Genomic DNA, 55,834 nt, shown 5'->3' with positions numbered 1-55,834 from the left:
GGATTGATGCCAGGCCATGGCCGCCTGCCCGGCGTTCCAGTCCAGGGCCACGAAGTCGGCTTCCTTGCCCGGCTGGAAATTGCCCAGGGTGTCGTCGAGGTAGAGGGAGTGGGCGCCGCCCAGCGTGGCCAGGTAGTAGGCCCGGTAGGGCGAGAGCTTGTTGCGGTCGGCCTCGGCCAGGTCCTGTTCGCGCGGGTTGATCGATCCGTCGAGCATGGTGTTGTTGCACATGCCGACCTTGTAGGCCTCTTCCAGCACGCGCACGAGACTGAAGGCATTGCCGCCGCCAACGTCGCTGCCGATGGACAGCCGCACCGGGTATTCGGGGTCCTTGGCCCGGCCCAGGCGGAACAGCCCGCTGCCCAGGAACAGATTGGACAACGGACAGAAGGAGATGGCCGCTCCGGCCTTGGAGAAACGCTTCATCTCGTCGCCCGACAGCCAGATGCCGTGGCCGGCCGTGAACTTCGGCCCCAAAAGCCCATGCTTCTCATGGACATGGGTGTAGTCCGTGCAGTCCGGGAAATGCTCCTTGGCCTGACGTACTTCCGTGGGATTCTCGGAAATGTGCGTGTTGACCCAGCAGTCCGGGCACTCCTCCTTGAGCTGGCGGCAGCGGTCCATCATCTCGCCCGTGCAGCCCACGGCAAACCGCGGGGTGATGGCGTACAGGTTGCGCCCCTTGCCGTGGTAGCGTTCGATGAGCCGCTTGGATTCGCGGTAGAAGTCGTCGGCGGAGATGAGGAAGTCCTTGGGCGCGAAGCGGTCCACGCCGGTTAAGCCCGCGATCACGCGCATGTTGCGCCGGGTCGCCTCCTCGAAGAACTCCTCGGTGGAAACCGGGCTGCTGGTGGTGAAGGCCTGGCAGGTCGTGGTGCCGCCGGCCAGCAGGGCGTCGAAGAATAACCCCGCCGCCTTGCGGGCGTAATCCCGGTCGGCGTACTTGATCTCCTCGGGGAAAATCCACTGTTGCAGCCAGTCGAGCAGTTGGCTGCCATAGGCGCCGAGCACCCGCACCTGGGGGAAGTGGATGTGGCCGTCGATAAATCCCGGCAGAATGAGCCGGTCTTGGATATGGGTGATCTCCACCCCCGAATGGCGCGTCGAAACCTCTTCGTAGGGGCCGAAATCGGTGATGATGCCGTCCTTGACGACAAGCAGGCCATCCCTGACGAAGCGGGCCGCCTCGTGTTCCATGCCGGCGTGTTTCCAGGGGTCATCCAGGAAGTCGAAAAACATGCCACGAATGGCGCAGTTTGAGCATCCATTGGTATTCATTGACGATATCTCCTGTCAGAAAGCGATTCCAACATTGAGGAGATCCGTCGGTGCACCGGGCTTCCGACAAGCCGGTCAACAGGGACCGGATCTTCTGCTCACAGATAAGGCCTCCTGTCCCGATGCATAGAGACAAATAAGATATTTTTAGTTCTCATTGTGCGCCGCCCTCCCTCGCCCCCGGCCGCCACGGCCCGCGCCTCAGCAATATTCCCGGGGGTTCAGGCCGAACAGGCAGAAGACCTCGTAGGGGATGGTTTCCCACCACAGGGCCAGTTCGTCGGCCGTGACCGCGCCGGGGCCTTCGCCGCCGAGCAGGTGGATCGGGTCGCCGGGCTTCGGACCGAGGCCCGAGACGTCCACGGCCGTCAACTGCATGCACACCCGCCCCAGGATGGGCACCCGCCGGCCACACAGGCACAGGAAGCCCTTGTTGGACAGCCCCCGGCTGTAGGCATCGGCGTAGCCGGCGGCCACGATGGCCACCCGCATGTCGCGCTCGGCGATAAACGTCCGGCCGTAGCTGATGGACGCCCCGCGCGGCAGGTCGTGCACGGAGACGATGCGCGTGACCGTCTCCATGGCCGGCAGCAGGCCCTGGCCCAGGTGCTCGCGGTCCGTGCCCTGGAAGGGGTTGACGCCGTAGAGCGCGATGCCGGCCCGGCGGGCCTCGAAACCGAAATCCCCGGCATGGGCCAGGATGCCGGCGCTGTTGCACAGCGAGGCCTCGAAGGTCAGGCCGCCGTGGCGCAAGGCCTGGCAGATGCGGGCGAAGCGCGCCCCCTGGGAGCTGACGTAGTCGAAGGCCGTGGGGTCGTCGGCCGTGGCGAGGTGCGAACTGACCATGACCGGCTCGATGGCGGGCAGGCCGGACAGGCGGGAAAGCAGTTGCGGCACATCGGCCTCGGTGAAGCCGAGCCTGGCCATGCCCGTGTCGAACTTGAGCGACACTTTGGCTTTTTTCCCGCGCCTGGCCGCAACCGCCGCCAGACGGTCGAGCTGGCCGAAGTCGTGGATAAACGGGATGACGTCCTTTTCCAGGGCCAAGGCGTCGTCCTCGGGCACGACCGGGCCGAGCAGCGACACGATGGCCGCCTGCGACCCGGCCTCGCGCAGGGCCGCGCCCTCGGCCACGGAGCCGATGGCAAAGGTGTCGCAGCCGGCCGCGGCCAGGGCCGTGGCCGTTTCGGTCAGCCCGTGGCCGTAGGCGTCGGCCTTGATCACGGCCAGGACATGGCCGCCGAAACCGCACAGCAATTTGTAGTTGGCGACGATATGGGCCAGGCGCACGTGCGTGCGCAGATAGTTGTGGGCAATGGGCATGCGGGGTCTCCTTGGGCGTTGGCCACGACCTCCCTACGCCCATCCGGCGCCCTTTTCCACAAGCCGCCGCGACTGGCCCCCGGAAAAAAGATGGCGTATGTTCGGGCCATGTCACGATCCGTCCCCCATCGCACCATCCGCGTCCTGCCCCCGGAACTGCAAAACCAGATCGCTGCCGGCGAGGTGGTGGAACGCCCGGCCAGCGTGCTGAAAGAACTCGTGGAAAACAGCCTCGACGCCGGGGCCACGCGCATCGAGGTGGCCATCGACGGCGGCGGCCGCACGCTCCTGTCCGTGGCCGACGACGGCTGGGGCATGACGCCCGAGGAACTGCCCCTGGCCGTGACCCGCCACGCCACGAGCAAGATCGCCTCCATGGAGGAGCTTTCCGGCATCGCCAGCTTCGGGTTTCGCGGCGAAGCCCTGCCGAGCATCGCTTCGGTATCGACCTGCACCGTCACCTCGCGCCACGAAGCCTTCGACGAGGGCGCCTTCCTGCGCATCGCGTCCGGGCGCATCGTCGAACGGGGGCCGGCGGCCATGCCCCGGGGCACGCGCATCGAGGTGCGCGACCTGTTCGCCGCCGTGCCGGCCAGGCTCAAATTCCTCAAGTCCGAGGCCGTGGAGACCAAGCGGGCCACGGAACTCTTCTGCCGGGTGGCGCTGTCGCGGCTGGACGTGGCCATGAAGCTAGCCGTGGGCGGGCGCACGGCCCTGCGCTTTCCGGCCGGCCAGAAGCTCATCGCCCGCCTGGACGGCATGTGGCCGCCGGCCGTCACGGACGAACTCTTTGAAATGGAATACGCGCTCGGCCCCATCCGCATCCACGGCGTCTTGGGCAAGCCGCTCAAGGCCCAGGGCAAGGCCGACCGCATGCTTTTCTACGTCAACGGCCGGGCCGTGCTCGACCGGGTGCTGCTGTCGGCCGTGCGCGAGGCCTACAAGGGCCGGCTGCTGGCCCGGGAATACCCGCAAGTGGTCATTTTCCTGGAGATTCCGCCCGAGGACGTGGACGTCAACGTGCACCCGGCCAAAACCGAGGTGCGCTTTCGCGACGAACAGGCCGTGTTTTTGAACCTCCGCCGGGCCGTGGGCCAGGCGCTGGACAAGGCGCTAGTGCTGCGCACCGTGCCCGCGCCCGAGCCCTGGGTGAAGCGCGACGGCCAGGCGCCCAAATTCCCGTCCCGGCGCGATTTCCTGGACGAGCTCGTGCGCGCCGACGCCCCGGCGCCCTTCCAGTCCGTGCCCATGGGCGAGGCCGTGCGCGAGGCGCCGCCGTCGCCCGGCAGCGCCGCGCCGGCCTTTCCCGCCCGCGCCTGCGACGAGCCCGCGGCCAATGCCGCGCCGGGCCCGGAGACCACCCCAGCCCAGCCCGCGCGGCCCGAGCGGTTCGCTCACGGTGCCGCACCGGTTCCGGAGACCACCCCAGCCCAATCCGCCCAGCCCGAGCGATTCCCTCACGGGGCCGCACCGGTTCGGGAGGCCACGCCGGCCCAGCCCGCCCGGCCCGACAGCCCCGCCCAGCCCGGCCGGTTCGCTCCCGCTGCCGCGCCCGAGGCCGAGGCCCCGCCCGCGCGCATCACACCCGCCCAAGCCGCCGCCGACAACCGCCGCCACGGGCAGCCCGCCCCGGTGCGCCACCTCGATCCGCCGGCCGTGGCCCGCCACCAACGCGGCCAGGCCTTCCCGGCCACGCCCGGGATCGAGGCCCGGTCCGCCTCCGTGCCCGGCCACGGCGACGCCCAGACGCCATTTTCCGAACCCGAACCGTTGCGCGCCCGCGCCCCCGAGGAGCTCGAACCGGCCCTGCCGCCCGGCATCCGCTACCTGGGCCAGTTCGCCGACACCTACCTTCTTGTCGACCTCGGCCGGGAGCTCGTGCTGGTGGACCAGCACGCCGCCCACGAGCGCGTCATCTACGCCGCCATGGAGGCCTCCGGCTCGCGCGGCGACAGCCGGCCGGTGGGCATCCCGGTGGAAACCACACTCCATCCGTCCGAACAGGCGAAATTGCGGGAACTGCACAACGAACTGCGGGCCATCGGCTTCCTTTTGGAATCGCCCCGGCCGGGCGTGGTGGCCATCACCGGCGCGCCGCCGGGGCTCTCCCTGGGCCAGGCCAGGGAATACCTGGCCGCCGCCCTGTCGGGCCAGTCCAAGAGCCTGCAGGACCTGTGGATCCTCATGAGCTGCAAGACGGCGGTCAAGGCCGGAACAAAACTCGCCGACGACGAGGCCGTGGCGCTGCTTGGCCAATGGGCCAAGGCCCCGGACCGCGACTACTGTCCCCACGGCCGGCCGGTCACCGTGCGCTTCGGCCTGCGCGAGATGGAAAAGATGTTCAAGCGCAAGAAATAGCCCGGCCGGCCGCGTCGACCGCGCCTTGCCAAAATTCCCCAAAATGTTCACAACCGGTGGCGGCGAAAGCGGCTCCCCGCCGTCATGCGCCGCATCATCAATCCAGGGCACCACCCCCCTTCGAGGGGGTCCGGGGGGCATCATGCCCCCCGGTGGGGTGCAGGGGCAAAGCCCCTGCCGGTGAGGTCCAGGAGAGGCAGCGCCTTTCCTGGCCGCCGGAGGCGTTAAGGAGAACCAAGCCATGCTTGCCATTTTGGACTACAAGGCCGGCAATCAGACGAGCGTGCGCCGGGCGCTTACCCACCTCGGCATCCCCTGCCGCATCACCGCCGACCCGGCCGTCATCGCCGACGCCACCGGCGTCATCTTTCCGGGCGTGGGCGCCGCCGGCCAGGCCATGGCCGAACTGACCACCACCGGCCTGGATGCGCTGCTCAAGGCGCAAGTGGCCGCCGGCAAGCCCCTGCTCGGCATCTGCGTCGGCTGCCAGATCCTGCTGGAGTACAGCGCCGAAAACGACACCACCGCCCTTGGCATCATCCCCGGCCAGTGCGCCATGTTCTCCCAGGGACTGACCGACGAGGACGGCCTGCCCATCCGCATCCCGCACATGGGCTGGAACAGCGTGGCCCTGCGCCAGGACTGCGAACTCTTCGACGGCATCGACGCCGCCTCGGAATTCTACTTCGTCCACAGCTACTACCCCGTGCCGGCCGACCAATACGTCATCGGGGTGACGACCTACGGCCTGCCGTTTTGCTCCCTCCACGGCCGCCAGGGGCTTTGGGCGGTGCAGTTCCACCCGGAAAAAAGCGGCCGCCCGGGCCTGGCCCTGCTCGCCAACTTCGCCGCCTACTGCAAGGAGGCCTGATCCATGCTCTCCAAACGCGTCATCCCCTGCCTCGACGTGCGCGACGGCAAGCTCACCAAGGGCATCAAGTTCAAGGGCAACGTGGACATCGGCGACCCGGTCGAAACCGCCCGCCTCTACTACGAGGCCGGCGCCGACGAACTGGTCTTCTACGACATCACCGCCTCCAGCGAAGGCCGGGGCATCATGCTCGACGTGGTGGACAAGGTCGCCAGCCAAATCTTCATCCCCTTCTCCGTGGGCGGCGGCATCGCCACCGTCGAGGACATGCGCGCGGTGCTCTTGGCCGGCGCCGAAAAAATCTCGGTCAACTCCGCCGCCGTCAAAAACCCGGACATCATCAGCCAAGGCGCGGCCGCCTTCGGCTCCCAATGCGTCGTGGTCGGCATGGACGTCAAACAGGTGCCCGTCAGCGAGGCCATCCCCTCGGGCTACGAAATCGTCATCCACGGCGGCCGCAAACCCATGGGCCTCGACGCCATCGAATGGGCCAAGACCGTGGAAGCGCTGGGGGCCGGCGAAATCTGCTGCAACTCCATCGATGCCGACGGGGCCAAGACCGGCTACGAACTGACGCTCACGCGGCTTATCAGCGAAGCCGTCACCATCCCGGTCATCGCCTCGGGCGGCGCCGGCAACCCCGACCACATGGCCGATGCCGTCACCAAGGGCAAAGCCTCGGCCGCGCTCATCGCCTCCATCGTCCACTACGGCGAATACTCCATTAAGGACTGCAAGGACCACATGGCCGCGCACGGCGTGAAGGTGCGGCGCGTCTGGTGATGTGAGGAAAAAGGCGAAGAATGCCTCCGGCGGCCGGGGGGGATGATCCCCCCCGGTCCCCCCCGACGGGGGCGGGTGGCAAAGCGGTCGGGTACGTCGGGCGGCCTGACGTCGGACCGTTTGTTGGCGGAAATGGGCCTGCCGACACTGGCCGCAAAGCCGGCCAGCACGGCAGGCCCATTTCCGCCAACAAGGGCGCCAGCGGCGAAGCGCCGCATCTTAAGAAAATCTTGTCAGTAAATTCCAAGACCTCGGCCCGAAGGGCCGACGGCTGGGCGAGGCCGGAATTGGGCCTTCGAGCCTGCCGCGACAGCGGCGGCATCGAAGGCCCAATTCCGGCCTCGCATCTTCCCCGCACCACCGGTGACCGACGCCTTGTCCGCCCGCCAAAGCCGAACGGGGGGTCCGGGGGGCGTGACGCCCCCCGGCGGGTGCAGGGCAGCGCCCTGCCGGGGTCCGGGGCAGCGCCCCGGTGGGGCCTGGGGCAACGCCCCAGTAGGCGCCACGGGCAGCGCCCCGCGCATTACCCCCGGGCGCGCCGGACGGTGACGCTCTCACCGCCGATGCCCCAGTTGTCGGTATCGACCTCGTCGATGATGACGACGGTGGTGGCCGGGTTCTTGCCGAGTTCGTCCCGTAAAAGGTTGGTAACGCCTTCGATGAGGCGGGCTTTCTGCTGTGGGGTGACGCCGTCGCGGGTGATCTTGATATTGACGTAGGGCATGGGGATTCCTTGGGGGATTAGAGGATGGCGAAGGTTTCGCGGACGAGGGCTTCGGTTTCCCGTATCCATTCTAGGCGGGTGGCGGCATCGCTGGTGACCACGGTTTCGAACATGCGGCGCTGGACGCGGGAGACGCCGCACAGGCCGAAGATGCAATCCTTCCAGATACGTTCCAACGGGTCGCCGAAGACGCGCTCCTCGCGCTGCCGGGCGGTGTTGGAGGTATTGAGGACGAGGGCGGCTTCGGCTTGCAGCAACCCGCGCGGCACGCCTTCGCCGCCGTCCCCTTCGAGGAATTCGTAGGCGACGCCGGGCCGCAGCACCCGGTCGACCCAGCCGGCGAGGATGGCCGGCGGCATGCCCCACCAGTTGGGGTGCACGATGACGATGCCCCGGGCCTCGGCGATCTCGCGGCAGTGGCTGGCCACGAGCGGCGGCAAGGGGGCGTCGCGGGAGAGTTCCGGCGCGGTCAATTGTGGTTCGTAGTGTTCGGCGTAGAGGTCGTGGAAGCGCACCTCCTGGCCGAGCCTGCCCAGGGCGGCGCAGGCGGCCAGGGCCAGGGCATGGTTGAGGCTGCCGGGGCGCGGATGGGCCAGGATGACGGAGTAGGCCATTTGTTCCCTCTTATTCCGGTTGCCCGGCATCGGGCCGGTATTCCAGGATATCGCCCGGCTGGCAGTCGAGCATGCGGCAGATGGCCTCCAGGGTGGAGAAGCGGATGGCCTTGGCCTTGCCGGTCTTTAGGATGGACAGGTTCTGGGCGGTGATGCCCACGGCCTCGGCCAGGTCCTTGGAGGCCATCTTGCGCCGGGCCAGCATGACATCCAAATTGATGACGATTGCCATGGCCGGCCTATACCGTCAGGGCTTGTTCTTCGTCCAGGCGCCGGGCCTCGTCCATGACCCGGGAAATGACCACGGCCACGGCGGCGACGAAAAAAAGGGCCAGTTCGCTCGTGCCGATGCCCAGCGACAGGATGTGGCGGCCGGGCGGATTGGCGGCGGTGACGGCCAGGCCGAAAAGCGGCGTGTAGAGAATCGTGGCCACGGCCCACCACAGCAAGGCCTTGGCCAGGCGCCGGAAGCAGACCACGTTGGCCAGGCTGAAGATGCTGCCTTCCTTGTACAGGGTAAACAGGTGGCGCAGCCGCAGCAAGGTGACCAGAAACGCCACGGCCGGGACCATGGACGCCAGGAAGCACAGCAGCCTGACCCAGGCCGGCAGCACCGACGACACGGCCAGTTTCACGGCCGAGGCGGTCATGTCCGGCGGCAGGCTGTTGAAGGCGGCCCAATACAGGGCGGCCAGCGGCACGACGGCCACGGCCCCGACCAGGCAGACGCGCTCCAGCACGCCGCCCAATTTTCTGATTCCGTCCAGGTTGTTTCCCGTTTCCATTGCAACCTCCATGGCTCAATACGTGTCAGACAACGGGCCACCATGGCCCGCCGTCGGGGACGTCCGCCTTGGTGGCGTCGTCCGGCGAGACACCGATAATCAAGAACGAATTACTGTGCAACAATAATTTTTTATCTCTTATCAAGGTAAACAACCCACCCGAACAACAATGCGCAAAAATCGTCAGGCGGCAACGGCCATTCGAGCCTAGACCGAAGGCGGAGGGAAGATGAGCGAGGAAACCAGAAAAGACTGGCAAAGGCGGATCGAACTGGCCATGCGGGCCATGGAAGCAGGGCTCGACGCGGATTTGAGCCTGGCCGACATCGCCCGGGCGGCCCATTTCTCGCCCTACCACTTCCACCGCATCTTCACGGGCATGACCGGGGAGTCGGTGGGGGCGTATCTGCGGCGGCTGCGCCTGGCCCGGGCGGCCCATCGGCTGGCCCACGGCCGGCGTTCGGTCACGGACGTGGCCCTGGAAGCCGGCTTCGAGGCGCCGGAAGCCTTCACGCGGGCCTTCCGGGCCGCGTTCGGCCAGCCCCCCTCCACGTGGCGGGAGACCTTCCGGGAGCGCGAGCGCCCCCGGAACATGACGGACTGCTTACCCCCCATCCAGGAGGAGGAACGGACCATGGAACTTGCCGTGACGATCAAGCGCCTGCCGCCGCTGCGCGTGGCTTTGGTGCGCCATGTCGGCCCCTACGACCAATGCGGGGCGGCCTGGGAAAAACTGTGCGCCCTGGCCGGCCGGCTGGGGCTTTTCGGCCCGGACACCCAGTGCATCGGCGTGGGCCATGACGATCCCCGCATCACGGCGCCGGGCAAAATCCGCTACGACGCCTGCCTGACGGTGCCCGAGGGCTTTGCCGGCACGCCCGAGCTGCCGGTGGCGACCCTCGGCGACGGGGAGTACGCCACGGCCGTGGTCACGGGGCCGTACACCAACCTGGCCCCGGCCTATGCCTGGCTGTGCGGCGTGTGGGGGCCGGAGTCGGGACGCGAATTCGCGGCCAAGCCCAGCCCGGAGGTTTATGTCAACGACCCCAAGGTCACGCCGCCCGAGGCACTGCTCACGGAAATCCGGGTGCCGCTGGAACCGCGCTAGCGCCGCGCGCCCAGGATGAGGATGCGCGACGCCACCCGTGGCGGCCGCGGCGGCCGGCCGGCTCAGCTCCGGTCGGCCGCCGCGGCAAGGACGGAAACCAGCAGGTCCACGCCCTGGTCGATCTCGGCGTCGGTGATGTTCAGGGCCGGGGTGATGCGAATGGCGTCGGGGCGGGTGTTGTTGACGAGCAGCCCCCGCTCCCGGGCCTGGGCGACGATATCGGCGGCGCAGTCCCGGCCGAGGTCCAGGGCCAGCAGCAGGCCGCGCCCCCGCGTCCGGCCGTAGCCGAGGGCCTGGGCTTTCGGGTCGAGGCGCTCGCGCAACCGTGCGCCGGCGACCTCCACGCGTTCCAGGAACCCCGGCGCAAGGAGCGTCTCCACCACAGCCAGCCCCGCCGCGCAGGCCAGGGCGTTGCCGTTGTAGGTGCCGCCCTGGTCCCCGGGCTCGAAGCAGGAAAACCGGGCCTTGCAGCCCATGGCCGCCAGGGGGAAGCCGCCGCCGATGCCCTTGCCCATGGTCAGGATGTCGGGCTCGATGTCGGCGTGCTCGTGGGCGAACAGCCGGCCCGTGCGGCCCATGCCGGACTGGACCTCGTCGCAGATCAAAAGCAGGCCCGTTTCCTCGGTCAGCCGCCGCAGGCCGCACAGAAAGGCGTCCGTCGCCGGGAAGACCCCGCCCTCCCCCTGCACGGGTTCGAGCATGACGGCCACGGTCTTGTCGGTGAGGTAGCGCTTGACGGAATCCAGGTCGTTGTAGACGGCCTTGGGAAACCCCGGGGTCTTGGGTTCGTAGAGCCTGTCCCAGCCCGGCTTGCCCGAGGCGGCCATGCAGGTGAGCGTGCGGCCGTGGAAGGCGCTGGCGAAGGTGATGATCTCATAGGCGCCGTTTTTGTGCAGCCCGCCCCATTTGCGGGCCAACTTCACCGCCCCCTCGACGGCCTCGGCCCCGGAGTTGGTGAAAAACACCTTGTCCACGGGGCCGTTGGCCGTCAGGAGGTCGGCCAGGCGCAGCATCTTGTCGTTGTAGTAGGCGGGGCTGGGGCTGATCAGGCGCGCGGCCTGGTCGCACACGGCCCGGGCCACGGCGTCCGGGGCATGGCCCAGGCTGTTGACGGCCCAGCCCTGGACGAAATCCAGGTAGGTCCTGCCCTGGCTGTCGGTCAGCCAGGAGCCCTTTCCGGCAACGAACACGATATCCGGCCGCACGGCCACTTCCAGCAGCGACCGGGCGTCGACGGCAGGCGTCATGGCAACCTCCTCACGGCGGCGGGCGTTTCCCCGCGCGAAAAAAAGATCGGGTGAGGAGCCGCTCTAGCGCCGGATCGGGCCCATGGCAACAACAATCCCTGCCCGGCTACCCGTTCCCACCGGCCAGGACCGTACCCACCCCCTGGGGCAGGATCACCTCGGCCTTGCCCACCTGGGAAAAAAGCGCCCGCACGAGCTTGCCGGCCGGATCGAGGTAGGCCGTAAGCGTAAAGGGCACGATATCGCCGCGCACCTTGGCCACCAGCGGATTGACGGCCATAAAGCGCAGGTCCTGGAAGGTCAGCGTGGTGCCCGCCGGGCTGCTGGCCGCCGATTTGACGGGGTAATCGGTGAACCAGAGGTACTGGGAAAAAACCGGCGCCGCCTGGCCAAGCGCCTCCAGTTCGGCCCGCCCGGCCTTCTGGAACCGGCGTTGCGGCAAAAGCCTGTCCGGCGCGGTCAAGGTCAGGCCCGTGAGCACGTAGTCGTCGCCTTCCTCGGCCACGACCTTCCACCACAAGGGCGCAAACGCATCGGGCTGGACGTGGACGGCCTCCACGCGCCGCCCTTCCTTGGCCAACAGCCGTTCGGCCCGGGCCGTGACAAACGCTTCCACCCCGTAGCCCAGGGCCGGCCAGCCGAGCATCACGGCCAGCCCGGCCACGGCCAAGGCCTTGCGGGCCGCCGGGCGCAGGGAGCTGGCCGCGATCAAAGCCAGCAGGCTCAGCGTGTAGACGGGATCGATGATGAACACCGCCGGAAATGAAATGCGCGCGTCGGAAAAGGGCAGGAAAACGCCCGTGCCGTAGGAAGTGATGCAGTCGAGAAACAGGTGGGAGAGCACGCACAGGTAAAACAGCACGAAAAGTTTGCCGGTCCTGGCCGCGGGCCAGAAGCGGTGGGTCAGTACGGCCATGAGCCAAGCCATGAGCGCCCCGCCGAGCAGGGAATGGGTGTAGCCCCGGTGGTAGCGCATGTAGGCTTCGGCCCCGAACAGGCCGACGACGTTGTCGATATCCGGCAGCCAGGCGGCCAGGGCGGCCAGGGGCACGAGCGCCCGGCCGGCCGGGAAACGGTCCCGGGCGGCCTGGCCGATGAGCACGCCGGCGGCGATATGCGTGACTGGGTCCATGGGTGGGAGCCTCCAAAAACGGCCCTTGGTTCGAAGTTTTCCTAGAATAGGCCCTTTTTCGCATTTGACAAGGACAGCCGCTGCGCTACAGTGCGCCCCGGCGCGATCGCGCCCAATACACCCCCCTTTTTCGGAGCGATCATGGCAGACAAGTTGCCGGAAACCAAAGACATGCCGGCCGAGGGCGAATTCGCGGCGCTCATGGAGGCCTCGCTGGCCGAGCGCGGTGGTGAGATCAGTGTTGGCGACCGTATCACCGGACCGGTCATCGCCGTCACCGACACCACCATTGTCGTGGACACAGGAACCAAGCTCGACGGCGTGGCCGACAAAGCCGAGTTCCTCGATGAAACCGGCGCGTTGACCATCGCCGAGGGCGAAACCGTCACACTCTACGTCGTTTCGCTGCGCGGTGACGAGGTGGTGCTGTCCAAGGCCCTGTCGGGCCAGGGCGGGGCCGAGGCCTTGCGTGCGGCCTTCGAAGCGGGCCTGCCCGTGGAAGGCAAGGTGACGGCCTCGCGCAAGGGCGGCTTCGACGTGGAAATCGTCCATCGCCGGGCCTTTTGCCCCGTCAGCCAGATCGACGTGGCCTTTACCGAAAACCCCGAAAGCCACGTGGGCCAGACCTACAGCTTCGCCATCACCACCTTCGAGCGGGACGGCAAGAACATCGTGGTCTCCCGCCGCAAGCTCCAGGAGCAGGAACGGGCCGAGTCCGAACTGCGCTTCCTGGAGTCGGTCAGCCCCGGCGACGTCATTCCGGGCGTGGTCGCCCGTTTCGCCGCCTTCGGCGCCTTCGTCGAGGTGGCCCCGGGCCTGGAAGGCCTGGTCCACCTGTCGGAGCTGGCCTGGTCTCGCTGCGACAAGGCCGAGGACGCGGTTGCTTTGGGCCAGGCCGTCACGGTCAAGGTGCTGTCGTTTGACCGCGACAAGAAGGGCCGCCCCCGCATTTCGCTGTCCATCAAGCAGGCCGGGCCCGATCCCTGGGACAGCGTGGGCGAGCACTTCGCCGTGGGCGACAAGGTCGAGGGCAAGGTCGTGCGCCTGGCCGACTTCGGCGCCTTCGTGGAAATCGCCCCGGGCATCGAGGGGCTCATCCACGTCAGCGAACTGAGCCACACCCGCCGCGTGGCCAAGCCCGGCGACGTGGTCAGCGTGGGCGAAGCCGTCACCGTGGCCATAAAGGACATCGACCTGGCCAAGCGCCGCATTTCCCTGAGCCTCAAGGAAGCCGCCGGCGACCCCTGGGAAAAGGTGCCCGAGACCTTCGCCATCGACTCCACGGTGGAAGGCGTGGTGGAAAACCGCCAGCAGTACGGGCTTTTTGTCAACCTGGCCCCGGGCGTGACGGGCCTTTTGCCCGCCTCCAAGCTGCGCGACGCCCTGGAGCCGGCCGCCTATGACAAGGTCAAGCCCGGGGACACCGTGTCCGTGATCGTGTCCGAGATCGACGCCGAAAAGCGCAAGATCACCCTGGGGCCGGTGGGCGGCACCAAGGAACGGGAAATCCGCGACGGCGGCGGCAAACGCGAACGCGAGCGCGAGTCCGACGACTGGAAGCGCTACGTCAAAAAGGAAAAGGCTTCCCAGGCCGCTTCGGGCGGCTTCGGGCTGCTTGGCGACAAGCTCCAGGAAGCCATGGCCCGCAAGAAAAAATAACGACCTCGCCGCCGGAACGTTCCGGCGACGCACGGCAGGCGGCCTTCCCTCCGACCCCTCGGCCGGATGCGGAGGGCCGCTTGCGTTTCACCCGCAGTATTTGCCATACCCGGCAGGCGGCCCGTGGCGGCCGCCCTGCCAACGACAATCCCCAGGAGGTTTCATGGCCGCCGAGCCCAATAAGATCATTTATTCGATGATCCGCGTCAGCAAGTTCCACGACAAAAAGCCCATCATCAAGGACATTTCCCTGTCCTATTTCTACGGCGCCAAGATCGGGGTGCTGGGCCTTAACGGCTCGGGCAAATCGACGCTCCTTAAAATCCTGGCCGGCGTGGACAAGGATTTCCAGGGCGAGACCGTGCTCACCCCGGGGCATACCATCGGCTACCTGGAGCAGGACCCGCTTGTTGACGTCCAAAAGACCGTGCGCGAGGTGGTCGAGGAAGGCGTGGCCGAGACCGTGGCCCTGCTTGCGGAATTCGAGGACATCAACGCCCAATTCGCCGAGCCCATGGACGACGACGCCATGAACGCGCTCATCGAGCGTCAGGGCGAGGTTCAGGAGAAGCTCGACGCGCTCGACGCCTGGGAGCTCGACAGCCGGCTGGAGATGGCCATGGACGCCCTGCGCTGCCCGCCTCCGGACACCCCCGTATCCGTGCTCTCCGGCGGCGAGCGCCGCCGCGTGGCCCTGTGTCGGCTCTTTCTCCAAAAGCCCGACATCATGCTCCTCGACGAACCCACCAACCACCTGGACGCCGAGACCGTGGCCTGGATGGAGCACTTCCTCCACGGCTATCCCGGCACGGTCATCGCCGTCACCCACGACCGCTATTTCCTGGACAACGTGGCCGGCTGGATCCTCGAACTCGACCGCGGCCGGGGCATCCCCTGGAAGGGCAACTATTCCTCGTGGCTGGAGCAGAAGCAGGAACGCCTGCGCCAGGAGGAGAAGTCCGAGAGCGACCGCCAAAAGACGCTCGCCCGCGAACTCGAATGGGTGCGCATGTCGCCGCGCGGCCGCCACGCCAAGTCCAAGGCCCGCATCAGCGCCTACGAATCCCTGGCCTCCCAGGAAACCGACCGGATGGCCAAGGACCTGGAGATCTACATTCCGCCCGGACAGCGCCTGGGCAAGAACGTCATCGAGGCCGAGGGCCTGGCCAAGGCCTACGACGACCGGCTGCTTTTCGAGAACCTGACCATCACCGTGCCGCGCGGGGCCATCGTGGGCATCATCGGCCCCAACGGCGCCGGCAAGACGACCTTTTTCCGGCTGCTGACCGGCCAGGACACCCCCGACGGCGGCTCCATCAAGCTCGGCGACACCGTGCAGCTCGCCCACGTGGACCAAAACCGCGAATCACTGGATCCGGAAAAAACCGTGTTCGAGGCCGTGGGCGAAGGCTACGACACCATCAAGCTCGGCACCAAGGACGTCAACGCCCGGGCCTACGTGGCCCGGTTCAACTTCACCGGCCAGGACCAGCAAAAAAAGGTCAAGGTGCTCTCGGGCGGCGAAAAAAACCGGCTGCACCTGGCGCTGATGCTCAAAAGCGGCGCCAACGTGCTGCTCCTCGACGAACCGACCAACGACCTGGACGTCAACACCCTGCGCGCCCTGGAAGAAGCCCTGCTGGCCTTTGCCGGTTCGGCCCTGGTCATCAGCCACGACCGCTGGTTCCTCGACCGGGTGGCCACGCACATCCTGGCCTTCGAGGGCGAAAGCCAGGTGGTGTTCTTCGACGGCAACTTCACGGAGTACGAGGCCGACCGCAAGGCCCGCCTGGGCGCCGAGGCCGACATCCCCCACCGCATCAAGTACCGGCACTTCAGCCGGGCCTAGCGCTGCCGCAGCCTTCCCTGCGCCCACCGAAACGCCGCCCGCGCCCCCGCGCCGGGCGGCGTTTTTCGTCGTCTTGCGCGGGCCGACACCAGGTCCGTTGGCCTCATTCGTCGGAGGCCATCCGCAAGCGACAAAATGTCGCACCACAGTCACGCAAAGTGTCTTGACAAGATATCCAGGCATTTGTACTCATATCATGAAAATTTTCATCATTTCATTCCTTGTTCTTTGAAACGATCCATCCGGGAGGGTTTTCTTTTTCCCCGCAGCTTTCCGCACCACAGTTTCTCCCCCCATTGTGCTGTTATCCGATACGCTCGCTCCACCTTTGCGCCGTCCCTACACAAGAGAGAGGAGTCCCCATGCCCAGCCCGTATCGCTTCGATTTCGTCCCTGTCGGCGTATGGTCGCTTTCCGGCCTTGCCGTTCTTGGCTGGGCCCTGACGGTATTGGCGCTGGCCGAACCCGCCTTCCTGGCCGGCGCCACCTGGCCGCTGCCGGCCGCGGCCGCCGCCTGGACCCTCTTCGTTGCGGGCGCGTCGTGGTTCGTTTATTGGCGGGCCATTCCCCTGGCACGGCAGGCCGCCGCCGACCGCCACGCCCTGGAGGCCCTGGACGAGGGCAATCTGCTGGCCACCTCGCCCGGGGCCGGCGCGACGGCCTTTGGACGCATACGCGCCTTTCTGGTCGACGACAGGAATGCCGTGGATACCATTGCCGCCTTTTCACGGGAATTCATCCACCATTCCGAGCAGGCCAACGCCCTGGCCCAAACGGCCCAAACCGATGCCGCCGCCATCGACGCCAAGGCCGCCAGCTTGGCCGAGGACATGGACCTCGTGGACGGGGCCGCCGAAGAAGCCAGCGCCCAGATCGCCGGTATCGCCGCCTCGGTGGAGCAAATGCGCCAAGCCAGCAACGAGATCGCCTCCAGCATGGAAAATGCCCGACACGTCGCCGAACAGGCCGCGACCGCCGCCCGGGACAATGCCGCACGCATCGAAACCCAGGGTGAACGGGCATCGACCGGGGCCGCCGGCCTGCGCCAGGTCAGTGCCTCCATTGCCGGCGTGCGCGAACAGGCCATCGCCCTCAAACGGGACATGGACGCCCTCGGCCGCGACAGCCAGTCCATCGGCGCGATCCTGGGCGTGATCGCCGACATCGCCGACCAGACCAACCTCCTGGCCTTAAACGCCGCCATCGAAGCGGCCCGGGCCGGCGAATCCGGCCGCGGCTTCGCCGTGGTCGCCGACGAGGTCCGCAAGCTCGCGGAAAAAACCATGGCCGCGACCAAGGATGTGGAAACCTCCGTGGGTTCCATCCAGGCCATGGCCCGCAACAACCAGGCCGCCACGGAGCAGGCGGTGCGGGCCGTCGAGGCCAGCATGAGCTTGGCCGAGGCGCAAATCACCGAGACCGACAGCCTCATGCAGAGCATGCTCCACATCAGCCGCGAAGTGGGCGCCATCACCACAACGGTCGACGCACTCAAGGACATGGTGTTCACCAGTTCCAGCGCCGCCGAGGAACATTCCCAGGCCACGACGGAAATCGCCGGCAAGCTCGCGGCCACGGCCCAAAGCGCGACGCAAATGCGGCAACGGGCCGCCACCGGCCGGGACGCGACCCGCGACATTTCCAGACGCGCCGCGGCGGTGGCCGACAGCGTCGGCTCCATGGCCGGCGCCATCCAGCACGTCCACTCCGGCTCCCGGGAACTGCGCCAGTTGACGGACTTCCTGACACGGCTGCTGGGGGAATTCCGCCTGGGCGAGCCGCCTTTCGACATCGCGGCCATCAAAACCGCCCACCTCGCCTGGCGAGCCCGCCTGGAATCCGCCCTGCTGGGCCATGTCCGCCTCGACGCCTCCCAGATCGCCGACCACCATCAGTGCCCGTTCGGCAAATGGTACGACGGCCCCGGCCAGGGGGCCTACGGCAGCCATGAAAAGTTCCGGGAGATCGGCAGGCACCATGAACGCGTCCACAGCCTGGCCCGGGCCGTGGCCGAGCTGGTCCAAAAGGGGGAGCGCGACAAGACCGACAACCTGATGCGGGAATTCGAGGAGGCCCGGGTCCGCCTGTTCGAAGCCCTCAACGCCCTCTACCGGGAAATGACCCCCTAGCCACCGGCGGACGCTACCAAGCGCCGCCTGCTCTTGCCGCCCGCCTTCCAACCGCGGACACGGCGGTGGGTGTGCTTGGCGGCGGCCCCCACAGCCTGCCCACCCGCCGTGCCCACGCCCAAGTGACGGCCAAGGCGGCCTTCCCGTCAACGGCTTTCCGGCACGCTTTTTTTTCTTGCCAACCGGCCAGCTTCCTATTAACGATTTTGATTATCAAGATCATACAAAAGGAGTCGTCATGCAGTCCGCCGGTTTTCCGACCTCTTCTCCCGCCCTGCCGCTCATGACCGTTGCCGTGGCCTCGGGACTTTTCGTGTGCGGTGTTGCCGGATGGCGGCTTGCCCTGGCCGAGGCCGCCTCGGGGCCGGCCCTGGGCGCGCTGGCCCTGGGCTGGGCCATGCTGGCCGCCTCGTTCGCCTATCTTTCCCGAGGGTTGCTTTTGCCGACCCGCCGCCGGGCCACGGCCGCCGAAAAAACCTTGGCCGCCCTGGAGTCGGGCAACTTCGTCCAATCCGGGCAGGCCGCTCCCGTCCTGGCCGCCTACCGGGACTTTTTCATCGACAACAAAAACGCCGTCGGCGTGGTGGCCGCCCATGCCGCGGACATGCTCGAAAGCGCCTCGCGCCTTTCCGAGGCCTGTGCCGGCGCTGCCGGCCGAGGCCACCGCATCGGCCAGGAGACCGGGAAACTCGACGAGCGGCTGGCGGACATCACCCACGAGGCCCAGGCCAGCGGCGCCCATTTCGACGGCATCGCCGCCTCCATGGAACAGATGCGCCTGGCCAGCGGCGAGATCGCCGCCACCCTGGAGCGCACCCGCAACGAAACCGACGACGTGGCCGCCGGGGCCAGGAACAATGCCACGCGCCTGCGTTTCCTGGGCAACCGGGCGACCCGCAGTACCGAGGCCGTGCGCGATGTGGCCGAAGCCATCGACGCCGTTCGGGAAAAGGCGCAGGCCTTGCGCCAGGACATGCTGGCCCTGGACGCCGAAACCGTCTCCATCGGCAAGGTCATGGACGTCATTTCCGAGATCGCCGACCACACCAACCTGCTGGCCCTCAATGCCGCCATCGAGGCGGCCAGGGCCGGCGAATCCGGCCGTGGATTCGCCGTGGTCGCCGACGAGGTGCGAAAGCTCGCGGAAAAAACCATGGACGCCACCCGCCAGGTGGAACACTCCATCGCGGGTATCCGCCAATTGTCCCAAAACGGCATCCGTTCCATGGAGGAGTCCGACGCGGCCATCGCCGTCACCGTGGAACTGGCCAGGGAGCAGATCGAGGCCATCGAGGCCATGAACCAGGCGTCTACCGACGCCGAGGCCGAGGTGTCCGGCATCACGGCGGCGATGGACCGGCTGGCCGATCTGGTCTCCATCGCCACCACGGCGGCCGAGGAACAGTCACAGGCTTCGGGCGAGATCACGGAAAACCTCGAACGGTCCGCGACGCGCCTGCACGCGGTCAACGGCGACGTGGCCGAGAGCCTCGCCACCTTGCGGCGCATCGGCGGCGAGGTGGCGCGCCTTTCGACCCACCTCGACGACATCGCCACCACCGCCCTCCAGGTGCGGGCCGGCGCCGGCGACCTGGCCAACCTGGGCGGAAAGCGCGCCGCCACCCTGGCCCGCTACCAGACCGGACCGGCGCCCTTCGACATCGGCCGGGTCAAGGCCATGCACCTGGCCTGGCGTGCCCGCCTGGAAGCGGTCATCGCCGGCCATCTGGCCCTGGACCCCGCCCGGATCGACGACCATCACCAATGCGCCTTCGGCCAATGGTACGATGCCGCCGCCAGGGAGCAGGGGCTCGGCGGGCGGACGCTGTTTCGCGAGGTCGGCGCCAGCCATGCCCGGGTGCACGGCCTGGCTCGGGAAGTGGCGGAACTGGTCGCCAACGGTCGGCGCGAACGCCTGGGCGCGGTCATGGCCGCCTTCGAGCGGGAGCGGGAGGCCTTGTTCGAGGCCCTGGACGCCCTGTACCGGGAAATGAGCCGGTAACCGCGGCCTCGCCCCAATCCCGGCCCGGCGGTCGCCTGGCCGCCCCGCCGGGATTGCCGGCCCGGCCGACGCCAGGTGGCGGACGAATGGCCGGGCCGGTGCCAGGCGGCGGCACCCGGGCACCCTCTTGACGGCCTCGGACGGTATTGCGTACGGTTGCGTCTTCCTCGCCGTTTTCCCATGCCTGACCCGAACCTGTCGGGGTCTTGCCTGGCGCGGCCCCGGGCCGCGGTGATGGCCGTGCTGCAGGACAACCAGGCGCTGCTGCGGGCCTTGGGCGAGTCGTTGGGGCAGTTCGTGGAGGAACTGGCCGTGCCGTGCCAGTCGCAAGCCATGCACCATGTGCGTTTCGTCTTCCTGGAAGCCCTGGAAGCCATCCTCCTCCAGTGCGGCGCGGTGTTCACCTGTGCCACGGCCGAGGACTGGGACACCCTGGCCCGGCTGCTCTCGGACAAAGGCCCGGCCATGGAACGGCTGCGCGAGCACTACCTGAGCGAAACCCACGGGCTGCCCCCGGCCGACCGCTGGCAGGTCTTGCGGGTGACCGGGCTCTACGAGCGCTGCCTGTGGCTTTTGGCCACGCTGGCCGCCCAGCAACGCCGGTTCCTGGCGGAAACGGGCGGCAAGGCGGCCATCCTGACCTGCGCCATCCCGGCTCCGGCCCCCCTTCCTTGACTTCCCCGGCGCCTTGTTTCAAACAGGCGGTTTCTCCGGCGTCGCACCAATCCTCGCCCGCCCGGCAAGACCCAAGGACCATCCCCATGAGCACCGACTATAAAAAGACCTTGAAGCTGCCCCAGACCTCCTTTCCCATGAAGGCCAACCTCAAGGAAAAGGAACCGGAAACCCTGAAATTCTGGGCCGAAAACGACATCTACCGGCGCATGGTCGCCGCCCGCGACGGCGCCGTGCGCTACGTGCTCCACGACGGCCCGCCCTACGCCAACGGCCATCTGCACATGGGGCACGCCCTCAATAAGATTCTCAAGGACATCATCGTCAAGTCGCGCCACCTGGCCGGCAACCAGGCCCCCTACGTGCCCGGCTGGGACTGCCACGGCCTGCCCATCGAGCACAAGGTCTCCCAGGAACTCAAGGCCAAGGGCAAGGCCAACCTGCCCGCCATCACCATCCGCCGCCTGTGCCGCGACTACGCCACCAAGTTTGTCGCTATCCAACGCAAGGAGTTTAAACGCCTGGGCGTTTTCGGCGACTGGGACGACCCGTATCTCACCATGCGCCCGTCCTACGAGGCGGCAACCGCCCTGGCGCTTTGCGATTTCGTGGAACGCGGCTCGGTCTACCGGGGCAAGAAGCCCATCCACTGGTGCCTGTCCTGCAAGACCGCCCTGGCCGAGGCCGAGGTGGAATACGCCGACGAGACCTCGCCGTCGGTCTTCGTGCGCTTTCCCCTGACCGACCCCAAGGTCAAGGACGTTTTCCCCATGGCCGACCCGGCCAAAACCTACGCCGCCATCTGGACCACCACGCCCTGGACGCTGCCGGACAACATGGCCGTGGCCGCCCACCCGGATTTCGACTACGCCCTGGTCGCGGCCGGCGACGGCCAGTACGTCCTGGCCAAGGAACTGCTGGACGGGCTGCGCGAGCTTTTCGGCTGGCAGGACGCCACCGTCCTGGCCGTGGCCCCGGGCGCGGCCCTGGAGGGGCTTGCCACCCGCCATCCCTTCTACGACCGGCCCTCGCCCATCGTCACGGCCGACTACGTCACCCTCGACGCCGGCACGGGCCTGGTCCACACCGCCCCGGGCCACGGCCGCGAGGACTACGACACCGGCCTGCGCCATGGCCTGGACATCCTTTCGCCCATGGACGACACCGGCCGGTTTCTCGACGTGGTGCCCTACTTCGCCGGCCTGACCGTCTGGGAAGCCAACCCCAAGGTCATCGAAAAGCTCGAGGAAAACGGCCACCTGCTCGCCAAGCGCAAAATCAAGCATTCCTACCCCCACTGCTGGCGCTGCAAGGAGCCGGTGATCTTCCGGGCCACCACCCAGTGGTTCATTTCCATGGAAGCCAACGACCTGCGCCAGCGGGCGCTCGGCGCCATCGAAAACGACGTGGAATGGATTCCGGCCTGGGGCAAGGAACGCATCCACAACATGATCGCCGGCCGGCCCGACTGGTGCATCTCGCGCCAGCGCACCTGGGGCGTGCCGATTGTGGCCCTTCTCTGCGAGTCCTGCGACACGGCCTACAACGACGCCTCGTGGATGCGCTCCGTGGCCGAAAAATTCGCCGGCCACGAGCGCGGTTGCGACTACTGGTTCGAGGCGGACCTGGCCGAGATCGTGCCGCAGGGGCTTGCCTGCCCGTCCTGCGGCGGCACGCATTGGCGCAAGGAGACCGACATCCTCGATGTCTGGTTCGACTCCGGCACGAGCTTCGCGGCGGTGCTGGAAAAGCGCCCCGAGCTGGCCTTCCCGGCCGACATGTACCTGGAGGGCTCGGACCAGCACAGGGGCTGGTTTCACAGCTCCCTTTTGGCTTCCCTCGGCACGCGCGGCGTGGCCCCCTACCGCCAGGTCCTCACCCACGGCTACGTGGTGGACGGCGAGGGCCGCAAGATGTCGAAATCGCTTGGCAACGGCATGGAGCCCCAAGAGATCATCGACAAGCACGGGGCCGAGGTCCTGCGCCTGTGGACCGCCGCCGTGGACTACCGCGACGACATCCGCATCTCCGACGAGATCCTCTCGCGCCTGGTCGAGGCCTACCGCCGCATCCGCAACACCTGCCGCTTCCTGCTGGGCAACCTCTCGGACTTCGACCCGGCCGCCCACGACGTCGCCCCGGCCGACATGCTGCCGCTGGACCGCTACGCCCTGGACACGGCCGCCCGGGAGCTCGCCCGCATGGACGCGGCCTACGCCGCCTACGAGTTCCACAAGGTCTTCCACGCCCTGCACAACCTGTGCGTCACCGACCTGTCGGCCTTCTACCTCGATATCTTAAAGGACCGCCTGTACGTCGAAGCGACCGACAGCCGGCAGCGCCGCTCGGCCCAGGCGGCCCTGTGGCGCATCCTGCTCGTGCTGCTGCGCCAGATGGCCCCCATCCTGTCGTTTACCGCCGAAGAGGTCTTCCGCCACACCCCGGCCTGCCAGCGCGGCGACGGGGAGTCGGTCTTCGCCCTGCCGCCGCTCGACGCCGCCGCCTGGCGCCTGGACGAGGCGACCCGGGAGCGGCTGGACTTGGTGGCCACCCTTCGCGGCGAGGTGACCCGGGCCATCGAACCCCGGCGCAAGGCCGGCGAGGTGGGCCATTCCCTGGAAACGGCCGTCAGCCTGTACCTCCCGGAGGACGCCCTGGCCGCCATTGCCGGCCTGGCCATGGACCTGCGCGAGGTGTTTATTGTGTCCAAGGTGGAACTCAAACCCGCCGCCGACGCCCCGGCCGAGGCCGTGGCCTGCGAGGGGATCGCCGGCGCCTCGGTCGGCGTTTCCCGGGCCCCGGGGGCCAAGTGCGCCCGGTGCTGGCTGTATAGCGAAGAACTGGGCGCCTCGGCCGTCCATCCGGACCTGTGCCCGCGCTGCGCCGCCGTGCTCGCGGCGGAAGGATTGTAAGGCATGCGCCGCAGTTTCCGCCTCGCCCTGCCGTTGGCCCTGCTGCTCATCGGGCTGGACCAGGCCACCAAGGCCTGGATCCAGCACAACATGGTCCTTTACACCACGCGCCCGGTCATCCCGGACTTCTTCAACCTCGTCTACGTGCTCAACCGCGGCGCGGCCTTCGGCTTTCTCAACCGCTCCGACATCCAGTGGCAGACCTACTTCTTTTTCGCGGCCACGGCCCTGGCGGTGCTGATCATCATCCACCTGCTGCGCATGGCCCGTGATTCGGACACGCTGTTGATCCTCGGCCTCGGCAGCATCCTCGGCGGGGCCATCGGCAACCTGTTCGACCGCATCCGGACGGGTGAAGTCGTGGATTTCCTGGATTTCTACTGGAAGAGCTACCACTGGCCGGCGTTCAACGTGGCCGATATCGCCATTTTCCTCGGCTCCATGGCCCTGCTCATCGCCTTTTACCGCATGCGCCGTCCCCGGGACCGCTCCTGACCGCCAACCCGGCCCCACGCGCGCCAAAGAGGTTTTCCATGCCGATCCTGCCCGAACTGCCCGCCATGTCCACCGGCCAGATCGCCCTGCTGGCCGGTGTTTTGCTTCTGGCGATCCTTCCCAATTACATCGCGATATGGCAGAGTTTCCACCGCGAGTTTCCAACCCCCCTGGAGCGGATGTTCTGGTTCCTCCTGGCCATTTTCGTGCCCCTGCTGGGAGGGCTGGCCTATCTGATCTGGGGACGCAAACGAGGTCGCAAGCCGTCATGAAGACCCCCAACCGCAAGCAAACGATCCTGGCCGCCGCCCTTGCGGCAGCCATCCTCGGCGGATGCGCGCCGCAGCCCAAGGGGCCGGCGCCGCTCAATACCCCGGCCGACATGTGGGCCGAGATGGAAAACGTCAAGGGCGAGGTCCGGCGCATCAACGCCAAGGTCGAGGAACTGGCCCAGCAGGTCGCGGCCAACAAGAACGACCCCGAACTGGCCGGCCGGGTGGCCCGCCTGGAGGGCAACGTCAACCGCATGGCCTCCCAACTGGCCATCGACCTCGGCAACCAGGGCGCCGCCCCGGCCGCTGCCGCCGCCCCCCAGGCCGGCTACGGCCAGGCCCAAGCCGGCTACGGGCAAACCCAAGCCGGCTACGGCCAAGCCCAGGCGGGTTACGGCCAGGCCCAAGCCGGGTACGGCCAAGCCCAGGCAGGCTACGGCCAGACCCAGTCCGGTTATGGCCAGGCCCAGGCAGGCTACGGCCAGACCCAGGCGGGGTATGGCGGCCAGGCCACACCCGGTGGCGCCGGCCCGGACGACGAACCGACCATTCCGCCCTACAATCCTGCCGGCGGTTACGGCGCCCCGGCCGCCCAGCCGGCCGCTCCCGCCGCCCAGCCGGCCGCGCCGACGGCCACGGCCCAAAACCCCGCCGACGCCGTCTATGCCAAGGGCCTGGCCAGTTTCAACGCCAAGCAATATCAGGAAGCCTTGGGCATTTTCCAGGAGTTCGGCCGCAACTTCAAGACCAGCTCGCTGATGCCCAACGCCCTGTTCTGGATGGGCGAATGCTATTTCCAGCTGGGCGATTTCGCCAACGCCGCCCTGTCCTACCAGGAAGTGATCGAGAAATACCCCAAGAGCGCCAAGCATGCCGACGCGCTGTTCAAACGCGGCGTGGCCTTTATGAAGCTCGGCAACAACGGCGCGGCCAAGCTGTCGTTTAAGGAAGTCATCGACAAATACCCGGATTCCGCCTTCGCCGCCCGGGCCAAAACCATGATGCCCAAATAACCGGGCCGGCAGGAGCGCTCCTTCCATGGAACCGACAAGCGAAAAGAAACTGCGCAAGGTCGTCTACCTGACCTTTCCGCCCGAAGCCTCCAACAAGCCCGTGGTCTGCGACCTGGCCCGGGTCTACGGCCTGGCCTTCAGCATCCTCAAGGCCCAGATCACCCCGCGCCACGAAGGCCAGATGACCATCGAACTGTCCGGCCCGGCCGAGGCCTACGAGGCCGGCATGGGCTATCTGCGCGAGCAGGGCATCGGCGTGGTCCCGGCCGCCCAGCGCATCTCCCGCGACGAGGAAAGCTGCATCCACTGCGGCGTGTGCACCGCCCTGTGCCCGACCAAGGCCCTTGCGCTCAATATCGAAACCCGCCGGGTGGAGTTCGACGACGAGGCCTGTTCGGCCTGCGGCATGTGCACCAAGGTCTGCCCCGTGGCGGCCATGGACGTCCAGTTGGAAAACGGCGCCATGTGACCGCGGCAAGGAGGGGGTCGTGGAAGAAAAACGCGAGTTCATGCGCATCCCCACCCGGCTGACCGGACATCTGCGCCTGCTGCCCGGGCCGGACGACATCCAGATCTTCCGGGAAACCCCCCATGCCGGCAGCCAGGGCCTGTGCCCCCACGACGCCCGCGAGGCCGGCATGAGCGAGGGGCTCTATTCCCTCCTGTGCACCATCAACACCAAGCTCGACATGCTGCTGTCCATGCGCAGCCGCGACGAGTTGATGGTGGATTTTCCCATCGGCGCGCAGATCGTCGAGATCAGCGGCGCCGGCATCCGCTTCACCACGGCCGACGACCTGCCCCTGGAACGCTCCGTGGAAGCGGTCATCGTCCTGTCGCGCTTTCCGCTGCGCATGGCCGGGGCGGTGGGCCGCCTCATCCGCCGCGACACCCGCGAGGACGGCGCCGTCGAATACGCCCTGGACTTCACCCGCATCCGGGAGCGGGACCTGGAAAGCATCGTCCAATTCGTCTTTCAAAGCCAGCGCGACGACCTGCGCGGCAAAAAATGGGACTAAAGGCCAACCCCTATGGTCAACGACGAAGAACTGGTCGAACGACTGCTGGACAAGATCCTGCGCGAGGTGGTCCCGGAACTGCGCGACAGCATCAGCGCTTCCATCGAACGGGAAGTGGCCAAAACCCTGTCCCGGACGCTGCTGGAGAGCGAATTCCACCAGCGCCTGAACCAGGAAATGCGCAAGGGCCTGCAGGACATCTACAAGGAAATCCACCAGGCCGCCAAAAACGAAAACGAACATATCCCGCGCGAGGAAAAGCAGGAGGCCGACAAGCTCTTCCAGGAAGCCGCCCAGCAGCTCGACAAGATCCTGCAAACCACGGAGTCGGCCACCACCGACATCATGGACATCGTCGAGAAGCACATGGAATTTCAAGCCAACGCCGCCGCCGACCTGGACGCCCTGGAGCAAGGCCAGGCCGACCCGGCGGCGATCGCCCGGCTGCGCGAGGCCAACGCCGCCCTGGGCGACGACCTCATGCGCATCATGACGACCTTGAGCTTCCAGGACCTCACCGGCCAGCGCATCAAGCGCATCATCGGGGCCATCAAGAAGGTCGAGCAGATCGTCCTCGACCTCTACCTGTCCACGGGCCTGCAGATGAAGGCCTGGGCCGAGGAGCCCGAAAAGGACATCAAGGTCCTGGAGGCCGAGGCCAAGCAGAAGGTCTCCGAACTCAAGGGTCCGCAAACCAAGGTCGGCCAGGGCGATGTGGACGACCTGCTGGCCCAGCTCGGCCTGGATTAGCTTTCCCGCGTTTCGCCGGCCTAACCGCGCCGTCGCGCCCGAGGGTGCGGCGGCGTTTTGTTTTCGGGGCGCGGATCCAACGCAACGGACGCCCCGGCCGGACTGGCCCGCTGGGGCCTGGCCCGGCAGCCCCTGGCCCTGGTGGCCGATGTGGGCGTATCGCTCGGCCCGCTGTGTCGCCCGGCCCCGTGCGACGCCCTCGCCCCGCCCCCTGGCGGCAGGCGCCCTCCCCGCCAACACGGCCGCCGCACGGCCCCACGCGGCTGCCCAGCGCCAGCCATGCTGGCCGTGCGCCAAATCACCTCGGGATCGTCGGCTCGTGGGCGATGCGCCCCATCACGCTGGGATTATCAACCCGTAGTGGTCGTACGCCGAATCACCCCGTGATCGTCAGTTCGTGGGGGACGTATGCCGATAACGCCGAGCTCGTCAGCCCGTGGGGCGGTGCCCGAATCACCCCGGGGTCGTCAACCCGTGGGGCGATACGCCCAATACTTTCGGGATCGTCAGCCTGTGGCGGCTTGTGCGCCGATAACGCCGGGATCGTCAGCCGTGGTGGTGGTGGTGCGCCTGGTCGCCCAGGGGATGGACGTGGACGTGGCGGTGCAGAAGGAAATCGGGATCGCGGCGCAGGCGGCCGGCCTCGATGGTGTAGTAGGTCCCGGTCACCTGGGCCAGGAAGTCCCAGTCGTGGGAGATGACGATCAGGGGTTTGCCGAGCCCGGCCAGGACGGCCACGATATGTTCCCGGGTCTGCGGGTCCAGGCCGTTGGTGGGCTCGTCGAGAAAAAGGGCCTCGGGCTCCATGGCCAAGACCCCGGCCAGGGAGACGAGTTTTTTTTCGCCGCCGGAAAGCCGGTGGGTCAGCCGCGGCCCAAACCCCGCGAGCCCGAGCATGGCCAGCGTCGCCTCGGCCTTGTCCCGGGCCTGGTCCACGGACAAGCCGCCGTTGAGCGGCCCGAAGGCCACGTCGTCGAGCACCGTCGGGTAAATGATCTGGTCATCGGCGTTTTGCAACAGAAGCCCGATGCCCCGCCGCACGGCCCGGAAATCCTTTTCCGTGACGGCAAGCCCTCCCTTGTAGCGCACCTCGCCCCGCGTCGGCCGGATAAGCCCCATCATCACGTGCAAAAGCGTCGTCTTGCCCGAGCCGTTTGGCCCGAAAAGCCCGATGCGCTCGCCCGGGGCGAAGCCGAAATCGACATCGGTCAGGACCGGCCGCGACGCGCCGGGATAGGCGTAGGTCACGCCGGAAAGGGTCAGCAGCGGCTCAGCCATGGGCACTCCAGGGCAAGACGTCCAATGCCCCGGCCAGGGCGGCCACGGCCAGGCTGCAACACAGGAAGGTAACATCGGCGCGCCCCGGGGCGAACCGGGCCAGGCTGCGGAACCGGCCGGAAAACCCGCGCAAGACCATGGCCTCGTAGACCCGGCGCGACCGGTCGTAACTGTGGACGAGTACCATGGCCACCAGGGCGGCATAGGTCCGGTAGGCGTGCAGCGATGTCGCCGGGACAAAGCCCCGCAACCGGGCCGCCGTGGCCATGCGACCGTATTCCTCATGAATGACGTGGAGATAGCGATAGGTAAACAGGAACAGGAAGGTGAACTTGTCCGGCAGCCCCAGGCCGGCCATGGCCGCGCCCAGGTCCGGGGCCGGGATGGTGGCCAAAAGCGACAGCACGCAGGCCAGGATGGCATTGGTCTTGAGCGTAATGCGCGCAGCCAGGTCGATCCCCTCCCGGGTGACGGCCAAGCCATGGAACACGTACAGGGGCTCCCCCGGCGTGGACCAGGGCAACACCAGCCACAGGAAGGCGACAAAGGCATTGACCGCCACAAACCGGCCGCAAACCAGGCGCCAGGGAAGCCTGGCCGCCACCACGCAGGCCAGGCCGACGGCGAGCACCACCAGGGCCGGTTGGGTGCTGCGGGCCAAGGCGGCGGCCAGGGACAGGGCCAGGCAGGCGATCAGGCGAAAGCGGGCGTCCAGGGCATGGATGGGGCTTTCGCCCCGCGAAAACGGCTCGTCGATCATGCCCCTTTGCCGCCCTTGCGGCCTTTGGCATACGCGGCCAGTCCGCCCAAGCCGACGAGCCAGCCCACGCCACCGAAAATTTCCACCAGGCCCGGCCCCTTCTCCTTGTCGTCGACGAGCATCTTGCGGATGGGCGCGATCTTTTTTTCCACGGCCGTTTCCACCGCCGCCTCGATCGCGGCGGCATCCGGGCAAACCTTCTCGGCCTGCGCCGCCGGGACCGATCCCGGCGCAACCGGGGCGGCCACCGTGGCCGGGCCGGTCGCCAGGGGAGCAGCCGGCACTGTCGGTGCGGTCGCCATGGGCGAAGCGACCGCACCTTGAGCCGCCGGGGTCGCCTGTACCGTGGGTACAGGCACAGCGCCGCCGTTCGCCTGGTCGCCGGCATCCCCGGGCGAAGCGGCCGGGGCGGCAGCCGCGCCGGCATATTCCTCGGCCTTGACCAGCACATCGTTCTGATGGCCCTCGCCGGCCTTGAGCACCACGCGCAGGTCGGCCTTGCGCGCCCTGGCCGCCGCCGGAACGGCAAAGGCGAAATTGCCCTGCTCGTCGGTCTTGCCGGTCAAATAGACCTGGCCGCCGGCCGCGTCCTGCACGGTGATCTCGCCGAAGCGCACCCGGTCCGACCGGCTGTAGCTGCACTCCACATGGACCGTGTCGCCCTCGACATAGGCGAACACGTTAACCCGATGGGCCAAGGCGTCGCGGGCCGAGGCAACGAACAGCACGGCCGTCGCGATCCACAACCATCGCCGCCATGACAGCATCACGATTTCTCCTGAACGAGGCCCACCCCAAGCCCGGACGAAAGCATTTCCGGTCTGACCTTGGCTAGAAAACCGACGACCATGGCCGTCAAAACGCCCTCGATGCACATGATGGGGATGTGGGCCAACAAGATGATTTTCGCCGTGGCCACGAAGGCCTCGCCGGACAGGGCCAAGGCCAGAGCCGTGAGCAGGCCGGCCCCGAGCACCGCGAAAAAGCCGCAGCAAAAGGCGGCCACCGTTCGCAACCCGCCCCCGGAGCGCAGCATCGGCCCGAAAAGGACGGCGCAAACAACGGCCGGCACGGCCATGTCCACGGTGTTGGCGCCAAGCACGACCAAGCCGCCGAACTGAAACAACAGGGCCTGGAGCAGCAAGGCCACGCAGATGGCCGGAAAAGCGGCCGCCCCCAGCACCACGCCCAAAAGGCCGTTGAGGATCAGATGGACGCTGGACGGCCCGATGGGTACATGAATGAGCGAAGCCACGAAAAACGCGGCCGAGAGGATGGCCACGGTCATGAGCCGGTCGTAGTCCAGGCGCCGAAGCCCCAGGGCCACGCCCCCGGCGGCCAGGACCCAGCCGCCGGCCAGCACCGGGCCGGAGAGGACGCCTTCGGAAATGTGCATACGCTTCGCCTTCTACGAAACACGAAACATAACGCCCGTTATGTTTGAAAATATAAAATATTATTCGAATGTTATAGGCCGCACGGTTCCGCTTATGCAAAGGCCTGGAGTCCGGGCTGGCGGCAAGGGGCGGGGACGACCTGGCGCCGTCCCCGCGCAAACGCCTTTGCTTACTTCTTCTTGCGCTTGGGCTCAAGGAACTTGGCCCAGAGCACGGCCCCGCGTTCGACTTTCTTGGCCGCACCGTCCTTTTCGATGGTTTCCGGGGCGTCGGTGAGCGCCGCGAATCCCCACCAGCCGGCAAAGGGCACGGCGTAACTGAAAACACCGTTGGCGTCGGTCTTGACCACCTGGGTCGTCATGTATTCGTTGGGCGCCTCGTAGGCCTTGTCCTTGTTGTAGAACTCCACCTCGACCGTAACCCCGGGGGCGGGCTTGCCATCCACGAGAACCTTGCCGGTGAAGACATTGCCGACATAATTCCCGAACGGCCTGGTCAGGGGAACGATCTCGGCGGCCAGGCCCACCGGCTCGTCCCAGCCCTCTTCCTCGCCAAAGGCCGGCACCACCACCTTGGTCAGGTGTTCGATGAACTTGTCCTCGGCCGGTTCGAAATACGGCTCGGGCACGACGTAGAAGATGCCCACGCCCGGGCGCTTGAAGGCGTACTCGGCCGACCAGGCGGCATGGTCCATGACCTTGGCCGGCTTAAGCGCGGCCAGCAGGTCGGTCTTCTTGCCGCCGTCCACCACACCGAAGGCCTTGGGCTTGGCCATGTCCATGCCGTTGCCTTCCATGGGGTGGGAAAAGGAGACGGCCAGGCCCACCTTGGCCTTGTCCTTGTCCGTCACCACGTCCTGGGACGGGATGACCATGCCGAAATGGGCCAGGGCCGGCCCGGCCCACAGGACAAGGGCCAGGGCGGAACATAAGGTGCGGATGCCGTGGGTCATGCTGCCTCCTCGAGGATACAACCCGGGCCGAGACCCGGGTGTTATTTTGGAATCAATACCCGGTTATGAGCAACAACACAGGCATCGTAACACTCCGTAGCCATACAAAGCAAGAATAAATGCCGCAACCGAGGATGACCGCAAGAGAAATCAGAAAGACAGGGACAGACTCAGGGAAAAATCCGGCTGGGAGGCGGGACGCAGGGCGGCTTCCAGGGCGCAGCCCGTGACCGGACGAAAAGTCATGGCCAGGTATGGGGAGACAAGGGAGGCGGGTTCGTAGCCGTAGCGGCTGGCCTGGGTGTCCAGAGCCACGAGGGCGGCCAGGGCGTTGCCCGTGGCCCCGGCCGGGTCGATGTGATGGGTCAGGCGTTTGTCCAGGCGAAAGGCGACGAAGGAAAGTCCGGCCCGAACCGCGACCTTGCCCCAGTCATAGCCCAGGGCGGCCGTGACCTCGTGGCTCGTCCAGGAAAAGGACGCGTCGCGGGCCGAGGGCGGCGTGGTCGTGCCCGAGGTGCTGGACACCGTCTCGCCGGCTTCGGGCGCGGCGGCCAGGAAGAGTTCGTAGCGCACCAGGGCGAACAGGCCGCTGTCCGGCCGAAAGCGCCAGACGAGGTCGCAGGACGGCCCCCACAGCAGCGCCGGCCGCGTCTCCCAGGCCTCATCGTAGCCCAGGCCGACGTTTTTGGCCTCGAAACGCCCGACACTGGTTCCCACGTGAAAGCCGGGCGCCAGGACAAGGCCGTCCGTGTCCACGAGCCGGTAGGCCAGGGTCGCGTAGGCCCGGCGTTCCGACCAGTTGCGGGTCCAGCCGCCGTGCTGCGGGACGAACGCCGAGGACGGCGTAAAGGAGGCCGGTTCGCGCAGGTCCCGGTAGCCCAGGGAGCGGACCGTGGCCGTAGCGATCCATCGCCCTTCCTCGGACGCGGCCGCCCGAGTCGGGGTGGCAACCAGCCCGGCCAAGGCCAGGGCGGCAAGCACGGCCACCGGCAATCGGGCGGCGAAAAAGCGGGCCAGAACAGTGGCGAACGCGCCGCGCGAGGCGCAACCAGCGGGGATTGCCGGGACGGGGGGCTGGCGCACGGGCGGGCCTGCGTCCATGGCCGGCCTCATAACCGGGGCTTGCTCGGCGCGGCGGCCTGGCCGAGGGCCTCCCCGCCCCTGCCGGCCGGGTGCGGCGCAGTCCCGGCCACGGGCACGAACCGGGCGAACCAGTCCAGGTTGCGGGCCAGGAGGTCGCGAATCAGGGCCGGTTCGGTGACGTCGTGGCCGCTGCGCGGGTAGGCGGCCAGGCGCGTGTACACGCCCAGGCGCGACAAGGCGGTGTAGAGTTCCAAGGACTGGGTGAAGGGCACGCGCTCGTCGGCCACGCCATGCTGGAAAAGGGTCGGCGTCTTGATGGCGGCGGCGTATTTGAGCGGCGAGCGGTCAAAAAGCATATCGAAACGCTCGTAAGCCTCGCCGCCGAAATAGAGCGGAATGAAATCCGGCAGGTCCATGCTGCCGGACTGGCTGACCAGGTTGGTGATGCCGGCGCCGATGGAGGCGGCCTGGAAGCGGTCGGTGTGGCCGATGGCCCAGGCGGCCAGATAGCCGCCGTAGCTCCAGCCCATGACGCCCAAACGCTCCGGGTCGGCCAGCTTGCGGGCGACGAGGGCGTCCAGGCCGCTTTGCAGGTCGGCGAAATCCTTGCCGCCCCAGTCGCCGAGGTTGGCCCGGCGAAAGTCCGGCCCGTAGCCGTCGGAACCACGGACGTTGGGCTGAAACAGCGCGTAGCCGCGTTCGCCGAAAACGGCCAAGGGATAGTAGTTGAGCGCCCCCAGGTACTGCCGTTCGGTGGCCACGGCCGGCCCGCCATGCAATTCCACCAAAAGCGGCGGCGGCCCCTGGCCGGGCGAGACGGGATGGGTGTAGAGCCCCTCGATAGTGGCCCCGTCGGGCGCCCGCCAGCGCACCACCTCGGTTTTGCCCAGGCGAAAGCCCTCGAATTCCTTGTTGACGGCCGAGACGGCCCTGGGGTCGAAGCGGTCCGTGGCCGTCAGATAGACCTCTGGAGGCAGGGCGCTGTCCACGAGCACCAGCCCCATGGCCCGGCCCGAGGCGGCCAGGCTGGCCTGGGCCGCCATGCGGGGCGTGTCGGAAAACGCCTCGGGCGCCTCGCCGTTTATGGGCAGGGCCAGGACGACAGCACCCGTACCGCTGGCCTCGCGCACGAAGACCCGCTTGCCGTCGGCGGAAAAACCGAGCAACTCCGGCCGGGCGTTGGGCGTCACCGCCAGGGCGCGCGGCGCGCCGCCGGAGGCGGCGACAACCATGACCCGGGCGGCGCTGAAGTAAAACCCCGGGGACTCGGTGGCCACATAGGCCACGAGCGTACTGTCCGGCGAAAAGGCCGGACTGGTTTCCGAGGCATCGGTCGCGGCCAGCAGGGCGACCTTGCCCGTGGCCACCTCCACCACGGCGATGTCGCTTTGGACAGCGTCCTTGCCGGCGGACCCACCCGGCAGGGCGGCCCCGCGCCGGCCGCGCGGCGGGATGTCGCGGGGTACGGTCTCGAAGGCGATGCGCCGGCCGTCCGGCGAAAAGGTCACTCCCCCCACTTCCCGGTCCGCAACCAGGACGCGCGGCCCGCCATGAGCGGCCAGGGGCAACAGATACAGGCCCGTCTGGCCGGTATCGGCGTCGAGCACCTCCACTTCCGCGTCGCAGCCGTCGGCCCGGGCGTCGGCGGATTTGGGCTGGGTGGCCATGGCCAGGGCCAGGGATTTGCCGTCCGGGGCGAAGGCCATGTCCAGGATGTCGAAGCGGCCGTGCAGCAGGCGTTTGGCCGGACCGCCGTCGAGGCGCGCCAGGGCCAGTTCGGTCTCGTCGTCGCCCTGGACCAGGTAGGCCAGCCGCGACCCGTCCGCGGCCAGGCGCGGTTTTTCGCAGGATTCCTTTTCGGGGGTCACGGCCCGGGCCGCCGCCTTGGCCCCGGCTTCGGCCAGGTAGATGCGCGAGCGCAGTTCGTCCGACCCGTCATCGAGGTCGGCCCGGGTCACGCTGAAGGCCAGGCGCCGGCCGTCGGCCGACAGGCGCACCTCGTCGATGATGGCCACGCGCAGCATGTCCTCGACGGTAAAGGGCCGCTCACCGGCCAAGCCGGGCCGGACGCACAGCGCGGCCAGGGCCACGGCCAAAACCACGGCCCGCGCGCGGAGTCGGGAAGGGACGCCCATGGACACGAAATCACCTCGCGGGAAAAACGCGGCGCAGTGTACGTTGGCCCGGGAAATCGGTCAAACGGCAAGAAAAAGGCCCCCTTGCGGGGGCCGTTGCCTCAGATGCGAATGCCGGCGTCCACCGGCCGTTTGGACAGCCACAGGTCGAACAGGAAACGGGTGAAGAAAATGGCGGTGAACATGGAGGCCACGATGCCGAGGATGAGCGTCACGGCGAAGCCGCGGATGGGCCCCGTACCGAACTGGTAGAGCACCATGGCCGCGATGACCGTGGTCACGTTGGCGTCGAGGATGGTCAGGGTCGCCCGGCTGTAGCCCACGTCCACGGCCGAGCGGGCCGAAAGCCCCAGGCGCAGTTCCTCGCGGATGCGCTCGAAGATGATGACGTTGGCATCCACGGCCATGCCGATGGTGAGGATGATGCCGGCGATGCCGGGAAGCGTGAGCGTGGCGCCGAAGCCGGCCAGGCCGGCCACGATGAGCACCAGGTTGAAGATCAGGGCCAGGTCGGCCACGGCGCCGGCCACGCCGTAGTAGACGATCATGAAGGCCACGACGATGACGCCGCCGACCAGGGCCGAATAGACGCCCTTCTCGATGGATTCCTGGCCAAGGGACGGGCCGACACTGCGCTGTTCGAGGATGCTGACCGGGGCGGGCAGCGCGCCGGCGCGCAGCACGATGGCCAGGTCGCGGGCTTCCTCGGTGGTGAAGTTGCCGGTGATGCTGGCCCGGCCGCCGCCGATCTTCTCCTGGATGGTCGGCGCGGAATAGACCTTGCCGTCGAGGACGATGGCCAGGCGCTTTTTCACGTTCTCGCCGGTGACGCGCTCGAACTGGCGCGCGCCGCTGGGCGTGAAGTTAAGCCCCACGTAGGCCCGGTTGGTGTTGTCGAAATTGGCCCGGGCGTCGGCGATGTTCTCGCCGGTCATGACCGCGTCGGCGCGCAGCACGATGGGCCGCTCCAGGTAGGAGCCGTCGGGGTTGCGGTGGCGCAGCACCGAAAGCTCGTCGCCGGGCGGCAGGATGCCCTTTTGGGCCTTGTCCAGGTCGGCGTTGTCGTCCACGACCTTGAATTCCAGGTGGGCGGTCTTGCCGATGAGCTTGATGGCCCGTTCCGGGTCGTGCAGGCCGGGCAGCTGGATCTGGATGCGGTTGTCGGCCTGCTTGCGGATGTCGGGCTCGGCCACGCCGAACTCGTCGATGCGGTTGCGGATGGTCTTGACGGCCTGGTCCACGGTCAGGCGGGCCTGGTCGGCGGCGTAGCGCGGGGTGAACGACAGCTTGTAGAGGAACTTCCCCTCGGGGGCGCTTTCCGTGCCGTCCACCTTGAGCACGCTGAAATGGCGCGACAGCAGGTCGTCGAAGGCCTGGCGCTTGTCCGGGCTGGCCAGGACGCATTCCAGGTGCTTGCCGTCGGCGCTCGTCTGGGGCTTGAGCACCGCGATGCCGTCTTCCTTGGCCTGGTCGCGGATGTCGCGGCCCATCTGGGCCAGGGAGTTGGCCAGGGCCTTGTCCACGTCGACGCCCAGCGTCAGGTGGATGCCGCCCTTGAGGTCAAGGCCGAGGCTGATGACATCGTCGGGCAAGAACTTGCCCATGAAGCTCTGCTTGACCGACCCCAGGGAGGGCAGCATGTAGATCAGGCCCAAAAAGGCCACGAAGACGATGATGGCCAATCGCCAGCGCAGGTTTCCAGACATGGGCGAGGCACTCCTTGGGAGGCTTGGGCGTCGAGGCGTCGTCGAAAACGAAGGGGCCGCCGGAGCAGCCCTTCGCCAAACATCGGGTCACGGGATCCCGAAGACGTTATTCCTTGGCCTTGTCCTTGGCCTTGCCCTCGGGCTTGGCCGGGGCGGCCGCCGGTTCGCCGGGGCCGGAGACGTAGCCGCGGTTGATCTCGATGTTGAGGTCCTTGGCGATCTCCACGGTCAGTTTGTCGCCGTGCACTTCCTGGATACGGCCGTAGATACCGCCGCCGGTGAGGATGTAGTCGCCGCGCTTGAGGCCGGAGAGGTATTCCTTGTGCTGCTTGGCCTTCTTCTGCTGGGGACGGATGAGCAGGAAGTAGAAAATGGCGAACATCAGGATCAGCGGCAAAAAGGCGGTGATGGGATTGCCTCCCGCCTCGCCGCCGGGGGCGGCGCCCATGGCATGCGCCAGGCTCGGAAAGAACATGCTGCCTCCAGGTAGTTTAATATCCGACCCCGTCGCGACGGAAACGCGCCGGTTTCCGGACGGGTCGGAACGCAAGGGCTCTTGCGGCAACTAGGGATGGTCCAAAAAAGCCGCCGCGTCAAGGTTTATCCGTCTGGCGCCGGGCCCTGGCCCCGCCTCGCCGCCGGCCAGGGCGTGCATTCCCGGGCCGGGGCGAAGCCGCGGCCAAAGGCGTCGCCAAGGTTCCGCAGCAACACCCGGTTGCGCGGGCTTACCCGGGCCGCCTCGGGGCAGTCCCAGGCGTGGAAGCGCCGCGAATTGGCGTTGCCGACAAAGGGCCTGGCCGGCGGCGGGCCGTCCAAAAGGCGCGGCCACATCCCCTGCCCCGTCCCCATGGCCCGGCGCTGGACGGCCAGCAACCGCTCGAAATCCACCTCGGCCATGTCGCGGTGCCAGAAGACGAAAACGGCCCCCCGGGCCAGGAGCGCTTCGGTGACGCTCGTGCCGTCAGGGAGCCGCAAATCGCCGAGCAGCCGGCCGAAGCGGTCGCCGCCGTCGCCGGAGACGACCAGGCCCAGGGGCTTGCCCGTCACCAGCCGCGCAAACGCCGCCGCTGCCTCGGCCGCATAATACTGGGCCGGCGCGCCGCCATGGGCCGTTTCCGGGGCGTCCACGCCGGCCAGGCGCAGCACCCGGCCGTCGGCCAGGCGGCAGGTGTCGCCGTCGAAGACCCGGGCCACGGTCACGGTCGCAGCCGGCGCCGTGGCCTGGCGCCCCCCGGGCAACCCGTTGCCGTCAACTCCCCGCGAGGTGGGCGCGGCCCCCCAACCGGCCAGGGACAGGCCCGGCAGGGCAAGCAACACGGCCAGCGCGGCCACAAAAAACCGGCCGCCGCGAAGCCCGCGACGGCCGGTACACGCAGGCATGGTTGCCATCAGCCTACTTGATGGCCCCGGGGATGAAGCCGATCTTGTCCACGGCCGCCTTGAGGGCGGCGTGGGCGGCGTCGCCGTCAAAAGTGGCCTCTCCTTTGTCCAGGTTCACGCTGACGTTTAAAACCCCCGGGACCTCGGACAGGGCCTTGGTCACGGACGCGACGCATTTGGGGCAGTGCATGCCCTCGACCTTCATGGTTGTCATGCGACCTCCTCGGACTGGCTGGCGACATAGGCCATGGCCTGGCCGAAATCGAGGGTTCCGGCATAGATGGCCCGGCCGGTGATGACGCCTTGGAGCCCTTTTCGGGAATACGGAAAAAGGGTTTTCACATCGTCGAGCGTGGCCACGCCGCCGGCCAGGAGCACGGGCAGGTCGGTCAGGGCCAAAAGCCGCTCCAGGGCGGCCGTGTTGACCCCGGTCTGCATGCCGTCGCGGCTGATGTCGGTGTAGACGACGAAGGCGGCGCCCTGCTCCGCCAGCCGGGGCAGCACGTCCTCGACGGTAAGCCCCGCGTCCTCGACCCAGCCCTTCACTTTCAGGCGGCCGTCCACGGCGTCCAGGGACACGCCCACCCGGCCGGGATGGGCGGCGCAGATGGCGGCGAAGGCCTCGGGTTCGGCCAGGGCCAGGGTGCCGATGATCAGGCGCCGCACGCCGGCCTCGAGGTAGGCGGCGGCCGTGGCCGCGTCGCGGATGCCGCCGCCGAGCTGCACCGGGATGGATACCCCGGCGCAGATGGCCTTGATCAGTTCGAAGTTGCGCGGCAGCCCGCTAAAGGCGCCGTCGAGGTCGACGAGGTGCAGCCACAGGGCGCCCAGGTCGGCCCAATGCCGGGCCATGGCCACGGGATCGGGGGAAAAGACCGTCACTTCCTCGGCCAGGCCCTGTTTGAGGCGTACGCACTGGCCGTCCTTGATATCGACCGCCGGGAAGAGGATCACAGGCCGAGCTCCGCCAGGCCCTTTTTCAGGCCCTCCTGGGCCAGTTCCATGGCCGAGAGCCAGCGGCCGCTGCGGGACACGAACTTCTGGGCCTCGAGGATGTTGGCCGAAAGGGTCTGCTGGGTTTCCTCGAAATGGTACTTCTTGAGCAGGGCCCCGGTGCGGGTGTCGAGCAGCGTCAGGCTCAAATCCACGCTGGCCGGGCGGGTGGCGCCGACTTCCGAGCCGTCGCGCTCGGTCCAGTCCATGACCTGCGGCACGACCACGAAGTCCGCGCCGGCGCATTTGCCCACGTTTTGCCAGTAGCGGATGGTGGCAAGCCTGCCGGACTCCTCGCCCCGCGCGGCGGACCGGGCGCAGCCGGCGGCCATTTTGGCCGGGAGGATGGTCTGCTTGGAGCCGGCCAGGTCCTGTTCCAGGGCGGCGTCGAGATGGACCGGCACGACCTCGGGCACATGGTTGCCCGACGGCAGATAGCCCGAGAGCAGCTCGGTGTCGGACGTCGGGATGGTAAACGGCGCGACCACGAAGGTCTTGCCCAAAAACGCCACGGCCGAGGTGGCGGCGTCCGTCGCAACCGGGGCCTTGGCCGTGGGCGCGGTGCGTCGCACGCAGCCCGTCGACAGGAACGCGGTCGCCGCGCAGGCGACGACAACAAGCGCAAACAGTTTGTTTCGCATCAGTCCAGGCTCCCCTTGGTGCTCGGCACCCTGGCCCCGTCAACGGCCGTGGCGCGGCGCAGGGCCAATCCCAACGCCTTGAAGGCCGCTTCGACCAGATGATGGCCGTTTTGTCCGTACTCGTAATGGATGTGCACATTGGCCCGGGCGGCGTGGCAGAAGGCCTTGAAAAACTCCCGCCACACATCCTTTTCCTCGCCGGCGATCACCGGCGGCAGCACGTTCTCGCGGTAGACGAGATAGGCCCGGCCGGACAGGTCCACCACCGCCTCGCACAAGGCCTCGTCCATGGGCACCTTGGCCACGCCCACCCGGGCGATGCCGGCCCGGTCGCCCAGGGCCTGGCGCAAGGCCTCGCCGAGGCAGATGGCCACGTCCTCCAGGGAATGGTGGGCGTCGACCTCCAGGTCGCCCCGGCAGGTGAGCTTGAGGTCGAAGCCGGCCCAGAAGGCCAGCAGGTTGAGCATATGGTCGGCGAAACCGTAGCCGGTATCCACGGCGGCCGCGCCCGAGCCATCGAGCCCGATTTCCACGGCCACGCGCGTTTCCCCGGTCTCCCGGGAATAGGCCCCGAAACGTTCGTTCATGTCGCTCCCCGACCGCCGCCGGGCGGCGTTCGGCAAGAGGGTTTTCACGCGGCGGGCGCCGGCCCGCCATTCCAAGCCTCGCCGCCCTTCCCGGCTTTTGCGGTCAGGCGCTTGGGGATTGCTTGCCGGCCGGGGCGGCCTCGGCCGGCTTGGCGGCCGGCTGCGTGGAGGCGGCCGGGGCGGCCTCGGCGGCCTTTTCCGGATAGAGTTCCTTTTTGGCCTCGGCCTGGCGTTGCTCGCGATCGGCCCGGTCCACCTCGGCCTCCAGGGTCGATTTGACGTCCGTGCTCATGCGGCGGAATTCCGCCATGCCCTTGCCCAGGGTCCGCATGATGTCGGGCAGCTTGGAGGGGCCGATGACGATAAGCGCCACCACCAGGATGACCAGAAGCTCCGTGGAACCGATGCCGAACATAGTCCTACTCTTTGTTGCCAGCGTCAGCCGGGGTTGAAACGCAGCGCCTATTCCCACTCGATGGTGCTTGGCGGCTTGGAGGAGACGTCGAAGACCACGCGGTTGACGCCCTTGACTTCGTTGATGATGCGGTTCGACATGGACGCCAACAGTTCCGAGGGCAGCCGTGTCCAGTCCGCCGTCATGGCGTCCAGGCTGTCCACCACCCGGATGGCGGCCACGTTTTCATAGGTGCGGCCGTCGCCCATGACCCCGACGGTCTTAAGCGGCAGCAAAACGGCGAAGCCTTGCCAGACCTTGCGGTACCAACCCGAGGCGGCAAGCTCGTTTTGCACGATCTTATCCGTTCGGCGTAAAATCTCAAGCCGTTCCTCGGTCACCTCGCCGATGATGCGGATGGCCAGGCCGGGTCCGGGGAAGGGATGGCGCCAGATGATGAAATCCGGCATGCCAAGCTCCACGGCGAGCTTGCGGACCTCGTCCTTGAACAGCTCGCGCAACGGCTCGATGAGCGAAAGCTTCATGTGCTCGGGCAAGCCCCCGACGTTGTGGTGGCTTTTGATGACGGCCGAAGGCCCCTTGAAGGACACGGACTCGATGACGTCGGGATAAAGGGTGCCCTGGGCCAGGTACTTGACCTTGGGGAGCTTGGCCGCCTCGGCCTCGAAGACCTCGATGAAGGTCGTGCCGATGATCTTGCGCTTGACTTCCGGGTCGGTCACCCCGGCCAGGCGGTCGAGGAAGAGCCTGGCGGCATCGATGTAATGGAGGTTGAGGTCGAAGTGCTCGCGCAGGTAGGCGGCCACCTCCTCGCCCTCGCCCAGGCGCAAAAGCCCGTTGTCCACGAAGATGCAGTGGAGCTTTTTGCCGATGGCCTTGTGCAGCATGACCGCCACGACCGTGGAGTCCACGCCGCCGGACAGGGCGCAGACCACCTCGTCGTCGCCGACTTTTTCGCGAAGGACCTTAAGCTCCGTCTCGACGAAGCCGGCCATGGTCCAGCCCGGGGTCAACCCGGCGACATGGAACAGGAAGTTGTGCAGGATGCGCTCGCCGTCCTCGGTGTGGGCCACCTCGGGGTGGAACTGCAGGGCGTAGACCCGGGCTTCGACGTTGGCCAGGGCGGCGATGTCCACGTTTTTCGTGCGCGCGGCCACGACAAACCCGGCCGGGGGCGCGGTCACCTTGTCGCCGTGGGACATCCAGACCGTGTGGGCCCCCTCCCGGGGCAGGCCGGCGAAAAGGGGCACGTCGGCCAGGATGGAAAGCTCCGCCCGGCCGTATTCGCGGTCCGTGGAGGCGGCCACCGCCCCGCCGGGCCGGGTGTGGGCGAGCAGTTGCATGCCGTAGCAGATGCAAAGCGTGGGCAGGCCCAGGTCGAACACGGCCGGGTCGAAGGGTGGCGCGTCGGCGTCGGTGACGCTGGACGGGCCGCCGGACAGGATGAGGGCCTTGGGCTTCAGGGCGGCGACGTCCTTGGCCGTGACGGTGCAGGGATGGATTTCCGAGTACACGCCGGCCTCACGCACGCGGCGGGCGATGAGCTGGGTGTACTGGGACCCGAAGTCCAGGATGACGACGGTATCGGTGGCGGGCATGCTAGTAGGTCTCCACGCGGTAGTTGGGGGCTTCCTTGGTGATGATGACGTCGTGGACGTGGCTTTCCCGAAGGCCGGCCGGCGAGATGCGCACGAACTTGGTTTTTTCCTGCAAGTCCGTGATGGTGGCGCAGCCGCAGTAGCCCATGCCGGAGCGCAGGCCGCCGACGAGCTGGTAGAGGCTGTCGGTGACCGGCCCCTTGAACGGCACGCGGCCGACGATGCCCTCGGGCACGAGCTTTTTGGATTTTTCCTGGAAGTAGCGGTCGGAGCTGCCCTCGCGCATGGCGTCGATGGAGCCCATGCCGCGGTAGATCTTGTAGGTGCGGCCCTGGTAGAGCACGGTTTCGCCAGGGCTTTCCTCGGTGCCGGCGAAAAGCCCGCCCATCATGACCGTGTCGCCGCCGGCGGCCAGGGCCTTGACGATGTCGCCCGAGAACTTGACGCCGCCGTCGGCGATGAGCCGCTTGCCGGCTTCGCGGCAGGCTTTGGCCGCCTCCATGATGGCCGTGATCTGCGGCACGCCCACGCCGGCCACCACCCGGGTGGTGCAAATCGAGCCCGGCCCGATGCCGACCTTGACCGCGTCGGCCCCGGCAGCGATGAGCGCCTTGGCCCCCTCGTAGGTGCCGACGTTGCCGGCCACGAGCTGGCAGTTCGGGAAGGCGGCCTTGATGGCCCGGATGGCGTCGAGGATGTTTTTCGAATGGCCGTGGGCGGAATCGAGGACCAGGAAGTCGGCCCCGGCGGCGAGCAGGGATTCGGCCCGCTCGTCGCGGTCGGCGCCGACGCCGATGGCCGCGCCCACGCGCAGCCGGCCGTGGGCGTCCTTGCAGGAATTGGGGTACTTGCGGATCTTCTCGATGTCCTTGATGGTAATGAGCCCACGCAGCTTGTTGTTCTCGTCGACGACCAGCAGCTTTTCGATGCGGTTTTGATGCAGGTGGTGCTTGGCTTCCTCGAGGGTGGTGCCGACAGGCACGGTCTTGAGGTTTTCCCGGGTCATGACGTCGCGGACCTTGGTCACGGAGTCCTTGACGAAGCGCACGTCGCGGTTGGTGACGATGCCGACCAGGGTGTCGCCGTCGACCACGGGGAGGCCGGAGATGCTGTATTCGCCCATGACGACCAGGGCCTGCTCCACGGTCATCTCGGGCGGCACGGTAATGGGCGAGATGATCATGCCGGATTCGGACTTTTTGACCTTCTCCACTTCCAGGCGCTGGTCGGCGATGGACATGTTCTTGTGGACCACGCCCACCCCGCCGCTGCGGGCCAGGGAAATGGCCATGCGGGACTCGGTGACGGTGTCCATGGCCGCGCTGACCAGGGGGATGTTGAGCTTGATCTCCGGGGTCAGCCAGGAGGAGACGTCGGCTTCGTCGGGGAGCACGTCGGAATAGTCCGGCAACAGCAGCACGTCGTCGAAGGTGAGCCCGGTTTCGATGATTTTTTCCATTGCGCGTCGCTCCTTCCCCGGGGGGGAGGCTTTTCTAGTCCAGGCCAAGATAGGCCGAGCGCACCTTGGGGTCGCTCAAGAGGTCCTTGGCCGGCCCCTCCAGGGTGAGGGCGCCGGTTTCCAGCACATAGCCGCGATGGGCGATCTGCAGGGCCATCTGGGCGTTCTGTTCGACCAGAAGCACGGTCACGCCGTCGGCGTTGATCTGCCGGATGATTTCGAAAATGTTTTCCACCACCAGGGGCGCCAGCCCCAGCGACGGCTCGTCGAGGAGCAGGAGCTTGGGCCGGGCCAACAGCGCCCGGCCGATGGCCAGCATCTGCTGCTCGCCGCCGGAAAGGGTGCCGCCCATCTGGGAACGCCGCTCGCGCAGGACCGGAAACAGGTCGTAGACCTTGTCCTCGTCGGATTTGAGCCCGGCCTTGTCCCGGCGCAGGTAACCGCCCATGAGCAGGTTCTCCTTGACCGTCAGGCGCGGGAAGATCATGCGGCCTTCGGGGACCTGGGTGATACCAAGGGACACGATGCGTTCCGTGGACAGCCGGGTGACGTCCTGGCCAAGAAAGGTGATCCTGCCCTGTTTGGGCGGGGTGACACCGGAGATGCTCATGAGGGTGGTGGTCTTGCCGGCGCCGTTGGCGCCGATGAGCGTCACGATCTCGCCGGCCTCGATGCGCAGCGTCACCCCGCGCAGGGCCTGGATGTTGCCGTAGAAGGTGTGGATGCCCTCGATCTCAAGCATGGGCCGCCCCCTTGCCGAGGTAGGCCTCGATGACGTCGGGGTTTTGGCGCACCTCCTGGGGGGTGCCGTCGGCGATCTTCACGCCGTGGTCCAGGACCACCAGGTGCTTGCAGATGCGCATGACCAGCTTCATGTCGTGTTCGATGAGCACCACCGTGACGCCCCGGGCCAGGATGGCGTGGATGAGGTCGACCAGGGACTCGGTTTCGCGGGGGTTCATACCGGCGGCCGGCTCGTCCAGCAGCAGGAGCCTGGGCCCGGTGGCCAGGGCCCGGGCGATCTCCAGGCGGCGCTGGTCGCCGTAGGAGAGGCTGGAGGCCTGGGCCAGGGCCTGCTCGCCCAGGCCCACGAAATCCAGGCATTCCATGGCGTCGTCCACGATGCGCCGCTCCTCGGCCCGCTGGGAGCGGGTGCGCAGCACGGCGCCGAAGAAGTTGGCCGCGGTGCGGCAGTGGCGGCCGATGCGGACGTTGTCGAGCACGGTGAGCGAGGAAAACAGCCGGATGTTCTGGAACGTCCGGGCCACGCCCAAGGCGGTCATGCGTTCGGGCTTCCTGCCGGCCACGTCCTTTTCCCCGCCGTCGCCGGCAAAGAGGATGCGGCCTTCGGTGGGCTTGTAGATGCCGGCCACGCAGTTGAACATGGTGGTCTTTCCCGCGCCGTTGGGGCCAATGAGCCCCAGGATGGCCCCCCGCTCCACGGCGAAGGACACGTCGGCCAGGGCGAGCAGGCCGCCGAAGCGTTTGCTCACCCCGTCCACTTTCAGAATATGCTCCATATTACGCCGTCCGCCGCGCGGCAAGCTTTGCGCGCAATTCCTTGATGAGTCCGCTTTGCATGGTCGTTTCCGCTACCTGGGTGAAGATGCCGGCCGGGCGATAGCGCATGATCAGCACCATGATGAGGCCGTAGGCCAGAAATCGGGTTTCCGTGGGCAGCCCGAGCCTGGGCAGGGCGACCCGCAGCACTTCGCCCAGGGCGATGAGGATGACCGCGCCGACCAGGGCGCCGTTGATGTTGCCCAGGCCCCCGAGCACGACCATGCACAACACCAGAAAGGATTCCCAGAACTTGAACATGTCCGGGGAGATGAAAAGGGTCCACCGGGCGAAGAAAGCGCCGGCCATGGCCCCGATGCCGGCCGAGACGGCAAAGGCGATGACCTTGTAGGCCAGCAAATCCACGCCGCAGGAGGCGGCGGCCATGGAGTCCTCGCGAATGGCCAGCCAGGCCCGGCCCAGGCGCGAATCCTCCAGCCGGCGCATGCCGAAGTACACGAGCAGGACCATGAGCGCGCCCAGGTAATAGTACGGCACCTCGCCCCGGAAGGCGTAGCGCCAGCGGGCGTCGACGCCGAGCAGCGAAGCCAGCCAGGTGAAGTTGATGTCCACCGGGGCGATGCCGGGAATGCCGAGCGGCCCGCGCGTGAGCCATATCTCGTTGGTGAGAAACAGCACCACCAGCTCGGAGAAGCCGAAAGTGACGATGGCGAAGTAGTCGCCGACCAGTCGCAGGGTGGGCACGCCGAGCATGACCCCGAACAGGGCGCCGTTTATGGCGGCCAAGGGCACGATCAGCCAGAACGACATGTTGTAGTGGATGGTCAAAAGCCCGGCGGTGTAGGCGCCGATGCCGTAAAAGCCCACGAAGCCCAGATCCAGCAGGCCGCAAAAGCCCGGCAGGATGTTGAGCCCCATGGCCAGGACCATGTAGACCATGATCAGGACCAGGACGTGCAGGACGTAGACGTCCCGGAAAGGCAGGAGCGGGTAGGCCAGGGCCGCCGCCGCCAGGAGGAAGGCAAGTGTCTTGAGTGCGCCGCGCATGCTCGTTCCGATCGGGGTATGGGCGGCCGGCGCAACCCGGCCGTCCGGGTTAGGCTTTTTCCACCATGGACCGCCCGAGGAACCCCGACGGGCGGAAGATGATGACCAGGATCATGACCGCGTAGGCCACGCCGTCGCGGTATGGCGAGGAAATGTAGCCCGCGCCGAGGGTTTCGGCGATGCCCAGCGCCACGCCCCCGAGCATGGCTCCCGGCACGGAGCCGATGCCGCCGAGCACGGCCGCGGCGAAGGCCTTGACCCCGGCCAGGTAGCCCATGGTCGGGTACATGGTGTTGTAATACATGGAGACCATGACCCCGGCCACGGCCCCCATGCCCGACCCCAGGGCAAAGGTGAAGGAAATGAGGCGGTTGACGTTGATGCCCATGAGCGCCGCCGCGGTACGGTTCTGGGCCAGGGCGCGCATGGCCGTGCCGGTGCGGGTCTTGGTGATGATGAGGTTTAGGCCCACCATGAGCACCAGGGCCACGACGTAGATGGTCACCTGCATCCAGCTGATGGTGACGTCGGCGAAATTCAGGGCCGGTTCGGCGAAAAAGGCCGGCAGGGCCTGGCGGGGAAAGGGCAGGGGCCGGCTGCCCCAGATGATCATGGCCAGGTTTTGCAGGAAGATGGACATGCCGATGGCGGTAATGAGCGCGGCCAGACGCGGCGCCTCGCGCAGGGGGCGGTAGGCGATCACGTCGAGGAGCACGCCGATGGCGGCCGTGGCCAGCATGGCCAAAAGCACGGCCAGGGGCAAGGGCAGGCCCAAGGAAATAAAGGACAGGGTCAGGAAGGCCCCAAGCATGTAGATTTCGCCGTGGGCGAAATTGATCAGTTCGATGACGCCGTAGACCATGGTGTAGCCCACGGCGATGAGCGCGTAGATCAGGCCCAGGGTGAATCCGTTGACGAGCTGTTGTTCGAGCAACGTCCGCTCCGAAACGAGGTAGAGTGTTGCGCCCGGGCTTTAACGCGAACAGGCTGGAACCCGGTCCAGCCTGTTCGCTATGAAGCCTTTGCCTCTCGCGCCTAGTTCATCTGCTTGGGCGCGGGGATGAACTTGCCGTCCTTGACCATTTTGACGAAGGCGGGTTTCTGGCAGTCGCCGTTGGCATCAAAATAGTTGACGCCGGTGACGCCCTTGTAGCCCTTTTCGGGGGAGCTCATGCCGGCCAGGTAGTCGCGGATCTTGGCCCGGTCCGGGCCGGCCTTGGCGATGGCCTGGGCGAGCATGCCGGCCGCGTCATAGGCGTTGGCGCTCATCCAGTCAACCTCGCGGTTGTACTTGGCCTTGAAGGCGTCGATGAATTTCTTGGCGTCGGGGCCGGCGGTCTCGGCCAGGAAGGGGGCGGTCAGGTAGGTGTCGTCGGCGGCGGCCCCACCGAGCTTGATATAGTCGGCGTTGTCGAAGCCGTCGGCCCCGAACTTGGGTACGCTGAGGCCGATCTTCTTGGCCTGGTCGGCGATCAGCGCGCCTTCGGGATAGTAGCCGGCGATGAAAAGGCCCTGGGGCGCGGCGGCCTTGAGCTTGGTCAACTGGGGCGTGAAGTCCTGGTCGCCCTTCTTGTAGGCTTCCTCGCCGACGACGCTCAGGCCGAGCTTCTTGGCCTCTTTTGCGAAGGCGTCCTTGAGGCCGATGCCGTAGTCGTTGTTCTCGTAGAACACGGCCACCTTTTTAAGCCCCAGGACCTTGTCGATGTAGTCGGCCAGAAAGGTGCCCTGGAAGTCGTCGCGGTAGACGTTGCGGAACGACCAGGCCTTGCCCTGCTCGTCCTTGTTCTTCGTGCTGATGGACACGTTGGTGGCCGTGGGCGTGATGGCGGCGATGCCTTCGCGCACGTAGGCCGGCAGGGCGGCCAGGTGGGCCGAGGAGCACAGGTGGCCGACGATGCCGACGATGGCTTCGTCGTTGACGATGGAGGAGGAAACGGTGGCAGCCTCGCGGGGCTCGCACTGCTCGTCGAGGTAGACGGCCTCGATCTTCTTGCCGTTCACGCCGCCGGCGGCATTGAGTTCTTCCAATTTCATGACCACGCCGGCCTTGACGTTCTCGCCGAAACCGGCGGCGCTGCCGGTATAGGGCGAGGGCACGGCGATCTTGATCGTGTCCGCGGCCGACGCCAGGCCGGCGGTCAGGGCCAGGCCCAATGCCGCCACGAGGGCGATGGACCGCGAAAACATCCTGCTGCGCATAGCACCTTTCCTCCCGTTGGGATTCCCTTTCCTCGCACCTGTTCCCCAGTTTCGTCACGCGAGACGCGTCACGGGCCTGGTGCGGACAAGCCCCGCGCCGATCCGGCAAGCATTCACCAAATCGCCAAAAAAGGCAACGGAAGCTCACTCCAACTGCTGCGGCGCCGGCACATAAGCGCCGTTTCGCACCATTTTGACGAAGGCCGGTCGCTGGCAATCCCCGTTTGCGTCGAAATAAATCGGGCCGGTGATGCCGGCAAAGCCGTCGGCTTCGGCCGCCCTGGCGGCCAGGGCGGCCCGAATCCTGCCCCGGTCGGGGCCGGTCGCCGCCGCCGCCAGCAGGACCCCGGCGGCGTCGTAGGCGTAGACGCCCATCCAGGTCGGCTCCCGGTGGTAACGTTCCTTGAAGTCCGCCACGAACCGGGCGGCGGCGGAACCGGGCGTCGCGTCCAGGGCCGGCGCGGTCAGGTACGTGTCCTCGGCGCCGGCGCCGGCCAGGCGGATGTAGTCCGGGCTGTCCAGGGCGTCGGCTCCGAATTTGGGCACGGCCAGGCCGATCTTTCGCGCCTGGTCGGCAATGAGCGCCCCTTCGGCGTAGTAGCCGGCGATGAAAAGCCCCTGGGGAGCGGCGGCCTTGACCTTGGTCAACAGGGCCGTGAAATCCAGGTCGCCCTTCTTGTAGGCCTCCACGGCGACCACGGCCAGGCCCCGGCGCCTGGCCTGCTTGAGAAAGGCCTTTTTGAGGCCAAGGCCGTAGTCGTTGTTCTCATAAAGCAGCGCGGCCCGGCGCAGGCCCAGGACCTTGGCCATGTACTTGGCCAGGAACTTGCCCTGGAAATCGTCGCGGTAGACGGTGCGAAACGACCAGACCCGGCCGTCCTCGTCCCGGTTTTTGGCCGCAATGACCACGCTTGTGGCCGTGGGCGTGACCACGGGCAGGCCCTCGCGCACGTAGGTCGGCAAGGCGGCCAAGTGGGCCGAGGAACACATGTGGCCGACCAGGCCGACGATGTCCGGGTCCCTGGCGATGGAGGCGGCGACCAGGGCCGCCTCGCGCGGTTCGCACAGGTCGTCGAAAAAAACGGGCTCGACTGGCCTTCCGCCGATGCCGCCGGCGGCGTTGACCGCTTCCACCCGCATGACCACGCCGGCCTTGATGTCGTCGCCGGCGGCGGCCACCGGGCCGGTCAGGGGGGCGGCCACGGCGATCCGGACGGCCCCGGCCGCCTGGGCCGCGCCCGGGGCCAAGGTCAGGGTCAGGGCCAGGGCCAGGGCCAAGGCCATGAGCCAGGCTGCCAGATACGGCCCCATGGCCAAGAACGCACGTCGCTTGCGCATCGCCGCCTCCCCTTGCCCAGATTGCGGCCTGCGGCCGGTCGCCTGGGCTACGGGCGCCCCGGGGTCGCCCGCCAAGGCCCGGCCTTACCCCGCCGCCCCTGGCCGGCCCTGCCGGCCCAGCGGAAACCTACTGGGGCGCCTTGCCCTCCAATTCCTTCCGGGCCGTGGCCTTGGTCTCCGGATCGGCCTCGGGCGAGGCGATGACGGCCTTGAAACCGGCGGCGGCCTTTTCGGGCTGCTCGAGGGCGTATTTGTTGAGCAGGGCCAGGTTGAAAAGCGCCCGGTAATCCCCGGCGTTGCGGGACAGGATCGCCTCGAAGGCGGCCTTGGCCCCATCCTGGTCCTTGAGGTTGTACAGCGTCACGCCCAGGGCGTTGAGCACATCCGGATCGTCGGGGCGCACCTTGGCGACCTTGTCCAGGAAGACCTTGGCCCGGTCGAACGAGCCCATGGCCATGAAACGCTCGGCCATGGCCAGTTGCAGGCCCGGGTCATCGGGGTTTTCCTGGAGCTTTTGCATCAGCGCCATGACTTCCTTCATGGGCCCGTTCATGGCCTGGCTCATGGCGTCCGGCATGGTGGCCTGGGATTTCTTCTGGTGCACCTCGAGGCTTGGCCGCTCTAGGCGGTAGACAAAGGAGGCACCGAAAATCACAAGCAGCACAAAGCCCAAAAAGGCCAGCACCATGCGGCCGGAGGCATTGGGGCCGCCGGGGCGATCAATCGTCATGCAAACCCTCCAGGCGCTCGAGCCGCTTGCGCAGCCGCTTCTGGGAGACGGCCAAAAAGGCGACGTAACAGCCGATGCCGACCCAGACAAGGATGTTGGCGGCAAACAGGTACACTTCTTTTCCCATGGTCGATTCCTTACCGCGCCCGCCGGGAAAGGCCCGACAGCGTCGCCGCCAGGCCCAGCTGGCGGGTGCGCAAGACCAGCAGGGCCAGCCACAGCAGGCCCATGGCCACGAGGTTGGCGATCATGGCCCGCCACATCTCCGGCTCCATGCCGCCCCCCTGGGGGCCGAACACGGCCGGATGGATGCTGCGCCAGTAGCGGGCCGAAATGAAAACAAGCGGCACGTCGAGAAAGGCCACCACGCCAAGGACGGCCAGGACCGCGTCCTTGCGCCCCCCGCCCACGTCCGAGGCCCGCAGGAGCAGGTAGGCGGCGTAGATGAACCACATGACCAGCGTGGTGGTGAGCCGGGGGTCCCAGGTCCACCAGACGTTCCAGATGGGCCTGGCCCAGCACATGCCGGTTATAAGCGCCAGGCCGGAGAACAGCACGCCGACCTCGCAGGCCGCGCCGGCCAGCCGGGCATACACCGGGCGCCGCCTGGCGAGGTAGAGGATCGAGGCCACGAACACGACGAAAAAGCTCACGAAGGACCACCAGGCCATGGGCAGGTGGGTGTAGAAAATCTTCTGCACCACGCCCATGCTCGCCTCCACGGGCGCGTCAAACCAGATGGCCCACTGGGCCAGGATGGACAAGGCGGCCGCGGCCAGGGCGCAAAGCTCGATCATGGAAGCGTCATTCCTCCCCGGTGTAGAGAAACGGAAAGAGGATCAGGGCGGCGGCGGTAAAGACCGCGTCAAAGGCCCCCACCGTGCCGGCCCAGGCGGAAACGGCCTCCAGGCCCCGGCCGGAAATCACGGTTTCCAGGAGCCGGATGCCGGCCAGCAAGACCGGAATGAGCAGCGGGAACAGGATCACCGTCAAAAGCGACTCCCGCGACGACCGGCCCACGGCCAAGGCGCCCAGCAGCGACCCCAGGACGCACAAGCCCCAATCCACGGCGGCCACGACACCAACGCCCACGGCCAGCGAGCCGGCCACGGACTGGCCGAGAAAGGCCACCGCCGCCGGGGCGAATACCATCTGGCAGCAAAAAAGCAACACCCAGCCGGCCACGGCCTTGCCCAGCCACACGGCCTGGACCGGACAGGGCGCGAGCAGCAGCCCCAGGCGCGCCCCCTCGGCCTCCTCCAGCCCGTAGAGATAATTGAACACAAGCACCTGGCCGAAGGCCGTGGCCAGCCAGAAGACGGCGGCGGCGGCCAGGGGCGGCGACATCTCGCCGGGCTCGCGCGACAGGCTCATGATGAAGATGAGCAGCAGCCCCAGGAGCACGGTCTGGACCAGGCCCTGGGCGCCGGCCAGGGACAGGCGCAGGTCCTTGGCGGCAATGGCCCAGGCGGCCCTCAGCATACGCCCTCCCCGGCCAGTTCGGCCGGGTCGAAGGCCGCGGCCGGGACATCGGCGGCGATGCGGCGGTCTTTGATGACCAGGACCCGGTCGCAGGCGGGCAGGTCGGCGCCGATGGTGTGGCTGACCCAGAGCACGGCCGCGCCGGCCTCGGCGGCGGCGCGGATCTCCCGGCGCAGCATGGCGGCCGAGGCCGGGTCCAGGCCCGTGCCCGGCTCGTCGAGGAGCAGCAGTTTCGGGGCGGTCAAAAACACCCGGGCCAGGCTCAGGCGCTGGGACATGCCGCGCGAAAACACCCCGGCCTCCTCGTCGGCGAAACCGGCCAGCCCCACCCGGGCAAGGGCCGCCAGGACGGTGGCGTCGTCGCGGGGCCGGCCGGCGAGCCGCAGCCAGAAACGCAGGTTGGCCCGGGCGGTGAGCTTGGGGTAGATGAGCGTGCGGTGGCCGACGTAGCCGATCTCGCCCGGCGCCAAGGCCAGTTCCACCTCGCCTTCGCTTGGCGGCATGAGCCCGGCGGCCAGGCGCAGCAGGGTCGACTTGCCGGCGCCGTTGGGGCCGACGACAAGCACCACCCGGCCGGGTTCGATGTCCAGGTCGATGCCGCGCAACACGGCGCGCTCGCCGAAAAACCGGCTCACCCGATGCAAACGGGCCAGGGCGCCGGCCATGCTACCCCCGCTCCCCTCCGGTTTTCGGCCGGCGAAGGCTCAAAAAGGGTGCCAGGCACATGATGGCCCCGCCGATCCAGACCCAGTTGACCAGGGGATTGACGCTGATCTTGATGCTGGCGGCCTTCTTTTCCGTGGCGCTCAACAGCGTCGCGTAGAGCTCGTCGCCAAGCGACGGAATGGTGGAGACCTCGGCGAAGGGCTGCTCGAAGCCGGTGTAGATGCGCCGCTCGGGGGTAAGCTCGCCCACGGGCTGGCCGCCCCGGGTCACGTCGATGCGGGCCCGGGCGATGGTCATGGCCGGGTTCTGCTCCTGCTCCAGGTCCTTGTAGGTGAGCGTGAAGCCGCCGACGTCCATGGTGCGGCCCGGCGTGAGCACGGCTTCCTTGCTGACCTGGTAGGGGCCGGAAAAGGCCACGCCCAGGGTGACTAGCGCCAGGCCGACGTGCACGCCGTAGGCGCCGAGGGCCCCGGACAGGCTGCGGGCATGGCGCTGGCGGACAAAGACATAGAGCGCGCAGGCCAGGGCGGCGATGGCGGCCGCGCCGGCGAAAAGGGCCACGGGCAGCCGCAGGCCAAGGGCATAAAGGATCGCCCCGCCGCCGGCCAGCCCGCCCAGGGTCACGCCGAGGCCGGCCTTGTCGCGCAGGCCTTCGGTCCAGGACATGAGCGGACAAAAGGCGACGAGACAGGTGACCAGGGCGAACAGCGGCAGGCAGACCCGGTTGTAGAAGCCGGCGTCCAGGCCCACGGGGTTTTGGCTCCACAGCTTGCTGATGACCGGCCACAGGGTGCCGAGGAACACCACGGCGGCCAGGGCCAGCATGAGCCAGGCCAGGATGACCAGAAAGCCCGGTACGCTGACCAGCGTGGCCAAGGGCTTGAACCGGCCCTCGAAATAGGGTGCGCCGGCCAGCAGCGTGGCCGCCAGCACGACCAGGGAAAAGATCATGAACAGCAGCAGCGGGCCGCCCACGCCGCCCTCGCCGAAGGCATGGAGCGATTCGACCACGCCGCTGCGCACCAGGTAGGTGCCCAGGATGCAGGTGACGAAGGTGACCACGGCCATGGCCACGTTGGATTTGGGCAAGGCCCTGGTGCGCCGCTCGACGATGGAGGTGTGCAGGGAGGCCGTGCCCACCAGCCAGGGAATGAGCGAGGCGTTTTCCACCGGGTCCCAGGCCCAGTAGCCGCCCCAGCCGAGCTCCATGTAGGACCACCAGCCGCCGAGCACGATGCCGGCGGTGAGGAATATCCAGGACAGGATGGAAACGTTGCGGGAGGCGGCGGCGAAGGAGCGCTTCTCGCCCACAAGCCAGGCGGCCAGCCCCAGGCAGGCCGGGATGGCGTAGCCGGCGTAGCCCAGGAACAACAGCGGCGGATGGAAGATCATGCCGGGGTTGCGCAGCAGGGGATTGAGCCCCCGGCCCTGGGGCATGGGCGGCACGGCCTCGAGGAAGGGGTTGCTCGGGCCGGTCAGAAGCAGCAGGAAAAAGGCCTCGACCACGTAGAAAAACAGCCAATAGGCGCAGCGCGTGGCCGGCTGCAAGTCCTTGTAGGCCCGCGAGAAGGCAAACCCCGCGCCGAAGACGGCCAAAACCAGCATCCAGAACAGCAGCGACCCGGCCTGGCCGGCCCAGAAGGCGGTGACGGCGTAGAAAAGCGGCAGCAGCGTATCGGTGTATTCGGCCACGTAGACAAAGGAGAAGTCGCGGCGCCACAGGGCCAGGGTCAAAATGGCCGAAGCCAGGAGCACGGCGGCCAAAACCGCGTGGTGGGCGCGCTCGATGAGCAAAAGCCTGGAGGTGTCGCGCTTCCACAGGCCGAAAAGGGCCGTGGCCGCGCCGGAAAGGCAGACGAGCATGGCCATAAGCAGGGCAAAATACGCCGTAACGTGCATCAAGGCTCCTTTGTCGCTTCAATGGCCGTCCGCCCGGCCGGCCGGATCACGGCGCGGGCCGGCAGCGAGGGCCGGGGAACGGGCCGCCCGCAACCGGTCCGTCCCGACCGGCCGGCGGCAGCCCCTACGCTTAGCCGCGGTTTTCTTTCTGGTACTTCGACGGGCACTTGGTCATGAGGGTATTGGCGGCAAAGGCGCCCGAGGCGGGATTGACGCCGCCTTCCACGATGACCTCGACACCGGGCTTGAAGGTGTCGGGCACGGCGCCCTTGAAATCGACCCGGATGGTCTTGGCGGCCTGGTCCTTGTCCACGAGCAGGAAACTCACGCCCAGGGCGTCGGCCGGCCGGTCGATGCCGTCCTCGGCCACGGTGCCGAAAAGCCGCGCCTTGGAAAGGTCGGCGGGCTTCATGGCCAGCGCCTCGGAGACGTTGAGGAAATAGGCGGTGTTCTCGCCCAGGCCCGAAGAGAGCAGATAGCCGAGTCCGCCCAGAAAGAGGACCAGGGCCACAAGGTACATGGGAGCGTTGCTTTTTTTGGCCATGCGTGCGTCCGTTTGGGGTTCCTAGGGAATGGCGGCGTCCTTGCGGTCGCGCATCTGGCGCAGGAGCTCCTCGCGCCGGGTCTTGGCGAGTTCGCGCATGTCGGCCACCTGGTCGGTTTCGTCGACGATCTCCTTGCCCAGGATCTCTTCCAGCACGTCCTCCAGGCTGACCACGCCGGAAACCCCACCGTATTCGTCGAGAACGACGAAGAGGTGCATACGCGATTCCAGAAATTTTACCAGTACCCGATCCAGGGTCATGGTGTCGAGCACGAAGCGCACGGGCTTGGCCAGGTCGGACAGGCGCACGTCGTCCTGGTCGTTGGCCAGGGCCTCGAGGACCTCGCGGCGGTAGACGATGCCCACGATGTTCTCGGGGTCGTCGGCGTCGTAGACCGGGATGCGGCTGTGGGGCCACACGCCCCGGCGGATGCCCCTGGCCTCGGCCACGGTCATCTGCGCCGGCAGGGAGAAGACGACCGTGCGCGGGGTCATGATGTCGCTGGCCGTCTTGCGGTCCAGGGACAGGATATTTTTTATGGACAGCTCTTCCAGGGGCTTGATGATGCCCTCGCGCCGGGTGAGGCTGACCACGGCCCGCAGGTCCTCCTCGGAGGACAGGGGGTCGCGGTGCTTGCGTGAAACGAGCCTGGCCAGGCAGCCACCCGCCCAGATGATGGGCAGCAGGGCTAGGATCATGTATTTCATGGGCGCGGCGATGAGCACGGAAACCGTGCGGCTGTAGGTCACGCCCACGGTCTTGGGCAGGATCTCGCCAAAGGCCAGGATGAGCACGGTGAAGCCGGCGGTGAAAAGCCACAACTCGTCCGGGCCGAAGACCGCCGCCCCGGCCGCGCCGGCCACGGCCGCGCCAGCGGTGTTGGCGATGGTGTTACACGTCAGGATGGCCGTGATGGGCTTTTCCACGTTCACACGCAGGTTATAAAGAATCTCGCCGCTTTGGCGGCCGTCCTTACGCAGCCGCTCGATCCAGCTCCAGGGCACGGCATAGAGAGCCGCCTCGCT

General features: G+C 67.5%; 55 protein-coding genes (2 of these 55 cut by a window edge). 16 read left to right on the top strand and 39 right to left on the bottom strand.

All coding sequences use genetic code 11. The features are described from left to right. On the bottom strand, positions 1 to 1,278 hold the 5' portion of the coding sequence (guaD, locus tag ACP59X_RS10840) for a guanine deaminase (protein ID WP_428569274.1). Its footprint begins 150 nt before the window's first position; only the first 1,278 of its 1,428 coding nucleotides appear in the window; it begins with the start codon at positions 1,276 to 1,278; its stop codon lies off the left edge, out of view. A gap of 201 nt (positions 1,279 to 1,479) precedes the next feature. Continuing rightward, positions 1,480 to 2,601, bottom strand: coding sequence for an alanine racemase (gene alr / locus ACP59X_RS10835; protein WP_428569271.1), 1,122 nt, complete (start codon positions 2,599 to 2,601; stop codon positions 1,480 to 1,482). 108 nt (positions 2,602 to 2,709) lie between these two features. Between alr and mutL the strand changes: the two genes are divergently transcribed. The 3 genes from mutL to hisF all read left to right on the top strand — a co-directional run bounded on the left by mutL (position 2,710) and on the right by hisF (position 6,613). After that, on the top strand, positions 2,710 to 4,959 hold the full coding sequence (mutL, locus tag ACP59X_RS10830; RefSeq protein WP_428569269.1) for a DNA mismatch repair endonuclease MutL: 2,250 nt from the start codon (positions 2,710 to 2,712) through the stop codon (positions 4,957 to 4,959). Between the two features lie 241 nt (positions 4,960 to 5,200). Beyond that, a complete protein-coding gene (hisH, locus tag ACP59X_RS10825; RefSeq protein ID WP_428569266.1) occupies positions 5,201 to 5,830 on the top strand; it encodes an imidazole glycerol phosphate synthase subunit HisH in 630 nt (209 codons plus the stop codon). A 3-nt stretch (positions 5,831 to 5,833) separates the two neighbouring features. Next, positions 5,834 to 6,613 carry an imidazole glycerol phosphate synthase subunit HisF gene (gene hisF, locus ACP59X_RS10820; protein WP_428569263.1) on the top strand — a complete coding sequence of 260 codons (780 nt, stop codon included), beginning with the start codon at positions 5,834 to 5,836 and terminating at the stop codon, positions 6,611 to 6,613. 523 nt (positions 6,614 to 7,136) lie between these two features. Here the strand turns inward: hisF and ACP59X_RS10815 are convergent. Genes ACP59X_RS10815 through ACP59X_RS10800 form a run of 4 tightly spaced genes read right to left on the bottom strand, consistent with a single transcriptional unit; the run spans position 7,137 to position 8,736 of the window. After that, positions 7,137 to 7,337, bottom strand: a complete 201-nt coding sequence (locus ACP59X_RS10815) for a 4-oxalocrotonate tautomerase family protein (protein WP_342465632.1) — start codon at positions 7,335 to 7,337, stop codon at positions 7,137 to 7,139. 17 nt (positions 7,338 to 7,354) lie between these two features. Further along, a complete protein-coding gene (locus ACP59X_RS10810; RefSeq protein WP_428569259.1) occupies positions 7,355 to 7,951 on the bottom strand; it encodes an NAD(P)H-dependent oxidoreductase in 597 nt (198 codons plus the stop codon). A 10-nt stretch (positions 7,952 to 7,961) separates the two neighbouring features. Beyond that, positions 7,962 to 8,183, bottom strand: coding sequence for a helix-turn-helix domain-containing protein (locus ACP59X_RS10805; RefSeq protein ID WP_428569256.1), 222 nt, complete (start codon positions 8,181 to 8,183; stop codon positions 7,962 to 7,964). Positions 8,184 to 8,190: 7 nt separating this feature from the next. Beyond that, a complete protein-coding gene (locus ACP59X_RS10800) occupies positions 8,191 to 8,736 on the bottom strand; it encodes a DUF2975 domain-containing protein (protein ID WP_428569254.1) in 546 nt (181 codons plus the stop codon). 229 nt (positions 8,737 to 8,965) lie between these two features. Here ACP59X_RS10800 and ACP59X_RS10795 point away from each other — a divergent pair, with 229 nt between their 5' ends. Further along, positions 8,966 to 9,844 (top strand): AraC family transcriptional regulator, encoded by an 879-nt coding sequence (locus ACP59X_RS10795; protein WP_428569250.1) that lies wholly within the window; start codon positions 8,966 to 8,968, stop codon positions 9,842 to 9,844. 62 nt (positions 9,845 to 9,906) lie between these two features. Here the strand turns inward: ACP59X_RS10795 and ACP59X_RS10790 are convergent, their stop codons facing one another. Together ACP59X_RS10790 and ACP59X_RS10785 are read right to left on the bottom strand one after the other, a co-directional pair. Beyond that, a complete protein-coding gene (locus ACP59X_RS10790) occupies positions 9,907 to 11,091 on the bottom strand; it encodes an acetylornithine transaminase (RefSeq protein ID WP_428569247.1) in 1,185 nt (394 codons plus the stop codon). Between the two features lie 106 nt (positions 11,092 to 11,197). Continuing rightward, positions 11,198 to 12,223, bottom strand: a complete 1,026-nt coding sequence (locus ACP59X_RS10785; protein ID WP_428569244.1) for a metal-dependent hydrolase — start codon at positions 12,221 to 12,223, stop codon at positions 11,198 to 11,200. 141 nt (positions 12,224 to 12,364) lie between these two features. On the opposite strand from ACP59X_RS10785, the gene ACP59X_RS10780 reads away from it, so the two are divergent. From ACP59X_RS10780 to ACP59X_RS10720, 12 genes are all read left to right on the top strand, one after another. Next, complete coding sequence (locus ACP59X_RS10780; RefSeq protein WP_428569241.1) at positions 12,365 to 13,882, top strand: 30S ribosomal protein S1; 1,518 nt, start codon at positions 12,365 to 12,367, stop codon at positions 13,880 to 13,882. Positions 13,883 to 14,045: 163 nt separating this feature from the next. Then, positions 14,046 to 15,731, top strand: a complete 1,686-nt coding sequence (gene ettA / locus ACP59X_RS10775; RefSeq protein ID WP_428569238.1) for an energy-dependent translational throttle protein EttA — start codon at positions 14,046 to 14,048, stop codon at positions 15,729 to 15,731. A 362-nt stretch (positions 15,732 to 16,093) separates the two neighbouring features. Next, positions 16,094 to 17,860 (top strand): methyl-accepting chemotaxis protein, encoded by a 1,767-nt coding sequence (locus ACP59X_RS10770; RefSeq protein WP_428569234.1) that lies wholly within the window; start codon positions 16,094 to 16,096, stop codon positions 17,858 to 17,860. A 238-nt stretch (positions 17,861 to 18,098) separates the two neighbouring features. After that, a complete protein-coding gene (locus ACP59X_RS23795) occupies positions 18,099 to 19,862 on the top strand; it encodes a methyl-accepting chemotaxis protein (RefSeq protein WP_465250190.1) in 1,764 nt (587 codons plus the stop codon). A gap of 240 nt (positions 19,863 to 20,102) precedes the next feature. Next, entirely contained in the window at positions 20,103 to 20,537 is a 435-nt protein-coding gene (locus ACP59X_RS10755; RefSeq protein ID WP_428569230.1) for a hypothetical protein, read from the top strand. An 86-nt stretch (positions 20,538 to 20,623) separates the two neighbouring features. After that, positions 20,624 to 23,449, top strand: a complete 2,826-nt coding sequence (gene ileS / locus ACP59X_RS10750; protein ID WP_428569227.1) for an isoleucine--tRNA ligase — start codon at positions 20,624 to 20,626, stop codon at positions 23,447 to 23,449. Positions 23,450 to 23,452: 3 nt separating this feature from the next. Further along, complete coding sequence (gene lspA, locus ACP59X_RS10745) at positions 23,453 to 23,944, top strand: signal peptidase II (RefSeq protein WP_428569223.1); 492 nt, start codon at positions 23,453 to 23,455, stop codon at positions 23,942 to 23,944. Between the two features lie 38 nt (positions 23,945 to 23,982). Then, complete coding sequence (locus ACP59X_RS10740) at positions 23,983 to 24,216, top strand: PLD nuclease N-terminal domain-containing protein (protein WP_428569220.1); 234 nt, start codon at positions 23,983 to 23,985, stop codon at positions 24,214 to 24,216. Then, positions 24,213 to 25,229, top strand: coding sequence for a tol-pal system protein YbgF (gene ybgF, locus ACP59X_RS10735; RefSeq protein WP_428569217.1), 1,017 nt, complete (start codon positions 24,213 to 24,215; stop codon positions 25,227 to 25,229). The genes ACP59X_RS10740 and ybgF overlap by 4 nt, the downstream gene beginning before the upstream one ends. A gap of 25 nt (positions 25,230 to 25,254) precedes the next feature. Next, positions 25,255 to 25,698 carry an NIL domain-containing protein gene (locus tag ACP59X_RS10730; protein ID WP_428569214.1) on the top strand — a complete coding sequence of 148 codons (444 nt, stop codon included), beginning with the start codon at positions 25,255 to 25,257 and terminating at the stop codon, positions 25,696 to 25,698. 19 nt (positions 25,699 to 25,717) lie between these two features. After that, on the top strand, positions 25,718 to 26,248 hold the full coding sequence (locus tag ACP59X_RS10725; protein WP_428569209.1) for a PilZ domain-containing protein: 531 nt from the start codon (positions 25,718 to 25,720) through the stop codon (positions 26,246 to 26,248). 12 nt (positions 26,249 to 26,260) lie between these two features. Next, positions 26,261 to 26,998, top strand: a complete 738-nt coding sequence (locus tag ACP59X_RS10720) for a protein phosphatase CheZ (protein WP_428569206.1) — start codon at positions 26,261 to 26,263, stop codon at positions 26,996 to 26,998. 546 nt (positions 26,999 to 27,544) lie between these two features. Here the strand turns inward: ACP59X_RS10720 and ACP59X_RS10715 are convergent. The 31 genes from ACP59X_RS10715 to ACP59X_RS10565 all read right to left on the bottom strand — a co-directional run. After that, the gene (locus ACP59X_RS10715) at positions 27,545 to 28,276 is read right to left on the bottom strand and encodes an energy-coupling factor ABC transporter ATP-binding protein (RefSeq protein ID WP_428569204.1); all 732 of its coding nucleotides are present in this window, start codon (positions 28,274 to 28,276) and stop codon (positions 27,545 to 27,547) included. Next, complete coding sequence (gene cbiQ / locus ACP59X_RS10710; protein WP_428569201.1) at positions 28,269 to 29,036, bottom strand: cobalt ECF transporter T component CbiQ; 768 nt, start codon at positions 29,034 to 29,036, stop codon at positions 28,269 to 28,271. Before cbiQ ends, ACP59X_RS10715 begins: the two co-directional genes overlap by 8 nt. After that, positions 29,033 to 29,803: a hypothetical protein gene (locus ACP59X_RS10705; protein ID WP_428569858.1), complete on the bottom strand. Its 771-nt coding sequence runs from the start codon at positions 29,801 to 29,803 to the stop codon at positions 29,033 to 29,035. The genes cbiQ and ACP59X_RS10705 overlap by 4 nt, the downstream gene beginning before the upstream one ends. Next, a complete protein-coding gene (gene cbiM, locus ACP59X_RS10700; RefSeq protein ID WP_428569198.1) occupies positions 29,803 to 30,432 on the bottom strand; it encodes a cobalt transporter CbiM in 630 nt (209 codons plus the stop codon). Before cbiM ends, ACP59X_RS10705 begins: the two co-directional genes overlap by 1 nt. 170 nt (positions 30,433 to 30,602) lie before the next feature. After that, on the bottom strand, positions 30,603 to 31,385 hold the full coding sequence (locus ACP59X_RS10695; protein ID WP_428569195.1) for a DUF4198 domain-containing protein: 783 nt from the start codon (positions 31,383 to 31,385) through the stop codon (positions 30,603 to 30,605). A 150-nt stretch (positions 31,386 to 31,535) separates the two neighbouring features. Then, the gene (locus tag ACP59X_RS10690) at positions 31,536 to 32,486 is read right to left on the bottom strand and encodes a hypothetical protein (protein WP_428569192.1); all 951 of its coding nucleotides are present in this window, start codon (positions 32,484 to 32,486) and stop codon (positions 31,536 to 31,538) included. Positions 32,487 to 32,494: 8 nt separating this feature from the next. Further along, complete coding sequence (locus ACP59X_RS10685; RefSeq protein WP_428569856.1) at positions 32,495 to 34,603, bottom strand: S9 family peptidase; 2,109 nt, start codon at positions 34,601 to 34,603, stop codon at positions 32,495 to 32,497. 101 nt (positions 34,604 to 34,704) lie between these two features. Beyond that, the gene (secD, locus tag ACP59X_RS10680) at positions 34,705 to 36,309 is read right to left on the bottom strand and encodes a protein translocase subunit SecD (RefSeq protein ID WP_428569189.1); all 1,605 of its coding nucleotides are present in this window, start codon (positions 36,307 to 36,309) and stop codon (positions 34,705 to 34,707) included. Between the two features lie 106 nt (positions 36,310 to 36,415). After that, on the bottom strand, positions 36,416 to 36,784 hold the full coding sequence (yajC, locus tag ACP59X_RS10675) for a preprotein translocase subunit YajC (protein WP_428569186.1): 369 nt from the start codon (positions 36,782 to 36,784) through the stop codon (positions 36,416 to 36,418). Between the two features lie 125 nt (positions 36,785 to 36,909). Continuing rightward, positions 36,910 to 37,689, bottom strand: a complete 780-nt coding sequence (locus ACP59X_RS10670) for a thermonuclease family protein (RefSeq protein WP_428569183.1) — start codon at positions 37,687 to 37,689, stop codon at positions 36,910 to 36,912. A 13-nt stretch (positions 37,690 to 37,702) separates the two neighbouring features. Beyond that, positions 37,703 to 37,903, bottom strand: coding sequence for a heavy-metal-associated domain-containing protein (locus ACP59X_RS10665; RefSeq protein WP_428569180.1), 201 nt, complete (start codon positions 37,901 to 37,903; stop codon positions 37,703 to 37,705). Continuing rightward, positions 37,900 to 38,643, bottom strand: coding sequence for a 1-(5-phosphoribosyl)-5-[(5-phosphoribosylamino)methylideneamino]imidazole-4-carboxamide isomerase (gene hisA, locus ACP59X_RS10660; RefSeq protein ID WP_428569176.1), 744 nt, complete (start codon positions 38,641 to 38,643; stop codon positions 37,900 to 37,902). The genes ACP59X_RS10665 and hisA overlap by 4 nt, the downstream gene beginning before the upstream one ends. After that, positions 38,640 to 39,323: a hypothetical protein gene (locus ACP59X_RS10655; protein WP_428569173.1), complete on the bottom strand. Its 684-nt coding sequence runs from the start codon at positions 39,321 to 39,323 to the stop codon at positions 38,640 to 38,642. Before ACP59X_RS10655 ends, hisA begins: the two co-directional genes overlap by 4 nt. Beyond that, positions 39,323 to 39,910 carry an imidazoleglycerol-phosphate dehydratase HisB gene (gene hisB / locus ACP59X_RS10650; protein WP_428569170.1) on the bottom strand — a complete coding sequence of 196 codons (588 nt, stop codon included), beginning with the start codon at positions 39,908 to 39,910 and terminating at the stop codon, positions 39,323 to 39,325. Before hisB ends, ACP59X_RS10655 begins: the two co-directional genes overlap by 1 nt. A 103-nt stretch (positions 39,911 to 40,013) precedes the next feature. Next, a complete protein-coding gene (tatB, locus tag ACP59X_RS10645; RefSeq protein ID WP_428569167.1) occupies positions 40,014 to 40,325 on the bottom strand; it encodes a Sec-independent protein translocase protein TatB in 312 nt (103 codons plus the stop codon). A 47-nt stretch (positions 40,326 to 40,372) separates the two neighbouring features. Continuing rightward, on the bottom strand, positions 40,373 to 41,923 hold the full coding sequence (guaA, locus tag ACP59X_RS10640; RefSeq protein WP_428569162.1) for a glutamine-hydrolyzing GMP synthase: 1,551 nt from the start codon (positions 41,921 to 41,923) through the stop codon (positions 40,373 to 40,375). Position 41,924: 1 nt separating this feature from the next. Then, positions 41,925 to 43,382 carry an IMP dehydrogenase gene (guaB, locus tag ACP59X_RS10635; RefSeq protein WP_428569159.1) on the bottom strand — a complete coding sequence of 486 codons (1,458 nt, stop codon included), beginning with the start codon at positions 43,380 to 43,382 and terminating at the stop codon, positions 41,925 to 41,927. Positions 43,383 to 43,416: 34 nt separating this feature from the next. Beyond that, entirely contained in the window at positions 43,417 to 44,124 is a 708-nt protein-coding gene (locus ACP59X_RS10630; protein ID WP_428569156.1) for an ABC transporter ATP-binding protein, read from the bottom strand. Beyond that, positions 44,117 to 44,902 carry an ABC transporter ATP-binding protein gene (locus tag ACP59X_RS10625; protein ID WP_428569153.1) on the bottom strand — a complete coding sequence of 262 codons (786 nt, stop codon included), beginning with the start codon at positions 44,900 to 44,902 and terminating at the stop codon, positions 44,117 to 44,119. Before ACP59X_RS10625 ends, ACP59X_RS10630 begins: the two co-directional genes overlap by 8 nt. Before the next feature lies 1 nt (position 44,903). Next, entirely contained in the window at positions 44,904 to 45,950 is a 1,047-nt protein-coding gene (locus tag ACP59X_RS10620; RefSeq protein WP_428569150.1) for a branched-chain amino acid ABC transporter permease, read from the bottom strand. A gap of 49 nt (positions 45,951 to 45,999) precedes the next feature. After that, positions 46,000 to 46,884 (bottom strand): branched-chain amino acid ABC transporter permease, encoded by an 885-nt coding sequence (locus ACP59X_RS10615; protein ID WP_428569145.1) that lies wholly within the window; start codon positions 46,882 to 46,884, stop codon positions 46,000 to 46,002. A gap of 101 nt (positions 46,885 to 46,985) precedes the next feature. Further along, complete coding sequence (locus tag ACP59X_RS10610) at positions 46,986 to 48,149, bottom strand: ABC transporter substrate-binding protein (protein ID WP_428569142.1); 1,164 nt, start codon at positions 48,147 to 48,149, stop codon at positions 46,986 to 46,988. A 144-nt stretch (positions 48,150 to 48,293) separates the two neighbouring features. Further along, positions 48,294 to 49,487: an ABC transporter substrate-binding protein gene (locus tag ACP59X_RS10605; protein WP_428569139.1), complete on the bottom strand. Its 1,194-nt coding sequence runs from the start codon at positions 49,485 to 49,487 to the stop codon at positions 48,294 to 48,296. A gap of 127 nt (positions 49,488 to 49,614) precedes the next feature. Continuing rightward, the gene (locus ACP59X_RS10600; protein ID WP_428569136.1) at positions 49,615 to 50,217 is read right to left on the bottom strand and encodes a tetratricopeptide repeat protein; all 603 of its coding nucleotides are present in this window, start codon (positions 50,215 to 50,217) and stop codon (positions 49,615 to 49,617) included. Then, the gene (locus tag ACP59X_RS10595) at positions 50,207 to 50,344 is read right to left on the bottom strand and encodes a CcmD family protein (RefSeq protein WP_428569134.1); all 138 of its coding nucleotides are present in this window, start codon (positions 50,342 to 50,344) and stop codon (positions 50,207 to 50,209) included. The genes ACP59X_RS10600 and ACP59X_RS10595 overlap by 11 nt, the downstream gene beginning before the upstream one ends. Positions 50,345 to 50,354: 10 nt before the next feature. Beyond that, entirely contained in the window at positions 50,355 to 51,014 is a 660-nt protein-coding gene (locus ACP59X_RS10590; protein ID WP_428569132.1) for a cytochrome c biogenesis protein, read from the bottom strand. Positions 51,015 to 51,021: 7 nt separating this feature from the next. Continuing rightward, positions 51,022 to 51,699, bottom strand: a complete 678-nt coding sequence (locus tag ACP59X_RS10585; protein WP_428569129.1) for a heme exporter protein CcmB — start codon at positions 51,697 to 51,699, stop codon at positions 51,022 to 51,024. After that, positions 51,693 to 52,364, bottom strand: a complete 672-nt coding sequence (ccmA, locus tag ACP59X_RS10580; RefSeq protein WP_428569126.1) for a heme ABC exporter ATP-binding protein CcmA — start codon at positions 52,362 to 52,364, stop codon at positions 51,693 to 51,695. Before ccmA ends, ACP59X_RS10585 begins: the two co-directional genes overlap by 7 nt. Position 52,365: 1 nt before the next feature. Further along, positions 52,366 to 54,264 carry a heme lyase CcmF/NrfE family subunit gene (locus ACP59X_RS10575; protein WP_428569123.1) on the bottom strand — a complete coding sequence of 633 codons (1,899 nt, stop codon included), beginning with the start codon at positions 54,262 to 54,264 and terminating at the stop codon, positions 52,366 to 52,368. Positions 54,265 to 54,394: 130 nt separating this feature from the next. Next, positions 54,395 to 54,808 (bottom strand): cytochrome c maturation protein CcmE, encoded by a 414-nt coding sequence (locus ACP59X_RS10570; RefSeq protein WP_428569120.1) that lies wholly within the window; start codon positions 54,806 to 54,808, stop codon positions 54,395 to 54,397. A gap of 21 nt (positions 54,809 to 54,829) precedes the next feature. Further along, a protein-coding gene (locus ACP59X_RS10565) for a hemolysin family protein (RefSeq protein ID WP_428569118.1) crosses the window boundary here: on the bottom strand, positions 54,830 to 55,834 show its 3' portion. The gene runs 60 nt beyond the window's last position; 1,005 of the gene's 1,065 nt are visible here — the last part of the coding sequence; its start codon lies off the right edge, out of view — the gene reads right to left on this strand; it ends in the stop codon at positions 54,830 to 54,832.

Origin of the sequence: Solidesulfovibrio sp. DCME, from assembly GCF_049995385.1 — a bacterium.
GTDB lineage: Bacteria > Desulfobacterota > Desulfovibrionia > Desulfovibrionales > Desulfovibrionaceae > Solidesulfovibrio.
This window is presented reverse-complemented; position numbering and strand designations above follow the sequence as displayed.

Coding starts and splice junctions, on each gene's coding strand:
- alr (WP_428569271.1), bottom strand. CDS start 2,601: ATGCCCATTGCCCACAACTATCTGCGCACGCACGTGCGCCTGGCCCAT.
- mutL (WP_428569269.1), top strand. CDS start 2,710: ATGTCACGATCCGTCCCCCATCGCACCATCCGCGTCCTGCCCCCGGAA.
- hisH (WP_428569266.1), top strand. CDS start 5,201: ATGCTTGCCATTTTGGACTACAAGGCCGGCAATCAGACGAGCGTGCGC.
- hisF (WP_428569263.1), top strand. CDS start 5,834: ATGCTCTCCAAACGCGTCATCCCCTGCCTCGACGTGCGCGACGGCAAG.
- ACP59X_RS10815 (WP_342465632.1), bottom strand. CDS start 7,337: ATGCCCTACGTCAATATCAAGATCACCCGCGACGGCGTCACCCCACAG.
- ACP59X_RS10810 (WP_428569259.1), bottom strand. CDS start 7,951: ATGGCCTACTCCGTCATCCTGGCCCATCCGCGCCCCGGCAGCCTCAAC.
- ACP59X_RS10805 (WP_428569256.1), bottom strand. CDS start 8,183: ATGGCAATCGTCATCAATTTGGATGTCATGCTGGCCCGGCGCAAGATG.
- ACP59X_RS10800 (WP_428569254.1), bottom strand. CDS start 8,736: ATGGAAACGGGAAACAACCTGGACGGAATCAGAAAATTGGGCGGCGTG.
- ACP59X_RS10795 (WP_428569250.1), top strand. CDS start 8,966: ATGAGCGAGGAAACCAGAAAAGACTGGCAAAGGCGGATCGAACTGGCC.
- ACP59X_RS10790 (WP_428569247.1), bottom strand. CDS start 11,091: ATGACGCCTGCCGTCGACGCCCGGTCGCTGCTGGAAGTGGCCGTGCGG.
- ACP59X_RS10785 (WP_428569244.1), bottom strand. CDS start 12,223: ATGGACCCAGTCACGCATATCGCCGCCGGCGTGCTCATCGGCCAGGCC.
- ACP59X_RS10780 (WP_428569241.1), top strand. CDS start 12,365: ATGGCAGACAAGTTGCCGGAAACCAAAGACATGCCGGCCGAGGGCGAA.
- ettA (WP_428569238.1), top strand. CDS start 14,046: ATGGCCGCCGAGCCCAATAAGATCATTTATTCGATGATCCGCGTCAGC.
- ACP59X_RS10770 (WP_428569234.1), top strand. CDS start 16,094: ATGCCCAGCCCGTATCGCTTCGATTTCGTCCCTGTCGGCGTATGGTCG.
- ACP59X_RS23795 (WP_465250190.1), top strand. CDS start 18,099: ATGCAGTCCGCCGGTTTTCCGACCTCTTCTCCCGCCCTGCCGCTCATG.
- ileS (WP_428569227.1), top strand. CDS start 20,624: ATGAGCACCGACTATAAAAAGACCTTGAAGCTGCCCCAGACCTCCTTT.
- lspA (WP_428569223.1), top strand. CDS start 23,453: ATGCGCCGCAGTTTCCGCCTCGCCCTGCCGTTGGCCCTGCTGCTCATC.
- ACP59X_RS10740 (WP_428569220.1), top strand. CDS start 23,983: ATGCCGATCCTGCCCGAACTGCCCGCCATGTCCACCGGCCAGATCGCC.
- ybgF (WP_428569217.1), top strand. CDS start 24,213: ATGAAGACCCCCAACCGCAAGCAAACGATCCTGGCCGCCGCCCTTGCG.
- ACP59X_RS10730 (WP_428569214.1), top strand. CDS start 25,255: ATGGAACCGACAAGCGAAAAGAAACTGCGCAAGGTCGTCTACCTGACC.
- ACP59X_RS10720 (WP_428569206.1), top strand. CDS start 26,261: ATGGTCAACGACGAAGAACTGGTCGAACGACTGCTGGACAAGATCCTG.
- ACP59X_RS10715 (WP_428569204.1), bottom strand. CDS start 28,276: ATGGCTGAGCCGCTGCTGACCCTTTCCGGCGTGACCTACGCCTATCCC.
- cbiQ (WP_428569201.1), bottom strand. CDS start 29,036: ATGATCGACGAGCCGTTTTCGCGGGGCGAAAGCCCCATCCATGCCCTG.
- ACP59X_RS10705 (WP_428569858.1), bottom strand. CDS start 29,803: ATGCTGTCATGGCGGCGATGGTTGTGGATCGCGACGGCCGTGCTGTTC.
- cbiM (WP_428569198.1), bottom strand. CDS start 30,432: ATGCACATTTCCGAAGGCGTCCTCTCCGGCCCGGTGCTGGCCGGCGGC.
- ACP59X_RS10695 (WP_428569195.1), bottom strand. CDS start 31,385: ATGACCCACGGCATCCGCACCTTATGTTCCGCCCTGGCCCTTGTCCTG.
- ACP59X_RS10690 (WP_428569192.1), bottom strand. CDS start 32,486: ATGGACGCAGGCCCGCCCGTGCGCCAGCCCCCCGTCCCGGCAATCCCC.
- ACP59X_RS10685 (WP_428569856.1), bottom strand. CDS start 34,603: ATGGGCGTCCCTTCCCGACTCCGCGCGCGGGCCGTGGTTTTGGCCGTG.
- secD (WP_428569189.1), bottom strand. CDS start 36,309: ATGTCTGGAAACCTGCGCTGGCGATTGGCCATCATCGTCTTCGTGGCC.
- yajC (WP_428569186.1), bottom strand. CDS start 36,784: ATGTTCTTTCCGAGCCTGGCGCATGCCATGGGCGCCGCCCCCGGCGGC.
- ACP59X_RS10670 (WP_428569183.1), bottom strand. CDS start 37,689: ATGCCTGCGTGTACCGGCCGTCGCGGGCTTCGCGGCGGCCGGTTTTTT.
- ACP59X_RS10665 (WP_428569180.1), bottom strand. CDS start 37,903: ATGACAACCATGAAGGTCGAGGGCATGCACTGCCCCAAATGCGTCGCG.
- ACP59X_RS10655 (WP_428569173.1), bottom strand. CDS start 39,323: ATGCGAAACAAACTGTTTGCGCTTGTTGTCGTCGCCTGCGCGGCGACC.
- hisB (WP_428569170.1), bottom strand. CDS start 39,910: ATGAACGAACGTTTCGGGGCCTATTCCCGGGAGACCGGGGAAACGCGC.
- tatB (WP_428569167.1), bottom strand. CDS start 40,325: ATGTTCGGCATCGGTTCCACGGAGCTTCTGGTCATCCTGGTGGTGGCG.
- guaA (WP_428569162.1), bottom strand. CDS start 41,923: ATGCCCGCCACCGATACCGTCGTCATCCTGGACTTCGGGTCCCAGTAC.
- guaB (WP_428569159.1), bottom strand. CDS start 43,382: ATGGAAAAAATCATCGAAACCGGGCTCACCTTCGACGACGTGCTGCTG.
- ACP59X_RS10630 (WP_428569156.1), bottom strand. CDS start 44,124: ATGCTTGAGATCGAGGGCATCCACACCTTCTACGGCAACATCCAGGCC.
- ACP59X_RS10625 (WP_428569153.1), bottom strand. CDS start 44,902: ATGGAGCATATTCTGAAAGTGGACGGGGTGAGCAAACGCTTCGGCGGC.
- ACP59X_RS10620 (WP_428569150.1), bottom strand. CDS start 45,950: ATGCGCGGCGCACTCAAGACACTTGCCTTCCTCCTGGCGGCGGCGGCC.
- ACP59X_RS10610 (WP_428569142.1), bottom strand. CDS start 48,149: ATGCGCAGCAGGATGTTTTCGCGGTCCATCGCCCTCGTGGCGGCATTG.
- ACP59X_RS10605 (WP_428569139.1), bottom strand. CDS start 49,487: ATGCGCAAGCGACGTGCGTTCTTGGCCATGGGGCCGTATCTGGCAGCC.
- ACP59X_RS10600 (WP_428569136.1), bottom strand. CDS start 50,217: ATGACGATTGATCGCCCCGGCGGCCCCAATGCCTCCGGCCGCATGGTG.
- ACP59X_RS10595 (WP_428569134.1), bottom strand. CDS start 50,344: ATGGGAAAAGAAGTGTACCTGTTTGCCGCCAACATCCTTGTCTGGGTC.
- ACP59X_RS10590 (WP_428569132.1), bottom strand. CDS start 51,014: ATGATCGAGCTTTGCGCCCTGGCCGCGGCCGCCTTGTCCATCCTGGCC.
- ACP59X_RS10585 (WP_428569129.1), bottom strand. CDS start 51,699: ATGCTGAGGGCCGCCTGGGCCATTGCCGCCAAGGACCTGCGCCTGTCC.
- ccmA (WP_428569126.1), bottom strand. CDS start 52,364: ATGGCCGGCGCCCTGGCCCGTTTGCATCGGGTGAGCCGGTTTTTCGGC.
- ACP59X_RS10575 (WP_428569123.1), bottom strand. CDS start 54,264: ATGCACGTTACGGCGTATTTTGCCCTGCTTATGGCCATGCTCGTCTGC.
- ACP59X_RS10570 (WP_428569120.1), bottom strand. CDS start 54,808: ATGGCCAAAAAAAGCAACGCTCCCATGTACCTTGTGGCCCTGGTCCTC.